49 protein-coding genes and 1 pseudogene (1 of these 50 running past the window's edge) are annotated in these 57,671 nt (G+C 41.7%); 24 read left to right on the forward strand and 26 right to left on the reverse strand.

From position 1 onward, the window contains the following. Positions 1–203: Ada metal-binding domain-containing protein (locus AS141_RS21250; protein WP_057939725.1), on the forward strand; the 203-nt coding region annotated here is incomplete at its 5' end. A 198-nt stretch (positions 204–401) separates the two neighbouring features. On the opposite strand, the gene AS141_RS21255 is transcribed toward AS141_RS21250, so the two are convergent. From AS141_RS21255 to AS141_RS21290, 8 genes are all read right to left on the reverse strand, one after another. Continuing rightward, on the reverse strand, positions 402–1,073 hold the full coding sequence (locus tag AS141_RS21255) for a DUF3823 domain-containing protein (RefSeq protein WP_232424979.1): 672 nt from the start codon (positions 1,071–1,073) through the stop codon (positions 402–404). 108 nt (positions 1,074–1,181) lie between these two features. Next, positions 1,182–3,029 (reverse strand): RagB/SusD family nutrient uptake outer membrane protein, encoded by a 1,848-nt coding sequence (locus AS141_RS21260; RefSeq protein WP_057939727.1) that lies wholly within the window; start codon positions 3,027–3,029, stop codon positions 1,182–1,184. 11 nt (positions 3,030–3,040) lie between these two features. Next, on the reverse strand, positions 3,041–6,226 hold the full coding sequence (locus AS141_RS21265) for a SusC/RagA family TonB-linked outer membrane protein (protein ID WP_057939728.1): 3,186 nt from the start codon (positions 6,224–6,226) through the stop codon (positions 3,041–3,043). A 745-nt stretch (positions 6,227–6,971) separates the two neighbouring features. Continuing rightward, positions 6,972–7,514: a hypothetical protein gene (locus tag AS141_RS21270; RefSeq protein ID WP_057939729.1), complete on the reverse strand. Its 543-nt coding sequence runs from the start codon at positions 7,512–7,514 to the stop codon at positions 6,972–6,974. A 447-nt stretch (positions 7,515–7,961) separates the two neighbouring features. After that, on the reverse strand, positions 7,962–8,489 hold the full coding sequence (locus AS141_RS21275) for a hypothetical protein (protein WP_057939730.1): 528 nt from the start codon (positions 8,487–8,489) through the stop codon (positions 7,962–7,964). Positions 8,490–8,640: 151 nt separating this feature from the next. Then, positions 8,641–9,093 carry a hypothetical protein gene (locus AS141_RS21280; protein WP_057939731.1) on the reverse strand — a complete coding sequence of 151 codons (453 nt, stop codon included), beginning with the start codon at positions 9,091–9,093 and terminating at the stop codon, positions 8,641–8,643. 126 nt (positions 9,094–9,219) lie between these two features. Then, positions 9,220–9,846 (reverse strand): response regulator transcription factor, encoded by a 627-nt coding sequence (locus AS141_RS21285; RefSeq protein ID WP_057939732.1) that lies wholly within the window; start codon positions 9,844–9,846, stop codon positions 9,220–9,222. Next, positions 9,839–11,833 carry a sensor histidine kinase gene (locus AS141_RS21290; protein ID WP_057939733.1) on the reverse strand — a complete coding sequence of 665 codons (1,995 nt, stop codon included), beginning with the start codon at positions 11,831–11,833 and terminating at the stop codon, positions 9,839–9,841. The genes AS141_RS21285 and AS141_RS21290 overlap by 8 nt, the downstream gene beginning before the upstream one ends. A gap of 320 nt (positions 11,834–12,153) precedes the next feature. Here AS141_RS21290 and purH point away from each other — a divergent pair, with 320 nt between their 5' ends. The 7 genes from purH to AS141_RS21325 all read left to right on the forward strand — a co-directional run bounded on the left by purH (position 12,154) and on the right by AS141_RS21325 (position 23,201). Continuing rightward, positions 12,154–13,680: a bifunctional phosphoribosylaminoimidazolecarboxamide formyltransferase/IMP cyclohydrolase gene (purH, locus tag AS141_RS21295; protein WP_057939734.1), complete on the forward strand. Its 1,527-nt coding sequence runs from the start codon at positions 12,154–12,156 to the stop codon at positions 13,678–13,680. 335 nt (positions 13,681–14,015) lie between these two features. Then, the gene (locus tag AS141_RS21300; RefSeq protein ID WP_057939735.1) at positions 14,016–14,798 is read left to right on the forward strand and encodes a hypothetical protein; all 783 of its coding nucleotides are present in this window, start codon (positions 14,016–14,018) and stop codon (positions 14,796–14,798) included. Between the two features lie 123 nt (positions 14,799–14,921). After that, positions 14,922–16,412: a cysteine--tRNA ligase gene (cysS, locus tag AS141_RS21305; RefSeq protein WP_057939736.1), complete on the forward strand. Its 1,491-nt coding sequence runs from the start codon at positions 14,922–14,924 to the stop codon at positions 16,410–16,412. After that, positions 16,402–17,385 carry a M28 family peptidase gene (locus tag AS141_RS21310; protein ID WP_057939737.1) on the forward strand — a complete coding sequence of 328 codons (984 nt, stop codon included), beginning with the start codon at positions 16,402–16,404 and terminating at the stop codon, positions 17,383–17,385. Before cysS ends, AS141_RS21310 begins: the two co-directional genes overlap by 11 nt. A gap of 71 nt (positions 17,386–17,456) precedes the next feature. Next, on the forward strand, positions 17,457–18,497 hold the full coding sequence (locus AS141_RS21315; protein ID WP_057939738.1) for a LacI family DNA-binding transcriptional regulator: 1,041 nt from the start codon (positions 17,457–17,459) through the stop codon (positions 18,495–18,497). Next, on the forward strand, positions 18,487–19,632 hold the full coding sequence (gene galK, locus AS141_RS21320) for a galactokinase (protein ID WP_057939739.1): 1,146 nt from the start codon (positions 18,487–18,489) through the stop codon (positions 19,630–19,632). Before AS141_RS21315 ends, galK begins: the two co-directional genes overlap by 11 nt. A 128-nt stretch (positions 19,633–19,760) precedes the next feature. Beyond that, positions 19,761–23,201: a ThuA domain-containing protein gene (locus tag AS141_RS21325; protein WP_057939740.1), complete on the forward strand. Its 3,441-nt coding sequence runs from the start codon at positions 19,761–19,763 to the stop codon at positions 23,199–23,201. A gap of 125 nt (positions 23,202–23,326) precedes the next feature. Here AS141_RS21325 and AS141_RS21330 read toward each other — a convergent pair whose 3' ends face one another. Next, positions 23,327–23,683, reverse strand: coding sequence for a hypothetical protein (locus AS141_RS21330; RefSeq protein WP_057939741.1), 357 nt, complete (start codon positions 23,681–23,683; stop codon positions 23,327–23,329). Between the two features lie 637 nt (positions 23,684–24,320). Here AS141_RS21330 and AS141_RS27460 point away from each other — a divergent pair. Both AS141_RS27460 and AS141_RS26125 read left to right on the forward strand, forming a co-directional pair. Then, on the forward strand, positions 24,321–24,479 hold the full coding sequence (locus AS141_RS27460) for a helix-turn-helix domain-containing protein (RefSeq protein WP_082632377.1): 159 nt from the start codon (positions 24,321–24,323) through the stop codon (positions 24,477–24,479). 333 nt (positions 24,480–24,812) lie between these two features. Then, positions 24,813–25,523, forward strand: a pseudogene (locus AS141_RS26125) (RNA-guided endonuclease TnpB family protein); the annotation flags it as partial. A gap of 10 nt (positions 25,524–25,533) precedes the next feature. On the opposite strand, the gene AS141_RS21345 reads toward AS141_RS26125, so the two are convergent. After that, positions 25,534–26,283: an NIPSNAP family protein gene (locus AS141_RS21345; RefSeq protein ID WP_057939744.1), complete on the reverse strand. Its 750-nt coding sequence runs from the start codon at positions 26,281–26,283 to the stop codon at positions 25,534–25,536. A gap of 66 nt (positions 26,284–26,349) precedes the next feature. Beyond that, a complete protein-coding gene (locus AS141_RS21350; protein WP_057939745.1) occupies positions 26,350–26,724 on the reverse strand; it encodes a transmembrane 220 family protein in 375 nt (124 codons plus the stop codon). 120 nt (positions 26,725–26,844) lie between these two features. On the opposite strand from AS141_RS21350, the gene AS141_RS21355 reads away from it, so the two are divergent. After that, entirely contained in the window at positions 26,845–27,405 is a 561-nt protein-coding gene (locus AS141_RS21355) for a GNAT family N-acetyltransferase (RefSeq protein WP_057939746.1), read from the forward strand. A 467-nt stretch (positions 27,406–27,872) separates the two neighbouring features. Here AS141_RS21355 and AS141_RS21360 read toward each other — a convergent pair whose 3' ends face one another. The 3 genes from AS141_RS21360 to AS141_RS21370 all read right to left on the reverse strand — a co-directional run bounded on the left by AS141_RS21360 (position 27,873) and on the right by AS141_RS21370 (position 31,867). Next, complete coding sequence (locus tag AS141_RS21360; protein WP_082632379.1) at positions 27,873–28,898, reverse strand: SMP-30/gluconolactonase/LRE family protein; 1,026 nt, start codon at positions 28,896–28,898, stop codon at positions 27,873–27,875. A gap of 181 nt (positions 28,899–29,079) precedes the next feature. After that, a complete protein-coding gene (locus AS141_RS21365) occupies positions 29,080–30,498 on the reverse strand; it encodes an arylsulfatase (RefSeq protein ID WP_317043062.1) in 1,419 nt (472 codons plus the stop codon). Between the two features lie 91 nt (positions 30,499–30,589). Then, positions 30,590–31,867 carry a hypothetical protein gene (locus tag AS141_RS21370; protein ID WP_057939749.1) on the reverse strand — a complete coding sequence of 426 codons (1,278 nt, stop codon included), beginning with the start codon at positions 31,865–31,867 and terminating at the stop codon, positions 30,590–30,592. Between the two features lie 808 nt (positions 31,868–32,675). On the opposite strand from AS141_RS21370, the gene AS141_RS21375 reads away from it, so the two are divergent. From AS141_RS21375 to AS141_RS21400, 6 genes are all read left to right on the forward strand, one after another. Beyond that, positions 32,676–34,796, forward strand: a complete 2,121-nt coding sequence (locus AS141_RS21375) for a bifunctional rhamnulose-1-phosphate aldolase/short-chain dehydrogenase (RefSeq protein WP_057939750.1) — start codon at positions 32,676–32,678, stop codon at positions 34,794–34,796. A 57-nt stretch (positions 34,797–34,853) separates the two neighbouring features. Next, complete coding sequence (locus AS141_RS21380; protein ID WP_057939751.1) at positions 34,854–35,888, forward strand: GntR family transcriptional regulator; 1,035 nt, start codon at positions 34,854–34,856, stop codon at positions 35,886–35,888. A gap of 11 nt (positions 35,889–35,899) precedes the next feature. Beyond that, on the forward strand, positions 35,900–37,225 hold the full coding sequence (locus AS141_RS21385) for an FGGY-family carbohydrate kinase (protein ID WP_057939752.1): 1,326 nt from the start codon (positions 35,900–35,902) through the stop codon (positions 37,223–37,225). 133 nt (positions 37,226–37,358) lie between these two features. After that, positions 37,359–38,117, forward strand: a complete 759-nt coding sequence (locus tag AS141_RS21390) for a (Fe-S)-binding protein (protein WP_057939847.1) — start codon at positions 37,359–37,361, stop codon at positions 38,115–38,117. Further along, positions 38,114–39,472 (forward strand): lactate utilization protein B, encoded by a 1,359-nt coding sequence (locus tag AS141_RS21395; RefSeq protein ID WP_057939753.1) that lies wholly within the window; start codon positions 38,114–38,116, stop codon positions 39,470–39,472. Before AS141_RS21390 ends, AS141_RS21395 begins: the two co-directional genes overlap by 4 nt. After that, a complete protein-coding gene (locus AS141_RS21400; protein ID WP_057939754.1) occupies positions 39,469–40,029 on the forward strand; it encodes a LutC/YkgG family protein in 561 nt (186 codons plus the stop codon). Before AS141_RS21395 ends, AS141_RS21400 begins: the two co-directional genes overlap by 4 nt. Here AS141_RS21400 and AS141_RS21405 read toward each other — a convergent pair. From AS141_RS21405 to AS141_RS21415, 3 genes are all read right to left on the reverse strand, one after another. Next, positions 40,026–41,333: a sensor histidine kinase gene (locus tag AS141_RS21405; RefSeq protein WP_057939755.1), complete on the reverse strand. Its 1,308-nt coding sequence runs from the start codon at positions 41,331–41,333 to the stop codon at positions 40,026–40,028. The genes AS141_RS21400 and AS141_RS21405 overlap by 4 nt on opposite strands. 99 nt (positions 41,334–41,432) lie before the next feature. Then, positions 41,433–41,795: a VOC family protein gene (locus AS141_RS21410; RefSeq protein ID WP_057939848.1), complete on the reverse strand. Its 363-nt coding sequence runs from the start codon at positions 41,793–41,795 to the stop codon at positions 41,433–41,435. A 69-nt stretch (positions 41,796–41,864) separates the two neighbouring features. Continuing rightward, positions 41,865–42,908, reverse strand: a complete 1,044-nt coding sequence (locus tag AS141_RS21415; RefSeq protein ID WP_057939756.1) for a 6-bladed beta-propeller — start codon at positions 42,906–42,908, stop codon at positions 41,865–41,867. Between the two features lie 87 nt (positions 42,909–42,995). On the opposite strand from AS141_RS21415, the gene AS141_RS21420 reads away from it, so the two are divergent. The 3 genes from AS141_RS21420 to AS141_RS21430 all read left to right on the forward strand — a co-directional run bounded on the left by AS141_RS21420 (position 42,996) and on the right by AS141_RS21430 (position 45,894). After that, a complete protein-coding gene (locus tag AS141_RS21420; protein ID WP_057939757.1) occupies positions 42,996–43,838 on the forward strand; it encodes a sugar phosphate isomerase/epimerase family protein in 843 nt (280 codons plus the stop codon). A 142-nt stretch (positions 43,839–43,980) separates the two neighbouring features. Next, positions 43,981–45,126: a geranylgeranyl reductase family protein gene (locus AS141_RS21425; protein WP_057939758.1), complete on the forward strand. Its 1,146-nt coding sequence runs from the start codon at positions 43,981–43,983 to the stop codon at positions 45,124–45,126. 162 nt (positions 45,127–45,288) lie between these two features. After that, positions 45,289–45,894 carry a DUF2911 domain-containing protein gene (locus AS141_RS21430; protein ID WP_057939759.1) on the forward strand — a complete coding sequence of 202 codons (606 nt, stop codon included), beginning with the start codon at positions 45,289–45,291 and terminating at the stop codon, positions 45,892–45,894. Between the two features lie 216 nt (positions 45,895–46,110). Here the strand turns inward: AS141_RS21430 and AS141_RS21435 are convergent, their stop codons facing one another. From AS141_RS21435 to AS141_RS21450, 4 genes are all read right to left on the reverse strand, one after another. Further along, positions 46,111–46,866: a DJ-1/PfpI family protein gene (locus tag AS141_RS21435; protein ID WP_057939760.1), complete on the reverse strand. Its 756-nt coding sequence runs from the start codon at positions 46,864–46,866 to the stop codon at positions 46,111–46,113. Positions 46,867–47,165: 299 nt separating this feature from the next. Next, a complete protein-coding gene (locus AS141_RS21440; protein ID WP_057939761.1) occupies positions 47,166–47,519 on the reverse strand; it encodes a cupin domain-containing protein in 354 nt (117 codons plus the stop codon). 153 nt (positions 47,520–47,672) lie between these two features. After that, positions 47,673–48,404: a helix-turn-helix domain-containing protein gene (locus AS141_RS21445; RefSeq protein ID WP_232424980.1), complete on the reverse strand. Its 732-nt coding sequence runs from the start codon at positions 48,402–48,404 to the stop codon at positions 47,673–47,675. A gap of 256 nt (positions 48,405–48,660) precedes the next feature. Continuing rightward, positions 48,661–49,401 (reverse strand): 3-oxoacyl-ACP reductase family protein, encoded by a 741-nt coding sequence (locus AS141_RS21450; RefSeq protein ID WP_057939763.1) that lies wholly within the window; start codon positions 49,399–49,401, stop codon positions 48,661–48,663. A gap of 507 nt (positions 49,402–49,908) precedes the next feature. Between AS141_RS21450 and AS141_RS21455 the strand changes: the two genes are divergently transcribed. Then, positions 49,909–50,274 carry a winged helix-turn-helix transcriptional regulator gene (locus AS141_RS21455; protein ID WP_057939764.1) on the forward strand — a complete coding sequence of 122 codons (366 nt, stop codon included), beginning with the start codon at positions 49,909–49,911 and terminating at the stop codon, positions 50,272–50,274. Positions 50,275–50,528: 254 nt separating this feature from the next. Here the strand turns inward: AS141_RS21455 and AS141_RS21460 are convergent, their stop codons facing one another. Further along, the gene (locus tag AS141_RS21460; RefSeq protein WP_057939765.1) at positions 50,529–51,650 is read right to left on the reverse strand and encodes an oxidoreductase; all 1,122 of its coding nucleotides are present in this window, start codon (positions 51,648–51,650) and stop codon (positions 50,529–50,531) included. A 194-nt stretch (positions 51,651–51,844) separates the two neighbouring features. Continuing rightward, positions 51,845–52,732 (reverse strand): NAD(P)-binding domain-containing protein, encoded by an 888-nt coding sequence (locus AS141_RS21465; RefSeq protein ID WP_057939766.1) that lies wholly within the window; start codon positions 52,730–52,732, stop codon positions 51,845–51,847. Between the two features lie 138 nt (positions 52,733–52,870). On the opposite strand from AS141_RS21465, the gene AS141_RS21470 reads away from it, so the two are divergent. Together AS141_RS21470 and AS141_RS21475 are read left to right on the forward strand one after the other, a co-directional pair. Next, positions 52,871–53,230, forward strand: a complete 360-nt coding sequence (locus AS141_RS21470) for a winged helix-turn-helix transcriptional regulator (RefSeq protein WP_057939767.1) — start codon at positions 52,871–52,873, stop codon at positions 53,228–53,230. 399 nt (positions 53,231–53,629) lie between these two features. Continuing rightward, positions 53,630–54,280: a flavin reductase family protein gene (locus AS141_RS21475; protein WP_057939768.1), complete on the forward strand. Its 651-nt coding sequence runs from the start codon at positions 53,630–53,632 to the stop codon at positions 54,278–54,280. 160 nt (positions 54,281–54,440) lie between these two features. Here the strand turns inward: AS141_RS21475 and AS141_RS21480 are convergent, their stop codons facing one another. The 3 genes from AS141_RS21480 to AS141_RS21490 all read right to left on the reverse strand — a co-directional run bounded on the left by AS141_RS21480 (position 54,441) and on the right by AS141_RS21490 (position 56,828). Continuing rightward, on the reverse strand, positions 54,441–54,983 hold the full coding sequence (locus AS141_RS21480) for a Crp/Fnr family transcriptional regulator (protein WP_232424981.1): 543 nt from the start codon (positions 54,981–54,983) through the stop codon (positions 54,441–54,443). Between the two features lie 175 nt (positions 54,984–55,158). Next, positions 55,159–56,157 (reverse strand): aldo/keto reductase, encoded by a 999-nt coding sequence (locus tag AS141_RS21485; RefSeq protein WP_057939770.1) that lies wholly within the window; start codon positions 56,155–56,157, stop codon positions 55,159–55,161. 104 nt (positions 56,158–56,261) lie between these two features. Next, positions 56,262–56,828 (reverse strand): Crp/Fnr family transcriptional regulator, encoded by a 567-nt coding sequence (locus AS141_RS21490; RefSeq protein WP_057939771.1) that lies wholly within the window; start codon positions 56,826–56,828, stop codon positions 56,262–56,264. Positions 56,829–57,252: 424 nt separating this feature from the next. Here AS141_RS21490 and AS141_RS21495 point away from each other — a divergent pair, with 424 nt between their 5' ends. Then, a protein-coding gene (locus AS141_RS21495) for a hypothetical protein (RefSeq protein ID WP_057939772.1) crosses the window boundary here: on the forward strand, positions 57,253–57,671 show its 5' portion. Its footprint extends 160 nt past the window's final position; the window shows 419 of its 579 coding nt (coding positions 1–419); its start codon is at positions 57,253–57,255; its stop codon lies beyond the right edge, outside the window.

A 57,671-nucleotide genomic window follows, 5' to 3' on the forward strand; every position in this document is an offset into this window, starting at 1 on the left:
TCAAGCGAGGGGAAATTAGTTTTGCGGGAAATAAGAACTTAAAAATATATGGAACCTTAAAGTGCAAGTCAGGTAAGCGTATGCTCAGAAAGAACAGGGCTTTCTTTGAATCAGAGAACGAAGCCCTTAAAAAGGGGTTTCGACCCTGTGGTCATTGTATGAAGACAGCCTATAGGGCTTGGATGACACGGACAAAAAACTGACCATGTGGCAAAATGTGTATCAACTACTTAGCAATACCGTCCCTTGACTACCATTCAGGCTTCATTGCTCATCATATAAAAATGCGGAAATCTGCGGAAACCTGCAACCTTCTCAGGGAGGATGTGCGGAAAACAATTAACAAAAAAAGGCCGGTCACTTTTCAGCAACCGACCTACATTGCACCCTATGCTAAAGAATCACAATGTTTTACCTTCTGCCTGCGTATAGACTAACTCAGGGACGCCTACAGTTTTTGCGCCAATACGTACGAAGATTTCACTTCGTCCGGAAAGTCCGTTTGGGATAGGCACCTCTACCGTGACAGGAGATCCCAGTTCGATTTGATCCGCAGGAATATCGAACACGCCTTCATTTCGCACTGCATCGGTAAGGCTGGTTCTCCCCATATAGACCGCTGCAAATTCCAGATTACGGTTTGTATTGATCCCATCTATAGTGAAAGTCACAGATAAATTATTTCCGTTCACACTCACACTGGAATTACTCACTACATAATAAGGCTGCACTTCCACGTCTATCATCTGAGATCCTCTCACCTGTACATCTATTGAATCAGTCCTGTCCATCCAAGGGCCATTACCCCTGATCAGAGTCATTTTATAGTCCCCGTCGAAAAGCACTGCCGAGAATGTCCCGTCCTGGGCCACATACACGGGAATCTTTTGGAAAAGGTCATAACCATGTTGCCATAGCTCCAGCTCCACTCCCTGGCTTCTCAGGCCCAGAGCTTCGCCATTATACACCACCCTACCTGAAAGTGTGGATTTTGGTTCTTCGAAATTATCAAGTGCGCAACTGGAGGCCAATAGGCCAATCAGCAGGATTAGATAAATATTTATGGGTTTCATTTTCATGTGTTTATAATTTATCTTTTATAGGACATATGGAATCTCGCATGGTTACTAATCATTTGACTGTGTGTTGCTTGTATCATGCTCGATTTCATAGCTTCCCCTTTAGTGGAATGGGTTTCTTACAATTTTCGGATTGGCATCAAGGACATCCTGATGGATCAAAGAATAATAATTCCCCATCTGGAAGAATCTCGGTGCGCGGAACCTAGGAGCTACAGAACGCACAAATACAAACTTCCCATCCCGAGGATCTCCAGGTCTTACTACCCGGTATGGGTAAAGGCTGTAAATCATGCTTTCCGGATTGTTTGGGTTACCGGACCATTTCTCATGGGCAATTCTCCATCTTTTGTAATCCCAGACTACATGATCCTCAAAAGCCAGCTCTACTCTCCGCTCGCGCATGATATCTTCCATGGTCAAGCTACTGAGACTATTTGCTCCAAAGCCCGCTCTTTCCCTAAGGGCATTGATATAATCTACAGCATCAGCTTCTCCCAATTCAAAAGCAGCTTCAGCGGCATTCAGATAGATTTCTCCCAATCTGAATCTCACCCACCATACTTCACTCCTGATACCCCTGGTGCTAGAGCCAACAGCATTGTCCACATATTTTCGAAGATAGAATCCAGTATTAGATACTTCCTGGATAGAGCGGTGTGGTCCGCCCGGTGCTACCAGTATTCCCCCGTCTGTGTATTCAGTGGCAAGACCGTCTGATTCAATCTGATCATAACTGCTCCCGTTCCAGACCATAACTCCAGCTTGCATAAATATCTCCTGTCCTCTAAACGATGCTCCTGGATAGATCACTGTACCGTACATTCGGGCATCTTTATTCTCAAAAATATCATCTACCTCATCGTAATAAATGTAGTCTGAACCATCAGGAGTGCGGGTCTTAAGTTCTCCTGAGCTTCCATCTAAGTATTGGAAATCCTCAACAAGATTAAGACCTGGGGTAATCGCTGAAGAACTCAAATTGTCCTCACGCACAGGCCTTGCTATATTGTCATAGGTAAAGCCATGGCGCTTATCAGCCGCAAGGAGGAAATCCTGCGCCCAAATCACTTCCGAATTTCCATTTTTGGTAATAATTGCTTCGTAGAAATTCTCCCCCAGATCAGGATTAGACTTATACAGGCCGTACCCTCCTTCCTGTAGTATAGTTCTAGAGGCTTGCAGGGACTTGGTATAATACTCATTTGCTCTGGACGGATCGATTCCCACCTCGCCTCCTGGCAATTGGATCGGTGCGCCCATGGCAGCATTGTATTTGGCCAAAGACCCTGCATAGAGAGCCGCTCTACTTACCACTGCCAAAGCCGTAAAGCGATTAGCACGGGTGTTGCTGCCTTCATTTCCTAAAGTAGTCACGATTTCCTCCATCTCAGAGATTACAAAATCATACACCTCGGCTTCCGTATTTCTAGGATACTGCAGGTAAGACGGATCTCCAGAAAAATCATAGATCAATTCTTCGGTAATAATCGGCACTCCTCCCATCCGCTTCACATGCTCGAAATAAACATAGGCACGAATGAATCTAAGTTCGCTTAAGAACTGTGTCTTTTGATTTTCAGGAAGTTCTGACAGGGTATTTAACTTATCTATGGAAAGATTGATATCACGTATCAACCCATAATCCCACAATTGCCATCTATCAAAATTATAAGTGACAATATTATTAAGCCCATCATTTCCTGAATATCCTGACCACATCGCTTCATCGTAGGCTGCAAAATCGGCCCATCCGCCAGTCAGACTGGTATGGGCCGGAAGCCGGTCGTAATAATTGGAAAGTACTCCGGTGATTAACTTGGTATCATTCCATACCTGATCATCAAGCAGGATATTTGGTGGTTCCAATTCAAGGTAGTCGGAGTTACAGGAGGTTGAAAGCACCGATAACAGTGTCAACCCTAAAATATATTTTTTGAATAATTTCATACTAGTATCATTTATAGGGTGATATTGAAACCAAAAGTAAACAGGCGCTGCTGTGGATATACCAACCCATTGGCAGAACCGATTTCAGGATCTATCCCGAATTCTTTGACATTATCGAATGAAAACAGGTTGGTACCTGATGCATAAACCCTCAATGAGGATATCCCGATTTTATCCAATACGGTAGGCTGCAATCTGTATCCAAGTTCCAGATTTCGCAATCTTATGTATTTTACGTTCGTCAGCCAGAAGGTATTGTGGCGATAAAGGTGATCAGCTCCAGCCCTCCTGATAGCAGGATAGGTTCCCGGAATCCAATCGCTGTCTGTATTGTAAAGATCTTCCCTGTGCCATCTGTCTTCAAACATAAAATCAGGGGATGTACCGTTGTTCTGGAATGGGTATCTCAGCTCCCAGTTTCTGGTGAAGGTCTGCATGGATGCTCCGGCAAAGCTGAAGTAAAGATCAAATCCCTTATAATTTGCAGAGCCATTAAAGCCGAAGCTCATGTATGGAGTAGCTCCTTCTGCATATCCTATTGGCCTTTCGTCCATAGCATTGATTAGGCCATCTCCATTCACATCCTTATAGATGAAATCACCTGGAAGCAGGTTTCTGTTGCCCTGCCCATCTATATTAACCGGGTAGTTATCGATTTGCTCCTGACTTTCAAATCTTCCGTCTACCTGATAACCCCAGTTGATATTGGCCCACCTGTCTTCCTGGTCATTTCTGTATTCATTCCAGGAATTACCAAATCTAGGTTTATACCTTTCGATGATTTTCAGTCTGGAAATGGTTCCATTAGCACTTAGCGTAAAGTTCACATCCCCAGCCATTCCCGCATAGGTAATTATACCTTCAATCCCTCTATGAGCATCTGATTCCAGATTTTCTGCAGGTAAATCATAGCCTACCTCCTCGGGTAGCAACACATCATATCTGCCGGCAGGAAGTCCTGTCCTTCTTCTTTCAAAAATATCAGCTTGTAAAAACAACTTATTGTTAAAGAAGTATGAATCCACACCAAAGTTGATGTTCGTGTTGACAATCCAGGAAAGATTAGTAACCGGAATCCCTCTTGGATCTACACCTGGCACAAAGTTCCCATTCAATATGGCACTACCGCCTGCTGTAGGAATGAAATTATATCCTGAGTAATAGCTGAATGGATCAACAAGAAAGTTGTTGTTTCCAATAAATCTATCACTTCCGGTTTGTCCCCAAGAACCTCTCAGCTTCAGTCCACTAAGGATTTTTCCTTTTACGCCTTCCATAAAACTCTCCTCAGAGACCTGCCACCCGGCAGAAACTCCCGGAAAAAATCCGTACCTATTCTCCTTATCAAACAGGAATGATCCGTCGTATCTACCAAATACCTCCAATAGATATTTCTCTTTATAGTTGTAATTAATCTTCGCCAAATAACCTTCCCTTGCTTCCTGATAAATTTCATCAACCAACACATCCTGATCTGCAAAAGACATAATCGGAATGTAATTATTAGGCGGTACCGTATGTACTATGGTGTAGTGAGAATTATTACTCCATCGCTCAAAGGCACCTATGGCAGAGAAAAAGTGGTCTCCCCAGTTTTTTCCATAGTTAATCTGGAACTGAGTCACCTCATCGATAGTATTACGCTTTCTTCTTTCTCTCCATGGGTTTTGGTTTCCCCATTCAGGACGGGTTTCATATTCCCCAGTATCCTCATTGTAGATATACCCATCATAAGTATATTCAAATCCATCAAAATCAAAGTTGGTGAAGTTGTAGGAATAGGTTCCTTTCATTGAAAGCCCGAAGTCAAATTCATACTGAGCAAAGAAGTTAGCCTTGATAGCTCTATGAACTTCATTCACATACCCGGTAATCTCTTTTGTATAGGTTGCAGGGTTTACATTGATATTATGTACATCCCCGTTTACATAATTCGGATTATCATTGGCATAGGGCCGCTCGGTTGGCCACATAGTGAAAATACTAAGAAAGGGATTGAAGTAATCATCCAAACCAGGCACTCCTACTTGCTCTCTGTTTTCCAATCGGCCACTGAGTTGAGTCCCTACCGTAAAGCCATCTGCCAATTTCATTTCAATATTCGACTGGAAGTTGGTCCGCTGGAAAAGATAATCATCAATCAAGGCATCCTGATTTAAGTGAGACAGAGAGAAGAAGTAATTGGTATTCTGAGAACCTCCTACTGCACTGGCATTGATGGAAGCCTGAGGTACATTTGGCTTCATGATAAAGTCATAATAGTCAAAGCTCTGAAAACCTTTTTCGGTACCCTGCTCCCATCGATCTAGGTCCTCCCGGCTAATAGTTGGTGCGCCTCCTAGGTTAACCTCCGATTCTGCATTGGCACGTACATGCTGAAAAGCGTTAGCAGGCTGAGGATAGCGGGTAAAATTCTGTAATCCATAATAGCCGGATAAGCTGATTTCAGGCTTTTGGTTGGTTTTGCCTTTTTTTGTAGTCACCAAAACAACCCCATTTGAAGCTCTCATTCCATAGATAGCAGCTGATCCATCTTTAAGGATACTGATGCTCTCTATATCAGATTGTCCCAGATTGTTGAACTGACCTGCATCAGAGGGTATCCCATCAATTACAAATAAAGGAGTACCCATATTTCTAATCTGCAGAGTTGTTGTTCCTCCTGGACGCGCATCAGTTTGTCTGGCAGTTACCCCTTGCATTTTGCCAACCAGGGCTCCTGAAGTAGTTACTGCAGGGGTTCTGATCAGATCATCCGACTTTATCTCACCTACAGCCCCGGTAATAGTTCCCCTTTTCTGCACACCATAGCCCACTACAAGCACCTCATCCAGATTGGAAAGATTTTCAGTTAGGGTAATGTTGATATTAGTCTGGTTGCCTACTTCAATTTCCTGGCTATTGAATCCTATGAAGGAAAATACCAAAACACTTTCTGGACCCGGTACTGACAGCGAGTACCTTCCATCCAAATCCGTCGCAACTCCGGTTGCCGAACCTTTGACCATCACAGTAACCCCGGGGAGGGGTAAACCTTGAGAATCCAACACAATGCCGGTCACCTCTACTTCCCTCTTTTCTATACTCCTGGACACATATTTATCAGTATATGCTAAAGAGTTAGATACAAAAGAAAAGTTCAAGGAAAACACCATGCAGACTATAAAGGCATTCTTTTGTAAAGAATTACATTTCATGTTTTATTATGGGTTTGATTGAAAATTTATATTATATACACACAATAGTATTCCACCCTACATAAATTATATAGGTACCATATAGACAATAGCATTTCAGGGCACCTATTTTAGACTAATAGATCCCAGGCTATTCAAAAGCTGTAAAATTTTACATCACATTGTATGTCAGAAGATTATTTGCACAATCCTATCTGATACATTCCTGCTTGTATGATATTTCAGCAAGGTGACTTATCTCGGACGAGATGTAAGAGGTCTTTGTAATTCATTGGCTCATCGGGTTTTGTTAATTTAATTCTATAGCACACAATACAACAAGTGTAATACAGATTTGCCATTTCAATATTTCTATACAGATGACAATCATCCCGAAAGAATCCACACATATATCCGCGGGTAATCCCACCTTATTGTGCAAACTTTTGGTAATAGAATTTATATTAAAACAGCAACACTATAAAATTCATCCTTTAGCATTGTAAAAACAAACTGTATTAAATCGAAAAAATACTGTTTCTTGACAAAAATGTCTTTTTCTAGGTATTTTTAAGGGAACTGTCTAGCTATTCCCTTACAAAAACCGAGCATTCAGAATCAAAAACTTAACCACTAATTTCACAAATGATTTCCAATGCAAAAAGTTGCGCACATTAAAAAACTAAGGTTCAATCACCCTATTTAGTGAGACTAAAGCCTGTAAAAAACATCATTACGGGCTTTAGTTCTCAACTACTTGCCTTGGTTAAAACTTGTATGTCACCCCAACATTCAACGCAGAAACACCATAACCCAGCTCGGCAAACACACCAAAATTCTCGCTGAAGAAGTAGCGCCCACCAACAAAGGCTGTCAAGCCAAGACCGCTTCCATAGTTATTTGAAACAGGCGTTCCGCCTCCTTCGTAAGAATAACTAGCAATATTATAGGCGAGCATCAAACCTCCATAAACATCCAATTCCGGAATTGATGAGAACCCATTATAATGATAAGCTCCTCTCACCCCTATTACTACATAGTTCCACTTAGAAGTATTGCCAGAACCATTATACTTGTACCCGGTATTTCCGACATAGCCACCCAAACTGATCACCCCGGGGCCACCTACATCCCAAAAACCATGATCTACTGCAATACTGACGGCAGGTCGGGCATTGCCAAGACCGCCCAGATTAGTCCCTACTCCTATACCCAGATTGGCTATGGTAGTCCCTTCTTGAAAAGGCTGCTGTGCATGGGCAAGTGTCGCTGCAAAAACAGCAAGAATTACAAAAATTGTCTTTTTCATAGTGTTAATTAATTAGTTGTGTTGATTTCATATTGTATTATTAGGTGTAGATTTCATATTGACTCAAACTTTTGCTATCCCTATTGCAGACAGGATTTCTATCTGTGCTACAATTTCAAAATTGAAAATTGGGTAGCGGTAAATTTACAGCTTGCTTCAGCTGGATTTGGCTTTAAAGCATTAGTGTTAATGCCTTTATGTTCGAAATACCGGATACCAAACCTTCCATTACTCCATTCTCGTTCGTGGTGATTGGTCAGTTTTGTTTGTATCAACCCCACGGATGCAGGCGATTCAGGGTCCCCAAAGTTCTTTGGCTTCAACAGGGTCGCGTGTTTGGGGAAGACACGCAGTTATGTGTGAATAGTGTGGCTGAGAAAAAGCCAAATCCCAGCAATAAAACACTCTTAATGCTTGCTTCAATGTGCTATTATTATCAGTAGTTATTCAGTAGTTATAAGGAGCCGAGAATTGTCCTTCAGTAACTTCTATGAATCCATCTCCCCCGGAACGTTTCAACCTACCACTGAAAGTTCCTTTGACACCCCATCTGTCGATGCTTATGATGTTTAAAGTAAAATAAGTCTCGCTTCCCCTACCTCCGATATAACATTCAGTACCCACATGGGTATTCCCATCAAAAAGTTGGATGCAATATTGTCCGTCGAGTTCGGGATGCAATCCCTCTCCCACGTGATACGTTCCTGCAGTTACATTTTCTTCGGAAACAAGCGATATTCCAAATGAAGGAGATAAAAGATCATCAGTTTCATGTCCGGCTACTGTAACGAAATGCACTATTTCCTCTTGAGGTGGCTGGTTGGCATTTGTTCCAGAATTGAATTGATGCAATTCACCGTTTAATTTACATGCTAAGAATGCCTCAGCAGAGGGGTCATTATCGTCATCTTTTGAGCATCCTATAACTAATACTACCAGTAGAATGGTTGGCAAAAAGAAGAATAGTCTTTTCATTTTCAAATCTAATTTTGATTAAATATCCTCTATCTGTCACCTCTCCGCATTTATTCTTAATTCAAAAGATTGGCTTTTCGCCTGCTTTTTTCCAAAAGAAGGAAAAGTTCAAACAGGTTAAAGGAGAGGCTATTTTCTCATCAATATTCTACTAAAAAGTATATTGCTTGGTAAAATCGTTTCCATCGGCAAGTGTTTTCTCTTCATCAATCTCTATCTGTCCATTTTTCTCTATTTTGAGTATGAAAGAAAGGTCATTGTTGAAATTTAACAGCTGAACTCCAACAAGCAATTGGTCAAGAGGCTTGATAGATTCTATCGTATAGGTAAGAGTACTCTCAACAAAATCTGCACGGGCGAGACTTACCACCGTTTCCCCTGTCATCTCCTGCCCGTTTATCTTCCAAAGTGTATTCCCCGCAGAACCGTCAAGATTGACACCCGTAAGGGTAAGTGAAATGAAATCCGTCTCTTCAACATCGGAAATAGTCATCGTCACCTTATAGGTATTACGGTTTGCAGATGGGCTATCATCATCACGGCTACATCCGGCTAGTGCCACTCCCAGCACCAGCATAAAAATAAAAACTGTTCGTTTCAACATACATCTTTGCATATTCTTAAAGGCTTTATTTAACGGGGTAAAGTTACCGGCCTCACAAAAGGAGGACAATACCGATTATTAGGGGTTTTGGATATCCTACTTTTAGGGTATTATTGAGTGTAGGTGTTAAAGCAGTTTCTCCTTTAATAGCAGTGTGACGAGCTCGGTTGTATTTTTTACCCCAAATTTTTGCAAGAGGTTCTTTCGGTAGGTATCCACCGTAAAGCGGCTCAAAAACAATTCTTCGGCAATAATTGCCGTAGTCTTACCCTCCGCCAAAAGCTTCATTAGTTGCCTTTCCCTTTTGGTCAGTGATGGAAACTGCCGATCTGTGGAAGAAAAAACAATCTTTCTCACTTCCATACCCATAACAACTTCACCTCTCAAAGCCACCTCAATACTGTTCAGGATATCTTCCGCGGGAGCGCTTTTCAGCAAAAAACCAGATGCACCATTCTGTAGCAAATGAACAACTGTACTACGTTCGGCCTTATTACTCAATCCTATGACAACCGTGCCCGGTTTTATCATCTTGACTTTCTTACAAAAATCCACCCCACTACCATCCGGTAATTCTATATCAAGTAGAACTATATCCGGATTATGTCCTGCCAAGAAAGCAAGGAGTGCTGCTCCGGTAGCAAATGAATGAACTTCTTCAATATTCGGTTCACTTGTAAACAACGACCTTAAACCCTCTATGACAATGGGGTGATCATCCACTATGGCTAGCGTAAGTTTCTTTTCAGACACACAATTTGAGGTTTACGGTAGTCCCTTGTTCGAAGGAAGTATCAATTTCCATTTGGCCCTGCATATAATCCACCCGTTTGCGAATATTGGGCAGACCGAGGCCTGCAGATTTTGTCCCTACCAGGTCGAAGCCCTTCCCGTTGTCCTCCACGGTAATCAAAAAGATATCTCCATTTTGCAGACACTGCACAAGAATTTTAGTTGCCTGACTATGCTTGACCGCATTGGAAAGAAGCTCCTGGACAATACGGTAGATGTTAACCTGCATTTCGACAGGCATGTTGTTTCCAATGCCGTTGGCCTGAAATTCGATCTCCATTCCCTGCAAGGCTAGAGAAATACACAGATCTTTGATAGCCACTTCCAGTCCCAGCCTAACTAGCGTTTCGGGCATCATATTGCTGGATATGCGCCGAAGTTCATCGATAGAATTTCCCAACTGTAAAATAGCCTCATCTACCACAGGAATACTTTGCACTTCGGGCCGACTTGAGAGCTTGATCTTGATTCCCGAAAGTGCCCCACTAAGCCCATCGTGCAAATCCCGGGCTATACGTTGCCTTTCCTTTTCCTCGCCTGATAGCATTGCCCGGGCCAACTTTAGCTTTTGCTGATGTTCAATATCCCTAAGCTGCTGCTGATGATTGAGTTCCTTTTGTTCAGCCATTTTTTTGCTGTTCTGTAAAAAATAAAATAAAAACGCCACCGCTATCAACAGCGAGATACAGCCAATAGCCCATAATAAGCTATTGAGCCTTGCTGTTTTAACTTCGTATTCTCCAGCCTGTTTTTCTGACTCAAGTAGGAGTATTTCGTTCTCTTTTTGCGAGATTTCATATTTCTTTTCCAATTCGATAAGGTCTGCCTCATATTTTGCTTCATAGAGGCTGTCCTTGAAAACGGTATATTTTTCAGACCAGTTATAAGCTTCTTTGAAATTCTCAATTTGGGCATAAGCGTCTGCCATTTTTTTCATATAAATTCTTTTATCCAGAGGCAAAAGAATGGGGCTTTGAAGCAAAGCCTGCATAAGTTCAATAGCACGGGGATATTCCTGTAATTTGAGCAAGGCTTCGAACTTGCCGTATTTCATCCTGTTTACATAATAATTTTCCGAATTGCCCCCTCCCATTGCAATCCCTTTATCAAAACTGTCCAATGCCTTCCCGTATTGGCCAAGGCGGTCGTAATATGCCCCTTCGGCGTGGTAGTAAAACAAATAAAGATTGGATCCAGGATAGGGTTCAAGCATTTTTTGTGCTTTGTCAAGATGGAGTTTTGCCAAGTCGAGCTTTCTGAGGTGAACATTATTCTCAGCAATTATAATGGTAGTTTCTACAATCGCTTCCGGTTTATTAGGGTATTCTTCCTGAGAAGACTCCTCAAAAAACATTAATGCACGATCAAGGTATTCGGCGGCTTTAATTCTTTCATTTGCATTTAAGAATATGATCCCGACAAATTTATTGGCATTGCCAATAAGGAATTGATCTCCTGATTTTTGCGCCAAAGGAAGTGCATGGTTCAGATAGGCGTCCAGTCCCATTTTCTCATCCCCTTTCATTTGTTCCAAGGTACCCAATACCAACCAGCTGTTGCCCCTGATTTTGTAAGCTTCCGGAAGGTCAAATTGTCGGAGCAACGAATCCCCTCTCCGCAATTGGGCTTCAATACTAGCCATATCAGAGCCACCAACCATGGAGAAAGCGGAGTAAAAGTGTCCGGCGGCTTCCAAAAACCCGTTATCCTTTGAGAGCGCAAGTCCTTGATCCAAGTAAAATTTCATTTTTTCCGTATCCCTTTCCCTTTTGTAGATATAGGATAGCTTCAGGGCTGTATAAGCTTTGAGACTATCTGAGGAAGCTGTAGAAAATTGCTTTTCTACACGCTTTACATAGGTACTGTCATTGCCTAACTTGATGAGGAGTTGGGCTTTCGCAGGAAAAAACACAATCAGACAAAACAATAGAATACTATATTTTCTCATAAAAAAGGTGCTAGCTGACTTCAAATATAAGCAATCCAACTATTTCCAACTATGGAGGAAAATAATCAACTAAGGACGCATGCATAGTAAAAACAAAACTTAATCGCCCAACTATCCAAGACAATACCATCAGCATGGGGATTTCTGCATGGTTTTCTGCCTACAAAATCCTTTCTTCATCTTTTGCTGTTTTGGTCCCAAGAAACCCGATTAAATTCTCCTTATCGGTTGCCACCCCCTTTTCGGCCTTTTTTCCTACCTTTGCATTCCGCTAGCGCGGACTAAGCTTTCCTTTAGAAATCAAACAAATCCATTGCCCGATGGCTACAAAAAAAATTCAATCTGCCCTTATCTCTGTCTACTATAAAGACAATCTCGAACCTATCATCGCCCTTCTGAAAAAGCACGGCGTTAAGATCTATTCTACCGGGGGAACCCAGAAGTTTATTGAGGAGCAAGGAGCTGAGGTGATTCCTGTGGAAGAGTTGACCAGCTATCCTTCTATCTTTGGAGGTAGGGTAAAAACGCTCCACCCAAAGATCTTTGGGGGAATACTATACAGAAGGGACAACGACAGTGATTTGACCCAAGCAGGAGAATACGATATCCCAGCGATTGATTTGGTTATAGTGGATTTGTACCCATTTGAAGAAACTGTGGCTTCCGGAGCTCCTGAAGCTGATATCATTGAGAAAATCGACATCGGCGGAATTTCTCTTATCAGAGCTGCTGCCAAGAACTTCAAGGACGTGACCATCATTGCTTCCAAAGATCAGTATACTGAATTGGAAGGAAGGCTTACTGCTCAAGAAGGAGCTACTACCCTTGCGGACCGTCGTTATTTTGCAGCCCAGGCTTTCCAGGTGTCTTCCAATTACGACACCCATATTTTTAACTACTTCAACAGAGAAGAAAACATTCCGGCGTTGAAAGTCTCAGAAACTAAAGCCAAAGCGCTTCGCTACGGAGAAAACCCTCATCAAAATGCCCATTTCTACGGAGACATGGAAGCTCTTTTCGATCAGTTGAACGGAAAAGAACTTTCGTACAACAACCTGGTAGATGTGGATGCCGCAGTGAATCTGATTGCTGAATTTAAAGGGGAAACCGCTTTTGCAATCTTAAAACATACCAATGCCTGTGGAGTCGCCTTGGCGCCTACAGTAAAAGAAGCGTATCAGAAAGCTTTCGATGCTGATACTACTTCTGCTTTCGGTGGTGTATTGGTAACCAACCAAACAGTGGACAAAGATGCAGCTGAGCAAATGCATTCTTTATTCTTCGAAGTATTGATCGCTCCTGACTTTACCGAAGAAGCATTGGAAGTCTTAAAGGGAAAGAAAAACAGGATTCTTCTTAAGCAAAAAATGGATCTTCCTGGCACCAAAATGATAAAGACTTTGCTCAACGGTGTGATCGAGCAGGACAAAGATTTGGCTACCGAGACAAAAGCTGATTTCACCGTAGCCACTAAAAAATCTCCTACGGAAGCCGAAAAAGACGCATTGGTATTCGCTGCAAAAATCTGTAAACACACCAAGTCCAATACCATCATCCTTTCTAACGAGAACCAGCTGTTTTCCAGCGGTGTAGGTCAGACTTCCCGTGTGGATGCCTTGATTCAGGCAATCGAGAAAGCAAAAGCATTTGGCTTTGACTTGAAGGGAGCTGTAATGGCATCAGATGCATTCTTCCCCTTCCCAGACTGTGTAGAGATCGCCCACAAGGCAGGAATCACAGCAGTAGTACAGCCGGGAGGATCTATCAAAGATCAGTTGAGTGTGGATTATTGCGACGAAAACGGCATCGCTATGGTGATGACGGGTGTGAGACACTTTAAGCATTAAAAAAGTAGCAAGTAGCTAGACATAAGTATCAAGATTCAGGACCTTCGGAATTTAAGTTTTCGAAGGTCTTTTTTATGATAATCAGCTATTCAGGCTGTGAATTTCACTTTTTGCTTACCATCAATATTTCCAAAGTTTGAACTTTGATAAAGTCTACTTAGCCATTATATCCTTTTACTTTCCTGGTTTGACCTGTTTATCTGTAGTCTCACTTAAAATGTGCTTAAATTCCTGTTTAATAAAAATCAGGGATTTTTGAATATTCGCCGACTATTACATGTTGAATATTTGTTAATTCCCTAATTTTATTAACCTGATTTCAAATCTCTTAACCTATGAAAAACACACTTAAATCCTTTTTCGCTTTAGGGAATATTTTATCAATGATGAGTTGTGAGATTGTGCCTGATGAGGAAGATTTTTCAGAATTCCAGGTTGAACCACTCTATACTTTTAATCAGCTTTTACTGAAGGCAGTGCCTTCAGAGAATAAACCAAATCGGGTCACTGTCTATCAATTGGATAGCTTTATAAATCATAAGGACATCTATTACGATTCTCAGGGAAATGAATTATTCAATGTTTACTTCAATGAATCCCTGGATACTACCGGTATAGCTCTCTATGTCTATTCAGATAATTTGCTCCTTGAAAAAAATGCCTATACCAAAGGCGTAACAGGGTACAAATTGACCACTACTTTAAAATACCTCTATAATCCAGATAGAAGCTTGCATCAGATTACAAGAGAAGGAATAAACCACATGCTATATAATTACAATGATGAAGGTCTCGTCAGCGAGATCGTTTTAGGGCCAAATGTAAATGATGCGGAGGTCTATTACTTTTTCTACGATGAAAATGGCCGAATAACGCGTCAAATCTGGGGCGTCTCAGATCAACAAGAATCCCCGATTAGAGATTGGCACTATATCTACGACGCTAGTGGTAAACTCATTTCCAAATCAATTCCTGTATTCAGTATTGATAATTTAAAGCCCATGTTTGTCTATTCTTATGATGATCAAGATAGAATGATAGAAGAATTAGCGCTTTATCCAGAATATGGTTTTTCGCCTTACTTTAAAACAACATATAGCTACAGCCAGCAGAATTGACCTGTATATCACCTAAATTTAATTCTCTTTCATTTCCCCACACGAATCCCCTATTTTGCAGCCTGAATCAAAATCGGATCTATTCCGTACTTGGTACTTTGTACTTAGTACTTCATACATTCTATGAAATCGCATAATCTCAAATTATACAATACCCTTTCCCGCCAGAAAGAGGAGTTTCAACCCATAAATCCACCTTTCGTAGGCATGTATGTCTGTGGACCTACTGTCTATGGAGATGCTCATCTTGGCCATGCACGACCAGCTATTACATTTGATACTGTCAATCGCTACCTAACCCATCTGGGCTTTAAGGTTCGCTATGTACGGAATATCACCGATGTAGGACACTTGCAGGGGGACGCAGATGAAGGAGAGGATAAAATCGCAAAAAAAGCCAAGTTAGAACAGCTGGAGCCAATGGAAGTTGCACAGCAATATACTGACAGCTATCATAGGGATATGGCACTTTTAAACACTTGGAAACCTAGCATAGAACCCCGTGCAACAGGCCATATTCCAGAGCAGATTGCCTTGGTAGAAGCCATTTTGAAGGAAGGGCTAGCGTATGAAATCAACGGTTCTGTCTATTTCGATGTAATGAAATACAACGAAACAAGCCAATATGGCAAACTCTCGGGTCGTGATTTGGAAAACCTAATGAGTGGAAGCCGTACTTTGGATGGGCAGGATGAAAAAAGAAATCCGGTTGATTTTGCGTTGTGGAAGAATGCTTCAGCGGAACATCTGATGAAGTGGGATTCCCCTTGGGGAGTAGGTTTTCCGGGATGGCACCTTGAGTGTACTGCCATGAGTTCCAAATACCTGGGCAAGCAATTTGACATACATGGAGGGGGAATGGATCTGCTTTTCCCTCATCACGAATGTGAAATTGCCCAGGGAAACGCGTGCAACCATCAGGATCCCGCCAAGTACTGGATGCACAACAACATGATCACCATCAATGGACAGAAGATGGGTAAGTCTCTGGGCAATTTTATAAACCTGCAGGAGCTTTTCACCGGAGACCATAAGCTATTGGCCAGGGCCTACAGCCCAATGACCATCCGGTATTTTATCCTCACTGCACATTACCGATCTACACTGGATTTCTCCAACGAAGCACTACTGGCAGCCCAGAAAGGCTATAAAAAACTGATCAATGGGCTGAGAATTTCCAAATTGCTGAAGTTCGAGGCAGACGACATTCCGCAGGATGAAGAACAGATCAAGCAAGTAGAACAAATCATTTCTAATACTTACCGTGCCATGGATGATGACTTCAACACTGCACAGGCTATTGGTCATTTATTCAACTTGCTGAAGAAAATCAACTCCATGTACTCCGGTCAATTAAAATCTTCCGTTTTTGGTGAGGCTATTTTCAATAGATTGATCGAGACATACAGCACCTTTGTCTCTGATATTCTGGGATTGATCGAGGAAAAGTCAGATACTCAAAATGAAATGTTAAACTTACTGTTGGAGTTGTATTCCGACGCAAAAACTGCGCGGGACTACACCAAAGTGGATGAAATCAGAGCAGGACTCAAAGCGATGGGGTTTGTGGTAAAAGACATGAAAGATAAAATTGACTGGGCATATGAAGAATAGAATGTGGCTTATTGCCCTGCTGATGTTAGTTTGGGCATGTGGGGGTTCGGAAAAATCGACCGAATCACGGCTAGAACAAAAACCTGCAAAACCTTACCCGGCCTTCAACCCGGATTCAGCTTATGCTTTTGTGCAAAAGCAAGTGGATTTTGGACCCCGGGTACCGGAAACTAAGGCGCATGAAGCCACAAAAAACTGGCTACTATCAAAATTTGAAGGCTATGGCTTCGGGGTAGAAACACAGGATTTCGAAGCGAAAACATATGATGGGCTCACTTGGAACCTAAGCAATATCATTGCTTCTTATAATCCGCAAGCGACCAAAAGAATACTGCTGGCAGCTCACTGGGATACCCGGAGAATCGCCGATAAAGACACTGAAAGGATCGATGAACCTATCGACGGGGCCAATGACGGTGGTAGCGGAGTAGGTGTTTTATTGGAAATCGCACGGGTAATTGGCTCTCAGGAACTGAAGCCGGATGTGGGCATAGATATCATACTGTTTGACGGAGAGGATGATGGAGAGCCCGAGGGTACTAAAACCAGGAACAATGAGCAGGATTTCTGGTGGTGCCTGGGCTCACAGCATTGGTCCAAAAACAAACATAAGCCTAATTATTCGGCCTATTACGGGATTTTGGTGGATATGGTCGGTGCCAAAGGGGCTAGATTCTATAGAGAAGGGTATTCCAGGCATTATGCCTCAGGGATTCTCAAAAAAGTCTGGGACAATGCTGCTCAAATTGGCCAGGGGGACTTTTTCATCTACAAAGATTCTCCCCAAATTACCGATGACCATGTATTTGTCAATGAATTTGGAAAGATCCCCATGATTGACATCATTGAGTTTTCCCCGGATTTTGGCTTTGCCCAATATCATCACAAGCACAGTGACAATATGGAAATCATAGACCGTAGAACCTTACAAGCTGTAGGAGAAACTGTCTTATTTACTGTGTACCAAGAGTAAAAAGCTTATCTTTCAGCCTTAGAATCGTCCAATTTGGAGGATTTGAAATGATAGTTAAATGATTTTACCCCATGAAAAAAGGTCATCAGGTCACGATGAAAGAAATCGCCAAGAAGTTAGGCGTATCTGTATCGACTATATCCAGGGCACTTAAAGATTCCCCAGAGCTTCATCCTGACACTAAAAAGCGAATAGTGGATATGGCAAAGGAGATGAATTATCAGCCCAATCTCTTGGCCCAAAGTCTTAGAATAAGCCGTACAAATACACTTGGAGTAATCGTTCCCGAGATTACTTCCCACTTTTTTGCTTCCTGTATTTCAGGAATTCAGGATCATGCAAACAAACGAGGCTATAATGTGATGATTTGTCAATCGAATGAAACACTAGAGCTCGAGAAAGCCAACATAAGAACCCTCGTTGCCTCCCAAGTGGACGGACTGCTTATCTCTTTGAGTCGTGAGACAAACCAGTACGACCACTTATTTGATCTCTACAACAGAGAAATTCCTTTCTTGCTTTTTGACAGAGTAAATGAAGATATACCAGTGTCGCGGGTTACCTTTAATGACGAAGGCGGAGCCTATCAGGTCACCAAACATTTATTGGAAACCGGCTGTACACGTGTCATGTATGTCTCTGGTCCCGAAGACCTCTACATTAGTAAAAAACGTAAAGAAGGTTATCTCCATGCCCTTAACGAGTATGGCATAACACCAGACCCCGACTTGGTAAAAATAAGTGATCTTACCGAAGCTGGAAACATCAAAATTGCCCGGGAAATAGCTGCAATGAAAGATCGTCCTGACGGTGTTTTCTGTATGATTGACCCGGTAGCATTGGACTTATTAGCAGTTTGGAAACCTATGGGAATCAAAATCCCAGCGGAGATGGCCCTTGCCGGCTTTACCAACAATCCCACTTCCGCAGTGGTAGAACCTCCACTTACGACGGTAGCTCAGCCTGGATACGAAATGGGCAAACTAGCGGTAACCCATTTGCTCGACCAACTGGAAGGGCAGGCTTCCGACGATCCTATCTCGATAGTTCTAGAAACCACCTTACTTCCCCGCCAATCAACAAAAGCCCTCAATAAAGTAGATGAAAGATAAAATCTCACAAACCTTCAAAAGACTTTTTAACAGTGAACCTATTATCGCGTTCGCGCCCGGTAGAATTAACCTTATTGGTGAGCACACGGACTATCAGGAAGGACTGGTTTTTCCTGCCGCGGTAGAACAGGGCATCTGCGTTGCGATTCAAAAAAACAACGGTCCTTCCTGTAGGCTCTATTCAGAGGATTTTCAAGAAGAGTTCGTTTTTGACATCAGCTCATTTTCTCCAAAAAAAGGACACTGGGCAAACTATATAATGGGAGTGGTTTCACAGTTTCAACAAGCCGGCTATAACCTCGAAGGTTTTGACCTTGTTTTTGGTGGAAATATACCTGCTTCTGGGTTATCCTCTTCTGCCGCACTTTCGGTGGCCATAGGGACAGCATTGACAGAATTGTTCAGGTTTACCATCACAAAAAAATCAATCGTTCTGTATGCACAAAAGGCGGAGCATCTGTTTGCCGGTGTGAAATGCGGGATTATGGACCCCTATGCATCTGCTTTTGGAGTAAAAGACCGTGCTTTATTGCTGGATTGCCGAACCAATACGCATTTTGAGGTTGAAGTCGATTTTGGTGATCACTCGCTGGTTCTTATTAATTCCAAAGTAAAACACAACCTTGCCGATTCGGCTTATAATAAGAGAAGAGAGGCATGCGAAGCCAGTGTGAAAATTCTTCAAGCTACTTATCCTGAAGCCACTACACTCAGGGATATCCCCATAAAAGACATCGAAAAAGTCGGGCAAATCTTACCTGAAAACCTTTTTGCCAAAGCCAAGCACGTCATCACCGAAATAGACAGGGTAAATTTGGCTTCAAATGCACTTCATGCAGGCGACCTAACTGTTTTCGGGAATTTACTGAAAGAATCTCATCGTAGCCTGAGTAAAGACTTTGAAGTGAGTTGTCCTGAGCTTGATTTTCTAGCGGAGAAATCCTGGACTTTGCCTGGAGTCATTGGCTCCCGAATGATGGGAGGTGGCTTTGGCGGCTGCACAATCAATTTAGTGTCCAAGGCCCAATTGGAGAATTTTGAAACAGCGATGTACACTGCCTATTTGCAAAAATTTCAAATAACAGCTGATTTTATTCCTGTTGCTCTTTCTGAAGGAGCCAGAATTTTAGAATGACCATCCAATTTTATAGTCTATTGTTTCAAAATGACAATTAATGTAATTTTTATCAAAAAATTCCCCAATTTGTGGCTGAAACTCTGAATTGAGTTTAATTACCTATTTTCCCAAAAATTTGAAAACCTATGAATTTCCCAAAAAACCTGAGAAGCCTACTGCTGCTTGGACTGATTGCAAGTATGGGTTTCTGGAGCTGTAAGTCCCGCTCTGGAAAACCTAAGGTGCTTGTATTCAGCAAAACGGCAGGATTTTATCACGAATCCATTCCGCAAGGAATAGAAGCAATAAAAAAACTAGGAGCAGAAAACGACTTTGAAGTGGATACTACCACGCAAAGTACAAGTTTCAATGAGAAGAACCTGTCTCAATATGCTGCAGTCATTTTCCTAAGTACTACAGGAGACGTTCTCGATCATGTACAAGAAGCCGAATTTGAGCGTTACATTCAAGCCGGAGGCGGGTTTGTAGGGATTCATGCAGCGGCAGATACTGAATATCAATGGGGCTGGTACAATAGATTGGTAGGTGGGTATTTCGTTGATCACCCAGGTATCAACGATCCCCATCCTAATGTACAGGCAGGAAAAGTAACTGTGGTAGACACTAACAATAGCGCTACATCCTTTCTTCCATCTCCATGGGAGAGAACAGACGAATGGTATTCTTATCAAAAGATGAACCCGGAGGTAAACATTTTACTGACTTTGGATGAGGATTCGTATAAAGGCGGTTTTGACATGGGCGAGCATCCAATCGCCTGGTACCATGATTATGATGGAGGCCGTGCCTTCTATACAGGCGGTGGCCATACCAACGAGTCGTTTTCGGAAGAACTTTATTTAAAGCACTTATTGGCCGGAATTGACTATGCAATTGGAGGGAATAAAGAACTGGACTATACTAAGGTAAAAAGTAAAAAAGTGCCTGAGGAAAATAGGTTTGCAAAGACAATGTTGGCTTCGGGTGATTTCACAGAACCTACTGAATTGACGGTACTTCCAAATCTCGATGTGCTGATCTCGCAAAGAAGAGGTGAGATTCTATACTACAACAGCGAGACAAAAGAGATCTCTGAGGTAGCTAAACTGGATGTATATTGGAAAACACCTGTAAAAGGAGTAAATGCAGAAGAAGGTGTTCTGGGTTTGCAAAAAGATCCAAATTATGAACAGAATAATTGGGTCTATGTGTATTACTCCCCTACTGAAAAAGAAGTAAACCGTCTCTCTAGATTCAAATTCAAGGAGGGAGTCTGGGATATGAATTCGGAGCAAATCATCCTTGAACTCTATTCCCAAAGAGACATATGCTGTCACACTGGGGGATCAATTGCATTCGGTGCAGACGGATATCTATTTTTATCTACGGGTGACAACTCCACTCCTTTTAACCAGCCTAATACTCCTTTTATAAACAGTGGCTATGCACCGCTTGACGCTAGAGACGGAAACAAACAATTTGACGCTAGAAGAAGCTCAGGAAACGCAAATGACCTACGGGGGAAAATCATAAGAATCAAAGTAAACGAAGACGGCAGGTATGAAATCCCTGAAGGAAATCTCTATGCCCCGGGAACAGAAGGCACGAAGCCGGAAATCTACGTACAAGGTCTTAGAAACCCATACAGAATCTCCGTTGATCAAAAGACAGGATTCTTGTATTGGGGTGAAGTAGGCCCAGATGCCAACGGCGATAGCACGGAAACACGCGGGCCCCGAGGTTACGATGAGATCAACCAGGCAAGAAAAGCAGGTCACTTTGGCTGGCCTTATGTGATTGCAAATAACTTACCTTATAGGGAATATGATTACGCTAACGGATCTTCGGGGGAGCTATTTGATATCAATGGCCCGAAAAACACTTCTCCAAATAATACCGGGATAGAACAATTGCCTCCTACTCAGCCCGCATTCATCTGGTACCCCTATGGAGAATCTGCCGAGTTTCCTTCTTTGGGTACTGGAGGAAGAAATGCAATGGTCGGCCCTGTTTATTATTCAGACATGTATTCAGGAGACAGCAAACTTCCTGAGTACTTCGATGGGAAATTAATCATCTACGATTGGGTGAGAGGTTGGATCAAAATCGTTACCATGACCGAATCCGGTGATTACGACAAAATGGATCCATTTATGCCGAACACTAAGTTCAACGCGCTAATAGACATGGAAATGGGCCCTGATGGACATATTTATGGATTGGAATATGGAAATGGTTGGTTCGCTAAAAATGCAGATTCCGGACTTTTCCGAATAGATTACAATGGAGGAAATAGAGCTCCTGTGATAGCAAATATTTCAGTGGATAAGACATCTGGTGCAAATCCTTTGACAGCCACTTTCACAGCAAAAGCTTCAGACCCGGAGGGAGATCCTATGACTTATACCTGGGATCTTGGAAATGGGGAAACCAAAACCACAGAAGAGCCAGCCTTAACACATACATTTAATGCAATAGGTGAATATGCTGTAAACGTCACAGCTGCTGATCCAGCAGGACTGAAAGGGGAAGGAATTCCCGTGTCGGTTTATTCCGGTAATATTGCTCCGGAGGTTAGCATTGCTATAGAAGGAAATAAAGCTTTCTATTTTCCTGGCATGCAAGTAGCTTATGAAGTCACTGTAACCGATAAAGATCATCCAGATGCTGCAAATGATGTGGAAAACCTGTATGTAAGTGCTGATTACCTGGAAGGTTTCGACCAGGCTGAAGCTAATCAAGGGCATAAAATAATGACAGATGCCATGGTAGGTAAATCGCTGGTTGCTTCTTTGACCTGTAAAACGTGCCATAAGGAGGCTGAAGCTTCTATTGGGCCAGATTACATCAGTGTAGCCAAGAAGTATAGTGAAAGTGATATCACTTATCTAAAAAACAAAATCAGAAATGGTGGTGGTGGAGTTTGGGGAGAAACAGTCATGCCTGCAAATCCTGACCTGCCGGAATCTGAATTGAATGCATTGATCAGTTACATCCTGTCTCTTGATCAAGTGACCCAAGAAACCTTGCCTGCCGCCGGTTCGGTAAATGCAACTATGGGTAAAACTGCTACACCAACAGGTGTTCTGGTGATCAGTGCTTCTTATACCGACAAGGGTGGAGAAAGCATCAAACCTCTGACAGGTTCTTCCTCCTATATACTTTCAAGCAATACCGTTGATCTTGGTACAGCTAGCGAGCTTTCCGGCGGATTCAGCAAAATGAACTACAATGGCCAAAATCTGCTTACGGTGCCTGCTGATCCAGCTTCATTTGCTATCACAAAAGTAGATTTAACTGGTATAGCTTCAGTTACCTTAAACACTGCGGCTATGGCCAAGCTGACAGATGGTTTTGTGTTTGAGCTAAGATTGGACAGTCCTGAAGGGCAAGTCGTAGGAAGTAAGGAATATATCCAGAGCCCTATGAATACGCCTGCTGGAGCACCTGCATTCGAGGCAGTGACCATTCCTGTGACTACCCAGGCAGATGGCAAGATTCATAAATTGTATATCACTACCAAAACAATCAAAGGCGGTGAGGCAGGGACGTTTATCCTTGCTGGATTGACCTTTAACGCCAAGTAAAAGCCAAAAAGCATAGTAAAACAGAAAGCCATCCCGGCAACCTGGGATGGCTTTCTTCATTCTAATCTACAGCTGGATTTTTCCACTAGTTATAAGGAAAATAAAAGCTGAATTGTAAACTATTTCTAATCAAATTGACACTGCGAGTCCTCCGGATCCCAGATTATTTGGGTATCCTCAAGATCGTCAAAGCTGATTTCATCGTTTATTCTATCTCCTTCGCAATCACGTAGTACTAAAGCCCAACTGCAATTCGGACAACAACTTCCCCAATAGAATACTCTTTTTCCCTTGTATTTAGCTTGAGCGATATATGAAAATTCTGCCATACTTTCTTTTGCTGATTCTTCAGCCCATTGCTTTAGCCAAGGTATATTTTCTATAGGATCGCTAACCCCACAGGCAGTGGCCGGATCTTCCTTTTCGTCACATGCAAAGCTGAACAACAAACAGAATAAAAGAGGGTAAAATAACTTTTTCATAAAACAAAATTGATTAGAAAATGAGAAATATGGCCAATAACGATACGTCAACTAGTATTTATCCGCTACAACAAAGCTGACCGATATCCAGATTTTCTCAAAACAGTTAGCTGATTTTATAAATAGGAGTGTAAAACCCACCCATCGCCTTAGCGCGGGTGGGATGTAAGCGACAAACACTAACCTGGTGAAAGAATGTACTGACGGATCGTTTCCGATGATGCTTCACCTATTGAACAAACGAAATTTCCATCCGACCAAAGTAGATGCTGATCCCCCTAGTGTTTACCAAGTGTAGATGGGTGCAGAAATCCTAACTGACGGGTGATCCTTGTTTTAACCTATGGGCCATTTACAGTACAGCTAGGCGGGGAATGTACCGGATAAGAAAATGGATAGGGGTTACCTCTAGCCCTCTTACTTCAGTTTCAAAATCTGCTTTAGGGGCTATGGTGAAAAATAGGGTTTAACTCCTCATTTAACTGGCCTGCCAAGCTATTTCTAGGCTACGTGGTAACAGGGATCAGATGGAATTTTCCCAATAGGGATATAGGGAATCCTGCGGGTAGCTTATATACTGACAGTTGGTGACAATAGCTTGGTTGTCAGTAAAAAACAAGGCTATTTGGCCAGTAGAATGAAGTTGATACACAAGTCATACAGGTTTAGGATCTACCCGACAAAGGAACAGGCATCTTTGCTGGGCAAACACTTCGGGCATTGTAGGTTTGTGTTCAATAGGTTTTTGAACGAACGTAAAGAGAAATATTTAAACGAAAAGACTTCTCTTAACTAGTATGACAACGCAAGGACTTTAACTGAACTGAAAAAAGAGGAAGGGTTTGCTTGGTTAAAAGAGGTGAACAGCCAATCCTTACAGGCATCAATTAAAAATTTGGATACCGCCTACAAGAACTTTTTTAACAAGCAGAACAAGTTCCCAAGATTTAAATCAAAGTACGGTAAGCAGAGTTTCAAAATACCACAAAATGTAACTGTTGGAGACAGCAGACTTATAATTCCCAAATTCAAAGAGGGGATCAGGTTAAACCTTCATAGAGCGTTGGAAGGTGAACCTTTGTTTGCCACTGTTTCAAAATCAACAACCGGCAAGTAGTATGCTTCTGTTACGTGTGAAACAGCACATAAACCATTTCAAAAAACAGGTAAATCAGTAGGCATTGATACGGGTATAAAGGAACTTGCCATTCTTTCAGATGGAAGCAGTTATGAAAATATCAGATCACTTAAGACCAACTTAAAGAAGCTCAGGTTTGAGCAAAGACAGCTTTCGAAGAAAACAAAAGGAAGCAGATCAAGGGGCAGGCAAAAACAAAAACTTGCAGCTGTCCACGAACAACTAACGAATATCAGAAAGGATTACCTGCATAAGGTATCAACTGAAATTGTCAAAAACCACGACATACTATCAGTTGAAGACCTTGCTGTTAAAAATATAATGAAGAACCATTGCCTGGCACAGGCAATGGGTGATGTTTCGTTGGGTGCATTTTACAGTATGCTTGAATATAAGGCTAATTGGAACGATAGGCCATTCGTTAAAATCGACCGATGGTACCCCTCAAGCAAAAGCTGTTCAACCTGTGGATGGATAAAACAAGACTTAATCCTTTCCCTAAGAGTATGGGTTTGTGGATCTTGCGGTGAGATCCATGATAGGGATGTCAATGCGGCAAAGGACATCTTAACACAAGGTATAAAGGTATTGTCTGGTTGTGGGACACAGTCGGACACAAAACAAAAACGGGATGAGGCGTTGCCATTGGGCGAGTCTATGACCCCCGAAGCCCAACCCATCGGCTCTGCCGCGGGTGGGTAATTCACGAAGCTTACTTAAGAGGCGAAAAAGGAAGTGTTCTCAAGAACACAGCATCTACTTTCTCCACGATTTTCCCATCTGCCTCAGATGCATCCCGGGCTTTTACCCAAGCGGGATCTTTGATGAAATTCTGGAAATTCTTTTCGAAAGATACCTGATCCTTATCTGCCAAAAGATAAACCAGCTTTGGCTGACTCCCATCTTTCTCCACAGTAACCCAATAAGGATAATTTCTCAAGCCCTGCTTTTCGAATAAATCCTGGGTATGATCCTTAAACCGGACAATCAGATTATCCAATCGACCATCAAAACACGTATAAGTTCTCAACTGAAAAATCCCACTTGCCCGTGGCTGGGGAGTATCATTCAATCCCGGGGCCAGTTTCATAAAAGTCTGATCTACACTCTTCACAAGCCCACCATTTACTTCAGATTCTTTCTTGGCTTTCTGCCATTCGGGGTCATTTCCAAATTTCTCCCACATACGGTCTCTCGATTTTTCATTTGGGTATCCCAAAATATATGTCAAAGAATTATCCGTGTTGTCGGCAGGCACGAAGTAGGCAATATTTTCCATGCCGCTTTTCTCAAAAAGAGCCATCGTATGATCCTCAAAACGCTTGATCAAATCGGGAAGCTTCCCTTCATTGGCATAATACTTTCTTATTTCAAAATAGGTGGAATTACTTCCACTTAATTGCTGTGAAAAACCAACTAAGGAGAAAAACAGTGCCAGCATACTTAGTGTTAACTTTTTCATGGTTATTGGGTTTGACGAGTTTAGAATATATAAAAGGTAGAAAAATACAAATCCTACTGATTTTAGCTATAGCGAACCTTTCTTTCTCCAGGCTTTCCAAAGCGCAGGACTAAGTACCAATGCTACGATCAAAAGCCCAAAAGTTTCTCTTGCTTCTTCCATCTGAGGGGTTTTCATAGTTAGATCATGCTGCTCCACTTCCTGCTCAATCCAATCACCTATTCCTCCCGGATAGAAGTAAATAGCCCCTAATAAACAGGCCACTACCACTACTGTAAGCGGGATTTTCGGAAAAATCCCGCGAGTACCCAGAATGCAAAATATAATGGCTGCTCCATAAATGCTTACCCAGACTTCAGGATCTGGATCATTGAATTGCCAATACGCAAAAAGAGCAAAGATGAAAATCCACAGGCCGAAAAAGATTTTGTTGAACTTCATACTGTTTCAGGGTTTGATCAAAACTACGGCAAAACAACCGGTTTTTTTAATTTGAAAGGATAACAGACACTAAAATACTTCTGTTAAATTTAGATTCCACATCGCCCTCCCCCTTTCTATATGATCACACTTTCTCAAAGCAAATCAACGGACGATTTACAGGGGATCATTGATCTTCAAAAAGCCAATATAAGCACAGGGATTTCTATTCATGAGAAAGAATCCCAAGGTTTTGTGTACGTCCAGCATTCATTAGAGGATCTCAATAAACTGAATGATATAGAATCCCATGTCATTGCGCTGGATGGCTCCTATGTCGCAGCCTATATTCTGGCGATGACTAAGGCATCAAGAGCTGACATTCAGCAATTGGTACCCATGTTCCGCCAGTTTGATCAGATTCACTATGAAGGAAAAAAAGTAAGTGATTACAATTACATAGCAGTAGGCCAGGTCTGTATTGGAAAAACCTATCGGGGTGAGGGGCTATTTGATAGGTGCTATGCAAAATACAAACAGACATTTGAAGACAGATATGATCTTGCCATAACTGAGATTTCCACTTCCAATCATCGATCTATGCGCGCACACCAGCGGATCGGCTTTGAAGTAATTGATACCTTTCACGACGGCGTGGAACAGTGGAATATCGTAATCTGGGACTGGAGAAAGAAGGGATAAAAAACAAAAGGGAAACCCTCTTTCGAACGCTTCCCTTTCTCTTACTGATAACCTTGGTCATCAACAAGAGCCAAGCTACTGTTAAAGACTTTTCATCCAGTTGCCCGGAATCATAATAATAGTTTACTTGCTCCGCCTTCTTTACCTTTCGGTTATGAAGAATTCAATCAACACTTCTGTGGTTTCCCATTTCAGACAAATTTCCGAAGAACTTTGACCATTCGTATTTTCAGTTTCGAGTTTTCAACCTTTATCCGAGATCGTATTCCCGGTCTTTTATCTCTCACTTGGTTTACTAAATATCTTCCTAATTCCAGCGGATCGCAACATTTTGGACACCTATTTTCCCACCATCTATCCACCAAATTTTATTCTAAACAAACACACTTATCCACCTTAAATAAATGGTTATCAACTTTTTGGATATTTATTGAAGTATATCTTCAATCCCGCCACATCATCCCTTGCTAGTCCATTCTAATCCGCATCAGATAGGCATCTGCAGTCATATATAAATATGACTCGTCGGAATCAAACGCACAATTTGAAGTCCCCTGCCCAGTGCGGATAATCCCCAAATGCTTTCCCTCAGAACTGATCACCCAAATTCCGCCTGGACCGGAAGCAAAGAGGGTTCCTGAGCTGTGAACCGTCAGACCATCTGGCAAGCCAGGCAACTCTTCTCCCACACTTGCAGTAGCGTCCAATAATACTTTCCCGCTTAAAACATCTCCATCCTCATCCAGCTCAAAGGCATAGTACCTCGCCTTCAGAGCATCAGATTGAGCTATATACAGGGTTTTCTGATCCTGACTGAGCCCTATGCCATTTGGTCGGCTAAGACTATCCAGCAGCAGACTCAAACTTCCATCTACATCCAACCTGTAAACACCCTGAAAATCCAACTCCTTCGGGTTCCAATCATCTAGGCCGTAAGGCGGATCTGTGAAAAATACCTGCCCCTCCTTATTGAAGACCAGGTCATTCGGACTGTTGAACCTCTTTCCATCAAACTCAGACACCAGCGCGGTGAAATCAGCTTTTGGAATAGAAAGTGGAGAGTTCATCTTTGCAATTCTCCTTTCGCCATGCTGGCAAAGGACAAGATTCCCTTGCCCATCCAATGCCAACCCATTAGATCCAGGTTCCTTTTTATTCTCCTCTGTTCCCAAGTAGCCTGAAGGTTCCAAGAATAAGCTCAGGCTATCATTTTCTGTCCATTTCCAGATCCTGTTAGAAGGTACATCCGAAAACAGTAAAGCATTCTGGTCTTCAATCCAAAGCGGCCCCTCGGACCATTCAAATCCAGAAGCCAAAACTTCTATTTCAGCTCCTTGGGAAATGAGTGAGCCTATTTCTGAACTCAGCCTTTCTACAGAGCCTACTGTCTTGTAAGTAGATTCTGGCATCCCCGACTCAGTAGACACTTTTGGCTTTGAACAGGCAAAAGAAGAGGCGAGGAGAATTAAAACATATATACTTAGCTTTCTCATGGTTATAAATTTTATCACCCTGTCCCAAATTGAATTCAAGCTGTATTACCATGAATTTCTAAGACTAAATCAGGACAGACAAGGACACTCAACTCCTTTGTTATCTATATATTGAATCATTCAAAGGTTTTACAGTAAATAGATTGGGTACGAAAAGGCGGGGATTTTTCTCCGCCTTTTCTCATTTCCTTTCTGAAGGCAGTAGCCCGAAAATTGGATTGGTTGTATGCGATGAGTTCATCAGCCCTTCAAGTTCCTTTGCTTTTTCCGGATTTTCTGCGGCGATATTGTTCTCTTCTGCTATATCTGTGCTCAGATCATAAAGCTCAACCGTTGGCTTCTCGCTACCAAAAACCTGAAGCTTCACCGCTTTCCATTTCCCCTGTCTCACTGCTTGCTTGCCTCCCTGCTCATGAAATTCCCAATATAAAAATCCATGCTCCTTCTGATCTTTTTGCTGCAGCATCGTCGGCAAAAACGAAATGCCATCGATATTTTCAGGAATATCTGCCCCGGCAACATCAGCGAAAGTCGGCAATAAATCCCAGAAAGCTGAAATATGATCACTTTGTGAACCAGCCTGAATCTTGCCCGGCCACCAGGCAATCATAGGAGTGCGCACCCCTCCTTCATATAAATCCCGCTTATGTCCTCTATAGGGTCCATTGCTATTGAAAAAATCAGGATCAGCCCCACCTTCTTTATGCGCACCATTATCAGAAGCAAAGATAATCAGTGTATTTTCAGACAGCCCCAATTCATCCACCTTCTGCAAAACTTCTCCCACGTAAAGGTCAATTCTCTCCACCATAGCTGCGAAAGTAGCATGGGGGTGCGGTTGTGATTGGTAGGCAGAAGTATTGATGTCTGTCCCATACTCCGTACCTTTTCCAGGCAGACGGGGCTTCTCATCTTTGAACTTGGCCCTATATTTCTGAAAAATTTCATCGTCGGGCGCAGCCAGTTCTGCATGTGGCATAACAATAGGCATAAATAAGAAGAAGGGATTCTCCTTATTATTTTCCAGGAATGCTATTGTTTCTTTCTGGATGAGGTCTGGGGCATAGGTAGTTTTTTCTGTCCATCCATTTCCTTCCAATACCACTTTGTTCTCATTTTGCCACAAGTAAGCTGGATAATACCTATGCGCAAGACTCTGGCAGTTATAGCCATAAAATTGCTCAAAACCCTGTTGATTTGGATCGCCGGTAGTACCGATAAACCCAAGTCCCCATTTCCCAAAGGCGCCTGTTTTATAACCCGCTCCTGACAGCACTTTGGCTACTGAAGCAATTGAATCAGGCATAGGATACTGACCTTCCGGGTTCACTCCGAGATTGCCTCTTATCGGCGTATGCCCGGTATGTAATCCCGTCAGAAAAGATGATCTGGATGGCGCACAGACAGTCGCTCCCGAATAGTGACTGGTAAAAAACATCCCTTCTTTTGCCAGTCGATCGATGTTTGGTGTTTCTATATATTCTTGTCCTAAAAATCCCAGATCCCCATACCCAAGATCGTCTGCAAGGATAAAAATGATATTAGTCTTTTTTTCTGCTTCTACCTTCTTTTCTTCCTTGCTTCGACAATTTGTAAACACAAACCCAGAGGAAAGAAAAAGTAAAACGAGAGGTATTGTATAACGTCTTAACATGCCCTAAGATAACAAGATTTACTTCTGGCTAAAAAGTCTAGCTATAAATAGAATTATACGCTCTCACCCCCCGTTCATGTACCAATTTATTTCGGATCATCAAAATCCTATAGGCCTCCAATGGCTCAGCAGCACCTCCGGAACGAACCCTCGCTTCACTCACCAACGGTCTCACATCTGTCAAATAGGCCATTTGAAGAATTTCCTGTGCCTGGGAACCTTCACCATTCTGCTGACATTCGTGAAGCTTCTTTCTATCCACCAGCAGTGCTTTTGCATAAGCAATTGTAATTGCTTCCAGAGCCTGGATTAAATCGACCAATGGGTCCTGGGTATTATAACTGGCATCAATCATCCAAGAAATACTGTCCCAACTTTGAGCGCCATCCTGATCCCCGCTTATCAGCTCGCAAAAAATCAAAAACAACTGATATGGCTTAATGCTACCCGGATTCATATCATCAGCACCGTATTTACTGTCATTAAAGTGAAAGCCCGCGAGAAGATTTTGATGCATCAGCGTAGCCACTATCTGTTCAATATTTGTTTTGGGTAAATGATAACCCAAATCCACCAGTACTTTGGCCCGTGATCCCAGCCTTTTGGCAAGCATTGAAGAAGTCCCCCAATCCGGCACAACAGTATGATAACAGTTCGGCTCATAAGGCTTGTACTCCAACAACATGTCCCAGTCCGAGGGCATAAATTCGTAGATTTCACGAAGTGACTCCTCAGTCCATCCAAGTGTGCTCCTAAATTTGGATTGACCGGGAAAGTTACTTCCATCAGCCATCCAAACCGTCAAGCCTGTGCTTCCAAGTTTTTTGCCAATGGTGATCACTTCCATGTTATGGGCAATGGCTTCTTCCCGTATAGCTTTGTTAGGATTACCCAGCGAGCCCAATTTGGCATATTTCTTCTGATTTTGATCCTGAGAACTCGTACTGTTCATTGTATCGAACTTTAGATTCAGTTCATTTGCCAAATCTTTTACCTCTTGATAATTTTCAGGCATATCCCAAGGAATATAAACAGAAACTGAATTTGTCTTGCAAGTCAGCTGCTGCAAAAGTCCAATATCTTCCAATTTTTCATTTAGATTCCTGGGTTCTCCTCCTGTTCTGGATCTTTTGTTACTTGCCCTTCCATTACCCAAAGCTGCGCTTGGAATTGCAATCTGAAACTCCTGTATCTTACGTATGATCAGATCAAAATCTACATTCTGAATTGAGAACCGCTCACGCAAAAGATCTAAAGACCGGACATGAAAGTCGTTGGAAGAAAATGATGCTATTTGGTCTTCTGTAATTCTCATTGTTATTGTATTACTGTTGCTTTATTACGCTTTTTGTTCAAAAAGGGGACATCCTAAAAGGCTTTCAAGACAGCAGTGGCCACCCGGAGAGCATACATCAAAACAAATGATTCTCTATCCCGAGCTCTCATCGAATCTGTAAAGTGGGTTTATAAAACTTACCCAGTTGCATCTCACTGACCACCTAGCTACCTACAAATAAGTGGAAGATATTACAAATCAGCGTCTTCCGAGCTGAATCTGTAGTCTATCGACAAGGCCAATTTAAGCCAAATAACGCTACTACAAAACTCTAGGAAATATATCAGCTGAAAATGAATGCCTAATAGAGGTAAGTTCCCCGAAATTGGTCAATCAAACAAGTAACCAAAAAATGACATCCATTTCAATTTTCTGACCCCGACAGAATCATTGCGGATAATCATATATCTTAACTTGGAGATGATGTATCAGGATGCAAGAAGCTACTTTGCATGGATACTTCCCCAGGTGATTTTTATGGATTCTGATTATTACTATTTAGATTACGGTCTTAAAATAAGTATGTAATACCTCTCAAAAAAAAATAATCACTAAGCTTCTAGAAGTAATCTTTCCTAAAGCCTTATTTTTTACATCACATCCAAATTAAATTTCGAACAACAGCCATAAACAAAGAATATAAACCCATAAAACCCATGTAAACAAAACATTACATCCTTTAACAATCCGATAAATCACTAAAAATCTATAGGTACTCAAGACAGCACAGGATACCTGAGGCAATCTTTTCACCCATATTCACTATCAGAACAATCTGCTAAACGCAATGAGCATAACAACACAAAACTTTAAGCATGTAAGTTACCTCTGGGATGATGCTGTGGCATCCAAACTTGAGGGCAAAGAAGTTGATCTTCTTATTTACCGTTCTAATATACTTGGAGCCGATCTTAGAATAACCAATTATGGTGGAGGAAATACCAGCTGCAAAACATATGAATCCGATCCTCTCACCAATGAGCAGGTAGAAGTAATGTGGGTAAAGGGTTCTGGCGGAGATATCGGAACGCTGACTAAGGCTGGGCTTGCCGGTCTATATGTAGACAAACTTCGTGCTTTGAAAGGGATCTATAGAGGTCTGGATTTTGAAGATGAAATGGTAGAGTTATTCAATCACTGCATCTACGATTTAAAATCTAAAGCACCTTCAATCGATACACCTCTGCACGCATTTTTACCTTTTAAGCACATAGACCACCTACATCCTGATGCAGCGATTGCTATTGCAGCGGCAAAAGATGGTGAGCAAATTACCCAGGATCTTTGGAAAGGTCAGATTGCTTGGGTGCCATGGCAGAAACCTGGATTCGATCTTGGACTTCAGCTCAAACAGGCACTTGACAATAATCCGGGAATCCGAGGTATCATGCTCGGTGGTCACGGTCTGTTCACCTGGGGAGATACTGCATACGAATGCTACATAAATAGCCTTGAAGTAATAGAAACTGCTTCAGAATATCTAGCTCAGAATTACGGAAAAAAACGTCCCGTTTTTGGAGGTGAAAAAATACAATCCCTCGCACCGGATCAAAGAAAAAGTCAGGCTGCCAAGCTTGCCCCTCTCTTAAGAGGCCTTGCCTCTTCTGAGAATCTGATGGTAGGCACCTTCACTGATGCCCCGGAAGTGCTTCAGTTCATCAACAGTCATGATTTGGGTAAACTTGCTCCTATGGGTACCAGTTGTCCTGATCACTTTTTGAGGACAAAAATCTCTCCGTTGGTTTTGGATATTGCCGCAGATGCAGACTTAGCTGATCTTTCTGCTTTAAAGGAAAAACTGGAAGTGGCTTTTCAAAGCTATCGGGAAATGTATGCGGATTATTACCAGAAGCATAAGCATGCCAATAGCCCTGCAATGCGTGATCCAAACCCGGTGGTCATCATCTGGCCAGGAGTGGGAATGTTCAGCTATGCAAAAAACAAGCAGACCAGCCGAGTGGCAAGTGAATTCTACATCAATGCAATCAATGTAATGCGGGGTGCCGAAGCAGTCTCTGAATACGTTTCCTTGCCGCTTCAGGAAGCATTCAATATAGAATATTGGTTGCTGGAAGAAGCTAAGCTTCAAAGAATGCCAAAAGAGCAACCACTTTCCAGAAAAGTAGCGTTGGTGACAGGAAGCGCAGGAGGAATAGGATTGGCTATCGTAGAGAAATACATCCAAGAAGGGGCCTGTGTGGTTGTCACTGATATCGATGGAGACAGATTGCAGCAAACTAGCGAGGTACTTTTGAAAAAATATGGAAAAGACGCTTTCCTTGCAGTGAAACTGGATGTGACTGATGGTAAAAGCTTAACGGCTGCAATTGAAGCTACTTGTCTGCAATTTGGCGGTGTGGATATTATGGTAAATAATGCTGGGATTTCTATCAGTAAATCATTTGAAGATCACTCCGATCAAGACTGGGATAGATTGAATGATATCTTGGTCATGGGTCAATACCATATCTCCAAAGCCGGGGTTAAGATCATGAAACTTCAAGGTCATGGTGGAGATATAGTAAATATTGCAAGTAAGAATGGTTTGGTAGCCGGCCCCAAAAATGTGGCTTATGGGACTGCCAAAGCAGCACAACTCCACATGTCCAGATTAATGGCTGCTGAACTGGCCGAGGACAAAATTAAAGTCAATGTCGTAAATCCAGATGCAGTGATCGAAAACTCAAACATCTGGGAAGGCGGATGGGCCGAAAACCGGGCTAAAGCCTATGGTATTGAAGTGAAGGATTTGCCTCAGTTTTATGCTAACCGTACCTTATTAAAGGAAAGTGTAAAAACCAGTGATATCGCAAACGCAGCTTTCGTATTCGTAAGTGGCCAGCTCGGCAAAACTACCGGAAATATGCTCAATGTTGATGGCGGATTAGCCGCTGCATTCCCAAGATAGACCATGAATCAGTAAACCTCTAGTACCCTTAGTTACCCAACAATAACCCTAAATGCTATGTTAGTTGACAAATCTGAACGAATCCATACAGATTCTAGAACTCCAAAATACATGCAAGTAGTCAATCTAATCCTTGATGACTTGGAAAGTGGAAAGCTCAAAATCGGTGATAGAATCCCTTCTATCAATGAGACGAGCTTCGATTTTCTCCTTTCTCGTGACACTGTAGAAAAAGCCTACAACGAGCTTCGTGACCGAGGTATTATCTCTTCAGTGAGAGGCAAAGGTTTTTATGTAAGTTCTACAAATATGGCTAACAAAGTGAAGGTTTTACTGATATTCAATAAGCTGAGTTCTTATAAGAAAATCATCTACTATTCTATCGTAGAAACTCTGGGAAATCAAGCGACAGTGGATCTTCAGATCCACCATTATAACCGTACGATTTTCCAAAACCTGTTGGAGCGAAACTTGGGGCACTATAATTATTATGTGTTAGCTCCACATTTCTTTGATGAGAACAATCATCCGGAAACGTGCTATGATCTGATCCAACAAATCCCTAAAGATAAACTCCTGATAATGGATCGTGACGTGAAAAATCATGAAAACGAATTCCCGGGAGTTTATCAGGATTTTGCCCGGGATATCCTTGAAGCATTGGAATCAGGCATTACCCACCTTAGAAAATACTCAAGGTTGATTTTGGTATTCCCTAAAGGAGATATGTATCCTGTTGAGATCATTGATGGATTTAAGCGTTTTTGCTTTTTTCATAATTTCAACAATCTCATTCTTGATGGGATCGATGATGAACCGCTCTATGAAGGAGATTCTTTCATAGTCATGGCAGAAACAGACCTTGCCAATATCGTAAAAAAATCCCGAGAACAGGGTTTTCAATTAGGTACCGATATAGGAATCATTTCCTACAATGAGACCCCTCTTAAGGAGATTTTGGCAGAAGGGATTACCACTATTTCTACTGATTTCATAGAAATGGGCACTACCATCGCAAATCAGATCTTGGGAGAAGAGGATAAAATTCCACTCAAGAATCCTTTCAAAATGATCATCCGAAAATCGCTTTGAAAGCGTAATGTATGAGTAAAATACCAGTAACGGCTGTTTTCGATATTGGGAAGACCAACAAAAAATTCTTCCTTTTTGACGAAAATTTAACCGAAGTGCACAGTTCTTACATTCGCCTGGATGCAATTCCGGACGAGGATGATTTTCCAAGTGAGCCTTTAGCTCCACTCGAAGAATGGATGCTGGAAACCTTCAAGGAAGCGATGAAATCCGCGGATTTTCAGATCAAGCGATTGAATTTCTCCTGCCATGGAGCTTCCTTCGTGCACACTGATGGGAATGGCATTCCTGTCACCCCACTTTATGATTACCTGAAGCCTTTTCCTGAAGGTTTATTAAGCAGGTTTTATGAGGAAAATGGGGGAAAGATGACCTTTTGCAGAGCTACTTCCTCCCCCCCATTGGCAATGCTCAATTCCGGTCTGCAGCTATACTTCATCAAATACTCCAAGCCGGATTTCTTCAAGAAAATCACCCACTCATTCCATTTCCCCCAGTACCTGAGTTATCTGTTCACAGGTGAAATGGTCTCTGATTACACCAGTATTGGATGTCATACGGGTCTCTGGGATTACGACGCTAATGATTATCATGATTGGGTAGATAGAGAAGGTATACGCAGGTTACTTCCACCAATCGTACCGGGTAATACGCTATTGAAGACCAAGCCAGAGCTTGGAAATATCCCCTGTGGAATCGGGGTACATGATTCATCTGCAGCTTTGCTTCCATACATCAAGCAAGAAACGAAACCCTTTGCCTTACTTTCTACCGGTACTTGGGCGATTTGTATCAACCCTTTTAACAAAACTAAGCTTACAAAAAGAGAGTTAAAAAGAGACTGTCTACAGTTTCTCAGCATCAGAGGCGAACCTATCAAAATCTCCAGACTATTCATTGGAGAAGAGCACAAATACCAGGTAGAAAAGCTCTATGACTATTTTCAAATGCCACTTGGCACGTACAAAAAACTGAAATTCAATGCGACTCTTTTTGAAAAAGTAAGGGATCATAAAAATAAACGTATTCATTTTCATTACCTCAAGCCTGAAGATTATGGGTTAGAGCAAGCCAGTGAAAACGATTGGTCACGTTTTTCAGAGTTTAATGAAGCATATTACACATTTATCCATGAACTTACTGATCTGCAAACTGCAGCCATCAAACTGGTCATTGACAATGCTAATGTCAGCAGGTTATTCATAGATGGAGGTTTTAATGCCAATGATATCTTTGTAGAGATGCTGCGCAAAAAACTTCCGGAATTAACGATCATCCCAAGTGATTTTCCAAATGGCTCAGCATTAGGTGCAGCCATGCTGGTATCAATGGAATAGATGGTTTAATTTACATCATCAAAGAAACCGTAAATGATTCAAGATCCACATAATGAGATGATTATAACGAATTCTAGATTCCATAACCTTCCCCGACCAATAGGGATGGCCAATGAAAATCCATTATAACCGGATGAAAACCCACACCCCGCATATTGGCCTGTTTATCCCCTGCTATATTGATCAGTTTTATCCAAATGTAGCAATCGCAACTTTAGAGTTGCTGGAAAAACTTGGCTGTAAAGTCACCTATCCGCTCGGACAAACATGCTGTGGGCAGCCAATGGCTAACTCAGGTTTCGAGTCTGACACGGTAGGAACTACTTCTAAATTCATCCGTGATTTTGCAGAATTCGACTATATCGTGGCTCCTTCAGGCAGCTGTGTACTGCATGTGAAAGATCATTCTCCGAAATTAGAAAAGCTTCAAAAGAACCAAGAATACGTGCAATCACACATTTACGAACTCAGTGAATTTATCACTGACGTGCTGAAAATTGACTCGATTCAGGGCAGCTTTCCGCATAAGATCGGCTTTCACGCATCCTGTCATGGGCTGCGGGGTCTACGGCTTGCCAGTGATTCTGAGAGAAATGAGCCCGTATTCAATAAAACGCTGCAACTGATGAAAGATCTGGAGGGGTTGGAAGTGGTAGAACTGACAAGAAAAGATGAATGCTGTGGTTTCGGAGGTACTTTCGCAGTAAGCGAAGAAGCGATCTCAGTCCAAATGGGAAAAGACCGAATTGCAGATCATGTAGATAAAGGTGTAGAAATCATTGTAGGGGGTGATATGTCATGTATTATGCACATGCAGGGCATCGCCAGCCGCGACAACGAAAAAATCCGACTGATGCATTTTGCAGAGATCCTAAACCAGATAATCTCATGAGTCATTCTGAGAATGCAACCCTATTTCTGCAAAATAAAGAACGTGCAAAATGGCATGATGATACGCTATGGATCGTCCGCCAAAAGCGTGATGCAACTATCCATCAAATCCCTGAGTGGGAAAAACTGCGGGAACTTGCCTCCCAAATCAAGGATCATACACTTTCTAAGCTTGGCTATTACCTAGAAGAATTAGAAAAAAATGCTACCGCAAATGGCATCAAAGTCCATTGGGCGGATAATGCGGAAGAGCACAATCAGATTATTGGGAGAATCCTTGATGAAAAGAAGTGCAAGGCAATCGTCAAAAGTAAATCAATACTGACCGAAGAATGTCATCTGAATCCCTTTCTGGAGGAAAAAGGTATCGAAGTCGTAGATACTGATTTGGGAGAGCGAATTATTCAGTTCCTGAAGCAGCCACCTAGTCATATCGTGATGCCGGCTATCCACTTGAAAAAATCCGATATCTCTGAGATTTTCCACCAAAAACTCCAAACCGAAAAAGGAAATACAGACCCTGTCTACCTTACACATGCAGCCCGCTTACACCTTCGTGAAAAATTCCTTCAGGCGAAAGTGGCTATTACAGGAGTTAATTTTGCAGTCGCAGAAACGGGAGAATTCGTAGTCTGCACCAATGAAGGCAATGCCGATATGGGCGTGCATCTGGCAGATACACACATCGCCTGCATGGGAATCGAGAAATTGATCCCACGCAGAAAAGACCTCGGAGTCTTCCTCAGGCTTTTAGCCAGATCAGCTACCGGGCAATCCATCACGAATTACAATTCACATTTTCGCAGTCCATCACCTGGAAAAGAACTTCATCTGATCTTGGTAAACAATGGGCGGACCAGGCAGCTTGCCCGTGAAAAATTCAGGAATTCACTAAAATGTATTCGATGCGGAGCATGCATGAACACCTGCCCGATCTATCGCCGAAGTGGGGGATTCAGTTATGAAAGTACTGTTCCCGGACCGATTGGCTCTATACTTTCCCCTGGAATAGACCTAAAAAAATATAGCACGTTGCCATTTGCCTCCACACTTTGCGGTAGCTGCTCAGACGTCTGCCCAGTGAAAATCAACATTCACGAGCAACTCTACGAGTGGAGACAGGAAATCACTAAAGCTCAAGGTTCCTCTATAAAAGGAATGTCCATGAAAATGGCAAATGGAATCTTTAAAAGCCCTCTGGCCTACAAAATCTCCGGGCAACTGATGCGGGCTTCATTGAAGACACTTCCAGACAGCATCATTTACAACCCACTTAATGCTTGGGGAAAAGGCAGGAATCTTCCCGACTTACCTGCAGAATCATTCAAAACCTGGTACAAAAAGAACCGAAAATGAGCAGTAAAGCATCCATATTGTCAGCGATCAAAGGCTTGAACCTGGAAGAGAAGCCACTTCCTGAAATCCCTGACTTTGACGTTGCTCCTGATCTTGTAGAAGCTTTCACTATTTCTCTGGAAGCCAATAAAGGAGCGGTAGTAAGTAAGGAAAAACTGGAGCAGATGATTTCAGAAACAGCCTTTTCAAAAACATACAGCTCCTCTCCCACATTTGAAAGACACACCAATTGTCAAGTCCCCCAGCATCCGACTGATTTTGCTGACCTGGATTTAGCAATCCTTGAAGGGCAGTTTGCTTCGGCAGAGAATGCCGCAATTTGGCTGGATGAAAGCAATTTGGATTTGAGAGCCCTACCTTTTATTACCGCGCATTTGGTGATCGTGATCAAAAAGGAAAATATTGTGGGTAATATGCACGAAGCCTACCGGAGAATCGGATTGGCGAAATCAGGCTTTGGGGTGTTTATCGCCGGTCCTTCCAAAACTGCCGATATTGAGCAGTCTTTGGTGGTGGGGGCCCACGGTGCCATAAGCCTGAGAGTAGTAATTCTTTAGTTCAATTTCTTTGTTAGGGTAAAACAGTTCTTTCCCTCATTTCGACTGTTATATTTAAGATCAAACTTTATTTTGTCTGCTATTTTTTTGCAAAGGGGCAAGCCAACCCCTGTTCCTTTCTCTTTCTTTGTACCATAGGAAGTCCTGGCCCTGAAAACAAACAAATCCTTCTGATCCGCCTGCGAAATGGTCACTCCCTTATTGGAAACGGACCACCTCAGCTGATCTTTATCGATTCTTAAGCCTAGTTCAATGATAGAATCCTGATCTGAAAACTTAATTGCATTATCCAGCAGATTTTTCAGGATTATCTTAATCTCATTGATCTCTAAAGAAATATTCTGGTCCTCTCCCTCTATACTAACCTCAATCTCCTGATTTTTCTCAGTAGCCTGGACCAACATCATCTCCTTCATCTCCAGTGTCAGTTCTGTCAAGCTAATCTGATGGAGTTGAACAGGCCTATCCTCCAGCTCAGTCATTACCCAGCTCAAGGTATTGTTCAGCACTTTATTTAAATGAAAACTTTGTCCTTTCAAATTCCTGAGTATCTGTTCCATTTCTCCAGGTTCGAAAAAATCCTTATCAATCATATCAAGTGTCATATTTAGCATTCCGATAGGATTTTTTAGATCGTGGGAAAGAATAGCAATCAATCGGTTTTTTTGGTCATTCAGCATTTTCACTTCCTCCAGTGTTTGCTCCTGTCGCAGCTTGATTGCATTCAGTACCTGGTTTTGATTTTGATAGCTTTTTAGGAAAAAATGAAGCACTGTAAATACAAAAATGCTTATCCAAAGTATGGTGACTGTATGGTCATAAAATTGATTTTGTGCCCCATTATAATAATTAACAACCTCTATATATCCCTGAACCTCTGCATAAAACAGGAAAAAGAACATTGCTAACGAGCCAATAAACCAAGCAACCTTCTGCCAACCGCGAATCAACAAAGAAGAAACGACCAACATCAGAAAAAAAGCATAAATTGTAGGCCCGTCATTTCCGTCATTATAAAGGAAATTGAAGCAGATTACTATATGAGCAAGCAGCAGCAGAATATTTAACGTAACCTGGATCTTCCCATATCTAGAAACTAAAAAATAAGCCCCCAAAAAAGGGAAGGAAAGTCCTATTTTCACCCAAACAATCACAGGGGACATTCCCAAAAACACATCTGAAATTCCCAACAGCAATAATAAAGCGAAAGCTAAAAGCGCAAATATCATTGCTATTCGCCTCTGGATATATTCCAGATTAGTAACATTATCTTCAGAAACCCTTAAGCCTTTGGTCAGCAACATAAAAAACAACTAAATGAAAATCAAACTATCAATGCAGCCCCCCAATTCTCCCGAGTACGCATAGTAAGGGCAAAAATCCAACTTCTACATCCTGGAATACTATTCCTTGGAATGAAGGGCAATGCGGTTCCCTTCAGAATCCAAGAACACCCCCATATAACCGAATTCTGATGAGATCTTCCTTTTAGGAAGTTGAACTATACCGCCGGCCGCTTCTACTTTTGCCAGCTCGATGGAAACATCATCGGAAGAAAAATAGAGTAAGGGACCCGCAGTATTACTTGGCTGATAGAAGTCCTTATGCAATACCAAGCTTCCACCAACTCCAGGAAACCGGGTCAACTGAAAATCCCCCAAATCAATTTTCTGAAGTTCACAGTCGAAAACTTGCTGATAAAAGTCTATAGCCCGGTCCATGTTTGTAACAGGAATTTCAAACCAGCTTATCGACATATCGCTCATGACAAATTGCATTTTTAATAATTACAATCTCAAATTTAACGATACATTCAGAAAATCAGTAGTAAAAGATCAAACTCTTGTGAGTTTTATGGGATAAGTTTTTCCTGCATTCCATTGGCAGACATAAATGTTCTCATCCTGATCGATGCACACATCATGACAATGCTTAAAGATTGCTTCGGACTGCACCATCAATTGTAATTCACCATTTCTATATTCAGGGGCTGTACCCCCAGGATTCGAAACTACCTTGTTGTCTTTATCCAAAATAGTCACAAATCCGGAATCAGGTGTCTGCTCCAAATATCTCAGTCTAGACCAACATACTCCAGCATATAAATTTTCTCCATGAATCACCGGACGGCAAACAAATGCTCCAGGTAAAAATATAGTCTCTAGATATTCTCCATCAAGGGTAAACCGCTTAAAAGAATTATGGCCACGAGAGGTACAAAGCAATGTTGGAGCCTTCCCTCCACGCTGATCTACAGTGATGCCATGTGCCGTACTGAACTCTGCATCGCCAGATCCACTTCCACCGAATTTCCGGACAAAATTCCCGTTTTTATCATAATGAAGAAAAAACTGAGAACCATAACCATCCGCCACATATAGATCTCCATTAGGGGCTACAGTAGTTTCAGTGGGTACAAAGGGCATTTTTTCACTGTAAATCCCTTCTTTTACCGGCGCTGCTATTTCCGCCACTTGAGCTCCGTCAAGCGTGGTCTTTACCACCCTACCCGCATTATCGGATATCCAGAGATATTCAGCATCACCTTCATCTACCAGAGTCAACCCATGCGCACGATCCATTCCCAGCGTCCAGGAATTAAGAAATTTACCCGATTGATCGTAGACTATAACATTGTTCTTAGGCTCGTCAGTCACCATAATCATCCTTCCTTTCCGGTCCATTACCATCTCATGGCAATTATTCACCGGCACTTTGGCAGGATCCAGCATACCCCATTTCAAGTCTATTTTATATTGGAAATTCCCGTGCCCAATTAGCTTGTCACGGTTTTGGGCAAAAGAAATAGCGGGTGAAATAGACATAGCAAGTCCTAATAAGGAGGTATTTTGGATAAACTTTCTTCGGTTCGAATTCATAGATACAGTCAAGACTTCAATTTAAGGATTACAATCGAAAACTGAAGAATTATCCATATTTTAGATCAAACCTAAAATCAACCAAGCATGAAAACTCTCGTCAAGCTACACTTACTCTTACTGTTTTTGGCATTCCCACTTCTGAAACTCCAAGCACAAGAAATAGCACTGCAGCTTTATTCTCTCCGCAATGAAATGAAAGTAGACCCTATAAAGTATCACCAGCTCATTTCGGAATGGGGAATCTCAGCACTGGAAGGTGGCGGGGAATACGGAATGACCAATGATGAGTACGCCAAACTTCTCGCAGACAATAAGCTACGTGTCATTGGCGTAGGAGCTGATTATAATCAACTTACCAAAGATTTGACACCCATAATTGATCAGGCAAAGAACTATGGGGCAAAATATGCCACTTGCTATTGGATCCCCCATACTGATGGGCCTATTTCCATCGAGGAGATCAAAATTGCTACTGCGCTTTTCAATGCTGTTGGTGAAGAAATGAAAAAGGAAGGGATCACTTTTCTTTATCACCCGCATGGCTATGAATTTGAAAAGGAAGGAAAAGGAGTTGTACTAGATTACATGCTTGAAAATGCCAAAAATTTTGGTTTCAATCTCGATGTTTTCTGGATAAAAATGGGCGGTGGGGATCCTTTGGCTATTATGAAAAAATACCCTGGAAAATTCCCCATTCTACATCTGAAGGACCGTAGAAAAGGAACTCCAGGATCAAAGGATGGTCACGGTGACGTAGAAACAAATGTAGTGTTGGGTACAGGAGACATAGCTATTGCCGGTATAATCAAGGAGGCGCAAAAACAAGGAACTGACTACTTGACCATTGAAGATGAAAGTTCGAGATCTGTGACACAGATCCCCTTGAGTGTAGCTTTTATCAACAGGGAATTGGAGAAAAACAAGTAAGCACAATTCTAACCATTCTACATCAACCTCATCTTCAACCAGTTGAATAACTAAAAGTGTAGCAATTACTAAAATCGGGAGCATTCCCCCTATTTTGTATTTTCTTTACAATCACGTTTAACAAAGAATCTCTTTTCAGTGTATGGGTTATTATGATGTAGCGGTAATAGGTAGTGGTCCAGCAGGTGCCATGGCTGCATATTATTTGGCAAAAAAAGGTGTGTCCACGGTTATTATTGAAAAGGAAACTTTACCTAGGTACAAAACCTGCGGGGGAGGTTTGGTTTTCCGTGCTCGACGAAAGTTACCGTTTGATATCTCTGCAATTGTAGAGCGCGAGTTCTTTTTAATCAAAATCCACCTGGAAGGTGAGCAAAAAGTTCTTAGTACCGAGCGTGATGTTCCTGTGATAAGTATGGTAATGAGGGACGGATTCGACAGTTTTATTATCCAAAAAGCGAAAGAACTTGGAGCTCAGCTAAAAGAAGGGCATAAACTCACAGACATCACCTTTGGAAAAATCCCTGTCCTCCATACAAGCCAGGGGGATATACATGCCAAAATGATCATCGCAGCAGACGGCGCTCTAAGCCCAACAGCTAAAATAACCGGATGGAATGAGACCCGGAATCTTATACCCGCTTTGGAATATGAAGTGGAAGTTAATCCAGAGGATTTCGAACGCCTATCCAAAGAAGTCCGGTTTGATATGGATAGTGTTCCACATGGTTACGCGTGGAGTTTTCCAAAAAAAAACCACCTATCTCTGGGTATAGCTTCTACCCGTAGGGAGAGGATTGATCTCAAAGAATATTACAAAAAGTATGTAGAAAAGCTTGGTATCAAAGAAATCCTAAGTGAAAAAGCCCACGGGTTCCAGATTCCCATCTCTCCCCGTACCGATGGCTTTTATAGAAAGAATGTTTTCCTGATCGGAGATGCGGCAGGCTTTGCAGATCCAGTGACAGCAGAGGGGATTTCCAATGCCTTATTAAGTGGCGAAATGGCTGCTGAAGCGATTATTGAGTCTGGTTTGGATCCGGATAAAGCCGGGGCACTTTATGAGCAAAACCTTGAAAAAGATTTGCTGCCGGAGCTTAAAACTGCACAAATAGCTTCAAAGTGGTTTTATAGCCATAGAATCATCCGTAATCTGATTTTGAAAAAGTACGGTGAACAAATTGTCTCCCGGATGACCGATTTATTTATTGGCAACAGAAGCTATCCGAAAGACTTTATGAAAAGCTTTAAAAATAAAATCAATGAGGCTAAAAGATCACTGATATAAACATAGTTTCGTGAATATTGACTTTAATACAATTTCATCAACCAGGCATATCATCAAAAAGGAGTGCAGAGAAGTATACATTTAGAATTCTTCCTATCAATCCTTTACAAAATTTGATTTAGCTTAGCTTTATTATAAATTCCAAAAACAATTTACATACATATGCAAAACAACAAACTCTTTTTATCGGCATTTGCCCTTATTTTCTTTTTCTCGGTTTCCACAATTTCTTTTGCTCAGCTGCAGGCTCCGGCACCAAGTCCCTCAGCATATGTTTCTCAAAATGTAGGTTTCACTAAAATCAGCATTGATTACTCCTCTCCTGCGGTAAAAGGGAGAAAAGTATTTGGAGAATTGGAAAAATATGGAACTACCTGGAGGGCCGGCGCAAATAATCCAACAATTATTGCGTTCAGTACACCTGTCAGTATAGCTGGTAAAAACCTGGCAGCAGGCAAATATTCCCTATTCATCACCCCACAGGAATCAGGTGATTGGACTATTCATCTGAACAGCAAAGCAAACGCAATTTATGACTACATGAAAGACGGCAAGGTGGATGAAGAAGCTTTGGCCAAAGATGATGCGATAGCGATCAAGACAGCCCCTATTGCTTCTCCTGAGACATTTGAGAGACTGGCGTACTTCATTTCTGCCGAGGACAACAAAGTAGCTTCAATTACTTTTATGTGGGCAGATGTGATGCTTACCTTCATGGTAGATACCCAGGTAGATCAAAAATTGGAGCAATTCAAAGGCATATTCTAAAATTATTATAGTCAAAAAAGTACCAAAGCCCGGGGTTGATCCGGGCTTTTTTAGTTTTAGTTATTCGCTTTCCTTTTAAATTGTAGTGAGCATATTGCAATTAGCTCCGTAAGATTTTTGAGGATACATACCTTTCTAAGCATGCATAACGCGTAAAAAAAGAAAATATCTTAATTGCTCGGGTATAGCATTTCAATCTAGGACCTAATTGATTATCTATTTGTTCCAATTTTGCAGCCTGTCCAGATACAAATAACTTTCGACAAACTTTCTATGTTCCGGACTGGTCATTCTCTCCAAAAGCTCCAAAGCTGAAATGTAACTTGCCAAATTTCCATTGGAAGAAAAAAACTTACCATCTTCCACAAAAGTCACCAAGCTGTCATCCTGCACGTTAAGGTTTGGATAATCGAGCTGAAGCTGTTTGCCTCCACCTATCCAAGTCACTATTTTCTTACCATCTGCAATTCCGGATTCTCCTATCAATTGAGCTCCGGCGCAATTACTCACCGTATACATGGTTTCTTTGTTTTTTTTCCTTATAAAATCAATAATTGCCGGATTGTGCACCTGAGCGTACATATCATATGCACTCGGAACAAACAGAGCTTCTAATTTCGGACAGTTCTTGAATGTATAATCCGGGACAAACTTCATCCCCTCTTCCGTAGTAATCGGATCCTCCCCTTCAGCTATTGTAATCACATTAAAAAGCTGCTTCCCTTCTTCAGTCAGTTTGGAAAAAACATCCGAGGTAGCTATCACTTCACTTTGGAGCACCCCGTTATACATTAACAGACCTATAGTCGGTAATTTTGCATCGAAAGGTTTTAGGTGTTTTGTCAGTGTATCACCTGCAGTCAGCGTTTTGTCTGCACTTAGTGCATCGATATTTTCCTTTGGCTTGTCGGTAGAGCAACCGCATAAAATTGATACCAGGACCAGCATTGAAATAATTATCTGTTTTTTCATTTTCTCTTATTTTTTAGTAGTTCCAAGGTGCATTGCGAGTTTGTCTATGTCTGAATCATCTATATCCAAGTTTAAGTAAAATTCACAAATAGAGCTTATTAATCTTCGATAACTTGTTCAGCTAGAAACCAGCATATTGATGCATTTTGGTGACCTATTTTCCTATAAAAGGGACAAGTCAAAGCCAACATTAAGCTAAGACACATACCTCTGTTAAAATAATAGTGTCGGTTTTGGAAATCAATTTCCGGCAATCTCTTTGAGGCATGTGCACTATTCAATTACAGTTCCATTCTCTTTCAAAGGATCTGGACTTCTTGCGGAACCATTAAAAAAAGTGTACAGCCCTGCTTAGATCTAACCGCATGTTTAAAATTTGCCGGGGTGTATAAATAGTCACCCTGCCGGAATGTCGTTCCTTCAATTTCGCATCCTCCTTCAAGTACCAGTATTTCTTCACCTCCGGGATGATTGTGATAAGGATACTTCGAACCGGGTTCGAACTTCAAAAGAAAAGTTAACGGTCTTTTGCCTTCTTCATCAAATCTTAGGGGCATCCAACTAATATCTGTACAATCTACTCCTTCCTCTACCAGAGGTGACCATTTGGTGGAAGATGTCTGAACGATGTAATCATGAATATCCGTGCTCATGTCATTAAATTTTAAGTTTATAAATCAGTTTTAATTGAATCCCCACACTGCCTTGCTATATAAGCTCCCAGCCATGTGATGAAACATCCTATGCAAAACTCCACAGTATTTCATCCTTTCGAAATAGAGGATTCCGGAAAAAGCATGTAAGATTTAGCCTACTTGTTCTCTATAGACTTTTGGGGATACTCCGATGTGTTTCTTGAAGAAGTTTGAAAAGTAGAAAGGATCTTTAAATCCGAGCTGAAAAGCAATCTCTTTCACACTTAAGTTTTCATAAATCAGAAGTCTTTTAGCTTCCGAGGCGATCAAGCCATAAACGACCATCTGAGCAGTTTTTCCTGTATGCATTTTGGCCTGGTCATTTAATTTTTGTTCGGTGGTTTTCAGCTTTTCCGCATACTGCGCTAACGTATAGGTAGAATTAAAACTGCTTCTTACCAGCTCTAGAAATTTAAGTAGTAACGCATCCGGTTTCCATATTTCGTCTCCGCGGCAGATCTTTGACCGGTTGATCTCCACCAAAATCAACTCAATTCTTGAATGCACAGATGTGAGATATTGATAAGGCTCCTCTTTCAGTTCCTGATTGATGAGTTTGAATTGCTCTGCCACCGCTTTAAAATTGCTTAAGGCTATTACTTGATTCTCATCGAAGTGACAGAAAAGGCCATTTTCAAAAATCAGCTCTACATCCTTATCATTCTTACAAAAGAAATCATAGATGAATTCAAGGACATATCCTCCCATATCCCTATTTTCTTTGATAAAATGAATTTGCCCTGAAGTGATCGTTACCACCTCATGTTTTGTAAGCTTGAAATCATTCCCATCAATCTGAACAATAAGATCACCCTCTGCGCACCAGATCAAGACATATTTCATGATCCGTCTAGGTTCAACTAAATCAGTTTCGGATAAACGAAAGACCTTTACCAAGAGAAAGTATTGATTAATGTTTCAATTAAAATGGACGCCGTTTCGGTTGCACCTTTAATACGCCAACATACTAATTTTGTTACTGAGGAATTGGCAGGTCATGCAACTCTGCCTACAAAGTTGGCAACAATATGGAAATGTTAGTAAAATCCTACATCAAATACCTGTGGGATCCCGGCAAGCATTTGATATAGGTTTAAAGTTAACAATTGGTACCTCCATCAATTGTAAGGGATGCACCTGTTACAAAGTGGGCCTCAGATCCGGCAACAAACGCCACCATAGAGGCAATATCTTCTGGTCTTCCGAAGCTATTTTGCGCCATTAGCTCCAGCTGCCCTCCCGCATGCTCGCTATCGGCTGGATTCATATCTGTGTCCACAGGGCCTGGCTGAATGAGATTTGCAGTTATGCCAAATGGCCCAAGATCTCTGGCAAGTCCTTTTGTCAACCCTATAAGCGCTGACTTACTCATAGCATACAAGCTTCCCCCTGTGTCTGGCATACGATCTGCCTGGCAGCTTCCAATGGTTATTATTCTTCCACCATACTTTAGATGGGTGACTGCAGCCTGCACCGTCGCAAAAACGCCCTTGACATTAACTGCCATCACACGGTCATATTGCTCTAAACTAAGTTTGGAAATGTGATTGTATACAGCTATTCCGGCATTGTTCACTAAAATGTCCAAGCCCCCAAAATGCTCGACAGTAAATCGAACTGCAGCAATGGCTTGTTCAGCTAAACCTGAATCTGCCTGGAAAGCTACCGCGTAGCCGCCCGCTGAATTGATCTCATCAACTAATTGCCTTGCCATCTCAGCATTGTTCTGATAGGTGATCGATACTTTCGCTCCTTCGGCTGCGAGTTTTCTTGCGATGGCCGCACCAATTCCCCGGCTTCCCCCTGTAATCAATGCTACTTTATTTTCTAATGTTTTCATAGTATAATTTGATTTTTAACTGTCAGACCTGCCTGCCCCCGCCAGGCTTGGTTTCATATGATTATAATTTGTCTTTTAGGGTCATATGGAATCTCGCATGGATTATAATCATCCCAGTGTGTGTCGTTTTCGACATGCTCGATTTCATCTGTTTATAATTGTTTTAAATGGTCAGATGGAATCTTTGACGATCAAAATAATCATTGCCCTGTATGTTTTAATGATGATTTTAATCGTATCGATTTCATATGATTATAATTTGTCTTTTAAGGGCCATATGGAATCTCGCATGCATTATAATCATCCCAGTGTGTGACGTTTTCGTCATGCTCGATTTCATATGATTATAATTTGTCTTTTAAAGGCCATATGGAATCTCGCATGGATTATAATCATCCCAATGTGTGACGCTGGAGTCATGCTCGATTTCGTGTTTGCAAACCTAATTCATGCAGCGTAGTTTTGCAGACAACACGCAAATTGTTAACTACTAACAAAAAAGTAAGTATGCGGAAAAAGGAAAATTCAACCAACTCCATAAATGAAGCCAACCAAATCAAAAATTGTGGAGTAGTATATGCGTTGTCCCTTATCGGAGGCCGGTGGAAACCGACAATTTTGTTCAGTCTGCTGGATGCAAAACAACGATACAATGAACTGCTAAAATCGATAGAGGGTATTTCTGAACGTATGCTGGTCGCCCAATTGCGTGAGCTTGAAACTGATGGTCTGGTGAACCGCACAGTATTTGCCGAAGTCCCTCCGAAGGTGGAATATGAACTGACCGATAAAGGCCGGTCTACTGAAAAAATTCTTAGAGAACTTTCCCAGTGGGGTATTCTTCAACGCAGCGATGGACATCATCACCGCTAGCACATGACCCCCTGCTAAGCAAGGGGATTTCTAAAACTATTAAAGTCGTACTGCGAAGATATAAGGAATTAAATAAAAAGAATCTCTTTTGTTGAGTGAGATGTTCGTATTGCATCCAATAACGCTTGGGAATTAATTCCTGCTCTACTGTATTGACTCGAGTAGAGCAGGATTAGGAAGTCTTAGTAGGCTAAATTAAGAATTTCACATCCTTAATCGGCCTTGACTTGAATAGGCATCACAGAAACACATCGCTATTGAGAAAATTCCCTTTTTTGTTCTTCAAGTACTCTTTGAGTATGCTGTAAAGTGAGGCTTGGTTTAATCAGTTCCTTAAAGAATGGGATCAGTGGTTTCCCTGCTGCTATCCGATGAGGCCAATCCGGGTTGGCCAATGCTGCCCTACCTATGGAAATCAGGTCTGCCTGTTGGCTTTCAATCAGTGATTCTGCAATTTGTATGTCATGCAGCCCCCCATTGGCGATAACGGGTACACCCGCTATTTTTTTTGCAAGGCCACTGGAAGAGCTTCCGTCCCCATACAGGCATTCCCTCGCCCAATTCCCTCCCTCAGCTGCGATATGGAGGTAATCCGCATGCAGTTCTTTTAGAACGGTAAATATTTCTACTGCAGTAGTAGACCCACCCGGCCATCGATACGTGAGATCGTTTACTTTGCTTTCCGATAGTCTGATGCCTACTATAAACTTTTGGGGCACCGCTTCTTTCACAGCAGTGTAAACTTCCATCAGAAATCTCAGGCGGTTATAGGTATTACCTCCATACATGTCAGTCCGTAAATTGGTGTGCGGGGTGAGAAACTGATCAAATAAATACCCATTGGCGGAATGCAGCTCCACTCCATCAAATCCAGCTTTGGTAGCTAACAGAGCTGCTTGGACATAGCCCTTCTTGACTTCTGCCAAATCTTCCTCAGACATTTCTTTGGGGATCGGGAATGGCCCTGTCAACCCACCTTTTTCGGTAGCTCTCAGCCCTTTGGGCTGAATTGCAGAAGGAGCAATGGTTTTTGCGCGGCATTGCGATAGCGACCCTCCGTGCATCAATTGGCCGATGATCAGTGCATTTGATTTATGGACTCCGGCGACCACTTTTTTCCACCCCTCTAGTTGTTCCTGATTTACCAGGCCCGGTTGATTGAGGTCAGTTTGGCTAAAGAGATTGTCGGTATAAATGCCTTCAGTGATTATTAAGCTGAAGCCCCCACTGGCAAAGGCTTGGTAGTAGTCTATCATCGCTCGGGTAGGAACCCCCTCAGAGGTGGCACTTCTTCTGGTCATAGGAGCAACCGCCAAGCGGTTGCAGAGCTTATGCTCTTGTAATTGGATTTGATTAAATAAGCTGTTTGTTGACATGGCATTGAATTTATTTGAAGTTCAAATTTCCAAATAACTCTCCCAAGCCACGTATAACTAATTTAACTTAACTGCTTAAACTAGTTTAATATCTGACTGATTTTCATTCCCAATTCCGCTTAGGAAAACATACGCAATGCCAAGATAGGATGTGTTTTTTTGGACATTCGCTGTAGAAATTCGCCTTTTTACAATTATGCCATTTGTCTGCCTATTACTTTAATAATTGCAGCCAATTCTTGCTTGTGAAGCCCTTTTTGCTCGGCTTCTTCCAAAATTCCCGCTAATGCTTTAGGGAATTCATGTATGACATCTAACCCCTCGAAGCTTTCAGCTATTCTTCTGGTAGCAGCTACACTAATTGGCAATGGGCTTTGAGAAATAGTAAAATCGCCCCGATTGATAACATCAATTTCATGTTTGAAAAACTCAGTAAATCCCGGTGTTATCTCTCCCACGATAGTACTGAAGTCTTCCAACTGCAAACCATACTGCTGTGATAACTTCACCCCATAAATCAACCCTATATAGGAACCGTAAAGCCATGTCAATGTAGCCAGATCCATTGCAGATGCCGCAGCGGCTTTTTCACCCAGGTATTTTAGATTACCCCCAAGAACATCCAAGAAAAATTTATTCTGCCCATAGGCTGTCCGGTTTCCGGATAATAAAACAGTTGTATCTTCCCGTCCCATCTGGTCTGGGGCTACTTGTAATGCACCATTGATATAACTGCCTCCATTTCTTGAAATAATTGCCTCTAGCTCACTCGCTTCAGTGGGATTTCCAGTAGTTAGATTTAGAATGGTTTTACCGGCAATTATATTTTTATCATCCAGTCCCTCGATTATCTCGAGGACAGCATTATTATCAATGACACAAATAACACTAAGCTCCCCGGCACTAATTGCCTCATAAGCAGTTGTTGCATTGTTAACATGTTCTAAATCTGTCATCCTGCTTTTAGAACGATTCCAAACGGTTACCTCATAACCTGCTTCATGGTAAAGCTGTGCTAATTTTTTTCCCATTTGGCCTAATCCAATAACGGATATTCTGTTTGTCTTTTCTGTAGTAGTCATACGTATTAATTGTTGATTTCTGCTACAAATATCCCTTAAGCTCCAGGGGTGATCAATAACCGAAAAAAGATTCGGTATTGAAATCCACATCAAACCCTTGCATTTTTTGATTATTTTTAAGCTTATGAAAAGGAAATTATGTACGTAAGGAAAATTGAAGAGGATTTGGATTGCGGTATCCGGGTTGCTTTAAAAATTTTTGGAGGCAAGTGGAAACTCTGCATCATCGAAGCAATAAACAGGGGTATCACCCGTCCGGTAGAAATTCACAAAAGTATCTCAAATTCCTCTTTAAGAGTTATAGAAATTCAGCTTGCGGAATTACTTTTCTTTGGGGTAATAGATAAATGTTCCGAAGATGTGTATCCCAAAAAATCCGAATATGAACTTACCCCTTTCGGTAAAAGCTTACTTCCGATTGTAAGTCAGATAGACAAGTGGGGAATGGAGCATTCTGACAGAGTTAAGGAAAAGTTATTAAGTATCCACCAGGAATAGAAAAAACAAATTCACAGGTCGCCTGCCTGATAGCGTTTGTCTTTATCTCCGGAGCTAAGTAATTTCTTCAATCACAACTACCTTCATTCCCAGATTAGCCCACCCCCGATCTATGAGTCAGACAATCTCAGCAAATAGTGAAGCTCACATTACTAACACTATACACTTTCGGCGTTACCAACACTTGAATTACCCTCTTTAAAAGAAGGAGTCAAACCTAGTGAGTGTTTATCATAGAATTTTCCCCACCCTGTATTCCCATACATCAACCCACATTATGGAATCCATGACATTAATTTGGGGATTTTCTTCAGGCACTGGCTATAAATACAGCAAGAAACGGGTTTTTACAGCTAGGCAGTAGCTTGATCTTTGCTTGACCAAAAACCTTATAAACAGATGCATAAATCGAGCGAACCTTCTATCCTATATTTTGGAACTCCTGTTGTGCTGCTCAGTAGTGAAAATGAAAACGGCACGTATAATCTTGCACCAATTTCTTCAGCCTTTTGGTTAGGCTGGCGGTGTATAATCGGAATTGGCGCCAATACCAAAACGGCTCAAAATCTGAACAGAAAAAAAGAATGCGTCATCAATTTGCCATCCGTAAATGAAGCAGGTATTGTAAACCGGTTGGCAATGCTTACAGGTTGCGACCCTGTGCCAGAAAGAAAACAAGAAAAAGGGTATCGCTACGAACCAAAAAAGTTTGAAATAGCTGGAGCCACCCCAATGAAATCTGACATTGTTTCAATTCCCAGTGTAAAGGAATGCCCTGTCCAACTTGAAGCCATTGTCAGTGCAATTAATCCTATTGGTGAAGATGAGGTGTCTTTAAAAAACCGGCTAGTTTCTATTGAACTTAAAATTTTGAAAATACGGTTGGAGGAAAACATCCTTATGGGTGATGATCCCAACCATGTCGACCCTGATAAATGGAGGCCATTAATAATGAGTTTTCAGCAATTTTATGGTCTAGGAAATCAGGTTCATCCGTCAGCGCTTGCACAAATACCTGAGCACTTGTACCGACAATCTGCTCATCCCTGATCACACTGAAAATCCAATATGGGAGGTTAAGTTAATCAGGGGTTGAGTAAGCTATCTTTTGAAATGGCATAGAATTTCTTTGAATTTAAATTTCCGGATAACTCCTCCAAGCCATTTATATCAAATTTAACTTAATTACTTAAACTAGTTTAAAATCTGGCTATTTACCTTTCCTTATCTTGCTTAGGAAAACAGGAGTAATGCCAAGATAGGACGCGATGTGTTTTTGGGGCATGTGCTGTTCCAGTGTGGGATATTTTTGGATCAAGGCGTTGTACCGATCTGCCCCGTTCATAGAAATAGCATTCAGTATGCGTTGATCCTGCGCCATACAGGCATTTTGATGCATAATCCGCCAGAACCTTTCAAAAGCCGGAATATCCAGGTATAACTGATCGAGACTTGTTTTATCAAGTTGAAGCAAAATTGAGGGCTCAAGGGCTACTATATTCCTGGAGGCAGGTTCCCGCAAAAGAAAACTTATAGAATCGGTGATCCACCAGTCTTCAAAGGCAAAATGGAGCGTATGATCATTTCCTTTGTCATCCATATAGAAGGAGCGCAAAAAGCCCTTGCATACAAAACTTTCGTATTGGCAAACCTCTCCTTGCTGGACCAAGTATTGTCGAGGCAATAGAGAGCGGATGGTGAGCAAAGAACTGAAATAATCCTGCTCTTCCTTGGTCAGATGGATCCTTTTCAAGACATGGTTTATAATAGATTGATACAATGCAGACTTTTTCCCAGAATCCATAAAATTCAATGTTAACATAAACTATAGGCCACATGGAACTCAACGTTGCTGTGGCCCATAGCATAAATAACGGCCCATTTAGAGCATAAAACCAAAATTAGGTTTACTCAATTTTAACCCAAGGCTACCTTTCTCCAACCCAGTGCGGGTAGATCATTGGTTGCTTTGATACCCTATCGAGTTCTTCCAAATCTTTTTCAGACAACGTCAAGTCTGCGGCTTCTAAATTGTCTATCAATTGCTTTTCGTTGCGCGCGCCTACTATCACGTTGGAAACGGTGGGATTGTGGAGTAACCAGGCAATAGCTACCTGGGGAATACTTCTGTCGTTTTTTACCGCAATCCGTTCAAGTACATCAACTACATCAAAAATAAGCCCATCATTAACCGGAGGGGATCCCAAGTCGCCGCCGGATTTTATCCTGCCTTCTTCCATGGGTTTATTACGTCTGATTTTCCCGGTTAAGCGCCCCCAACCTAGTGGACTCCATACCATTAGGCCCATGTTTTGATCTTGCAACAGGGGCATCAATTCCTGTTCATAATCCCGCCCGATCAATGAGTAATATCCCTGATACACGATGTATTTTTCAAGATTTGATTTCTCAGAAATGGAAAGGGATTTCATCAGTTGCCAGGCCGCCAAATTAGAACAGCCTATGTATCGTACTTTACCGCTCGAAACCATCCGGTCAAGGGTTCTCAAGGTTTCCTCAACAGGGGTGGTATTATCAAACCCATGCATCAGAAACAAATCGACGTAATCGGTCTGTAACCTTGTCAAACTGTCTTCCAAAGCCTTGGTTAAGTGGAAACGGGATGACCCTTTGTCGTTCACACCATCCCCCACTTGAAATGTGGCTTTGGTGGAAATGATGGCATCTTGTCTTCTGCCCTTCAGTGCTTCTCCCAAGACAGACTCTGAATCGCCCTGTGAATAAACGTTGGCCGTATCAAAGAAATTGACCCCACGCTCTAAAGAAATATCTATAAGCCGTGAAGCTCCTTTAACATCCGTTTTTCCCCATTTCCCAAAGAATTCATTGGTACCCCCAAAAGTAGCGGTGCCAAAGCTGAGTACAGGAACTTTTAACCCTGAGTTTCCCAAATTTTTAAATTTCATGATTCCTTTTTTTCATTTTGGATATACTTAATGATACAAAGATCTATCAGTCCACCCGAGGAAGACAGGATGTTCCTCACAGTTTTGGTGTGCGGTTTGTCACACTAATTCAGGCCCAATCGGCTCAGGGTTTCCCTGCTCACGCCTAAAAATGAGGCAATCATCGTTTTGGGAAGGCGCTGGATAAGTCCCGGATATTGATCCAATAGATTATGGTATCGGTCTTGGGCTTTACTGCTGATCAGGCAAAGAACTCTCTTTTGCAGGGCAATGTACCCTGCGGTGGTTTTAACGTGGAAAAAGTGTTCCATTTTAGGGAGTTCTCTGCATAGTTTGATTTTGCTTTCCAAGGTTAGCGCATAGGTAGTGGTTTCCTCTAGGCAATCGATAGTAAACTTGGAATTGGTACCGTGATGAAATGCTTCCAAATCGGTAATCCACCAATTTTCCATAGCGAATTGCACGATGTGCTCTTTTCCCTCAGAAGTGATCCGTGCTGATTTCATCAGTCCTTTTAGGATAAAAAAATTATACTTTACCGAATCATCCTGATGCACCACTATTTGATGTTTTTTAAAGGTTTTTAGCCTGAAATGTGACAGTATATAGGTAAACTCATCATCAGTGAGCTGGATGATTTCTTCTATATGGTCTCTTAAGATTTCTTTCATCAAATGGTGGAAGTGGATTTTCAAAGTTAAACACAGCAGGATTACTAGGGTAGAACACCCTATAAATATAGGATTATCCTCAATGATGCCAGAAATCATTCTCTTTGATTTACTTGGCTTACTTCATTTCTGTCGAGGACAACAAAGTAGCCTCAGTTACATTTATGTGGGCTAATGTGATGCGTGCCTTCTAAGTGAATACCCAAGTGGATCAGAAACTAGAACAATTCAAAGGCATATTCTAAAATTGTTTTTCCCAAAGAAAATACCAAAGTCCGGAGTTGATTCAGACATTTTTTAATGTATAAGGAATTATAATATGAAATACGCTTCTTTGCCAGTAGGTTAATTGGTTTCGGCTTGCTGCCCTTCGGAGGTGGGCGCTCGGCCACTGGATTTGAGAGTTTCAATTTAATTTTGCCCCATGTACAGATTTTGCTTCCTTTCCTGTTTCTTTATTTATTCTTGCAGTCACGGCAAGTATCTTTCAAATGAAGAAGATTCAAAATTGATTTCAGAACTAATAGGAAAATTTATAGTACGTGATTCGCTTAACCAATCCGGAACAATTAATAACAATTTATTGGCCTACGAATATTATGAGCAAGAAAATATCGAAGATGGATACGCTGTTCCTCCACCCTACTATACTAGCTCGAAAAATGAATTTGATTTTATCAATTCAGTTGAATTGAATACATTTTTTCATGATTCTGCTTCTATAGCTCATATTAAGCATCAACTATTGAATTCTAAGAAGATCGCTAAAAAATATAAACTAAGCACTTTGGACATAGTCAAACTAGGGGTTAAAAATAGGGATCCGAATTCATGGTACTCTTT

Source organism: Algoriphagus resistens (genome assembly GCF_001442615.1).
Taxonomy (GTDB): Bacteria; Bacteroidota; Bacteroidia; order Cytophagales; family Cyclobacteriaceae; genus Algoriphagus; species Algoriphagus resistens.

What these genes read in the sequence shown, in the direction of transcription:
- AS141_RS21465 (WP_057939766.1), bottom strand. Translation starts at nt 52,732, where the DNA reads ATGACTACTACAGAAAAGACAAACAGAATATCCGTTATTGGATTAGGC.
- AS141_RS21325 (WP_057939740.1), top strand. Translation starts at nt 19,761, where the DNA reads ATGAATTTCCCAAAAAACCTGAGAAGCCTACTGCTGCTTGGACTGATT.
- AS141_RS21435 (WP_057939760.1), bottom strand. Translation starts at nt 46,866, where the DNA reads ATGAAAAAACAGATAATTATTTCAATGCTGGTCCTGGTATCAATTTTA.
- AS141_RS21255 (WP_232424979.1), bottom strand. Translation starts at nt 1,073, where the DNA reads ATGAAACCCATAAATATTTATCTAATCCTGCTGATTGGCCTATTGGCC.
- AS141_RS21445 (WP_232424980.1), bottom strand. Translation starts at nt 48,404, where the DNA reads ATGAAATATGTCTTGATCTGGTGCGCAGAGGGTGATCTTATTGTTCAG.
- AS141_RS21490 (WP_057939771.1), bottom strand. Translation starts at nt 56,828, where the DNA reads ATGAAAGAAATCTTAAGAGACCATATAGAAGAAATCATCCAGCTCACT.
- AS141_RS21310 (WP_057939737.1), top strand. Translation starts at nt 16,402, where the DNA reads ATGAAGAATAGAATGTGGCTTATTGCCCTGCTGATGTTAGTTTGGGCA.
- cysS (WP_057939736.1), top strand. Translation starts at nt 14,922, where the DNA reads ATGAAATCGCATAATCTCAAATTATACAATACCCTTTCCCGCCAGAAA.
- AS141_RS21370 (WP_057939749.1), bottom strand. Translation starts at nt 31,867, where the DNA reads ATGAGAATTACAGAAGACCAAATAGCATCATTTTCTTCCAACGACTTT.
- AS141_RS21485 (WP_057939770.1), bottom strand. Translation starts at nt 56,157, where the DNA reads ATGAAATTTAAAAATTTGGGAAACTCAGGGTTAAAAGTTCCTGTACTC.
- AS141_RS21450 (WP_057939763.1), bottom strand. Translation starts at nt 49,401, where the DNA reads ATGAAAACATTAGAAAATAAAGTAGCATTGATTACAGGGGGAAGCCGG.
- AS141_RS21280 (WP_057939731.1), bottom strand. Translation starts at nt 9,093, where the DNA reads ATGTTGAAACGAACAGTTTTTATTTTTATGCTGGTGCTGGGAGTGGCA.
- AS141_RS21375 (WP_057939750.1), top strand. Translation starts at nt 32,676, where the DNA reads ATGAGCATAACAACACAAAACTTTAAGCATGTAAGTTACCTCTGGGAT.
- AS141_RS21330 (WP_057939741.1), bottom strand. Translation starts at nt 23,683, where the DNA reads ATGAAAAAGTTATTTTACCCTCTTTTATTCTGTTTGTTGTTCAGCTTT.
- AS141_RS21360 (WP_082632379.1), bottom strand. Translation starts at nt 28,898, where the DNA reads ATGAGAAAGCTAAGTATATATGTTTTAATTCTCCTCGCCTCTTCTTTT.
- AS141_RS21260 (WP_057939727.1), bottom strand. Translation starts at nt 3,029, where the DNA reads ATGAAATTATTCAAAAAATATATTTTAGGGTTGACACTGTTATCGGTG.
- AS141_RS21390 (WP_057939847.1), top strand. Translation starts at nt 37,359, where the DNA reads ATGAAAACCCACACCCCGCATATTGGCCTGTTTATCCCCTGCTATATT.
- AS141_RS21440 (WP_057939761.1), bottom strand. Translation starts at nt 47,519, where the DNA reads ATGAGCACGGATATTCATGATTACATCGTTCAGACATCTTCCACCAAA.
- AS141_RS21350 (WP_057939745.1), bottom strand. Translation starts at nt 26,724, where the DNA reads ATGAAGTTCAACAAAATCTTTTTCGGCCTGTGGATTTTCATCTTTGCT.
- AS141_RS21300 (WP_057939735.1), top strand. Translation starts at nt 14,016, where the DNA reads ATGAAAAACACACTTAAATCCTTTTTCGCTTTAGGGAATATTTTATCA.
- AS141_RS21275 (WP_057939730.1), bottom strand. Translation starts at nt 8,489, where the DNA reads ATGAAAAGACTATTCTTCTTTTTGCCAACCATTCTACTGGTAGTATTA.
- AS141_RS21315 (WP_057939738.1), top strand. Translation starts at nt 17,457, where the DNA reads ATGAAAAAAGGTCATCAGGTCACGATGAAAGAAATCGCCAAGAAGTTA.
- AS141_RS27460 (WP_082632377.1), top strand. Translation starts at nt 24,321, where the DNA reads ATGAAGTTGATACACAAGTCATACAGGTTTAGGATCTACCCGACAAAG.
- AS141_RS21400 (WP_057939754.1), top strand. Translation starts at nt 39,469, where the DNA reads ATGAGCAGTAAAGCATCCATATTGTCAGCGATCAAAGGCTTGAACCTG.
- AS141_RS21345 (WP_057939744.1), bottom strand. Translation starts at nt 26,283, where the DNA reads ATGAAAAAGTTAACACTAAGTATGCTGGCACTGTTTTTCTCCTTAGTT.
- AS141_RS21460 (WP_057939765.1), bottom strand. Translation starts at nt 51,650, where the DNA reads ATGTCAACAAACAGCTTATTTAATCAAATCCAATTACAAGAGCATAAG.
- AS141_RS21270 (WP_057939729.1), bottom strand. Translation starts at nt 7,514, where the DNA reads ATGAAAAAGACAATTTTTGTAATTCTTGCTGTTTTTGCAGCGACACTT.
- galK (WP_057939739.1), top strand. Translation starts at nt 18,487, where the DNA reads ATGAAAGATAAAATCTCACAAACCTTCAAAAGACTTTTTAACAGTGAA.
- AS141_RS21425 (WP_057939758.1), top strand. Translation starts at nt 43,981, where the DNA reads ATGGGTTATTATGATGTAGCGGTAATAGGTAGTGGTCCAGCAGGTGCC.
- AS141_RS21415 (WP_057939756.1), bottom strand. Translation starts at nt 42,908, where the DNA reads ATGAATTCGAACCGAAGAAAGTTTATCCAAAATACCTCCTTATTAGGA.
- AS141_RS21410 (WP_057939848.1), bottom strand. Translation starts at nt 41,795, where the DNA reads ATGAGCGATATGTCGATAAGCTGGTTTGAAATTCCTGTTACAAACATG.
- AS141_RS21405 (WP_057939755.1), bottom strand. Translation starts at nt 41,333, where the DNA reads ATGTTGCTGACCAAAGGCTTAAGGGTTTCTGAAGATAATGTTACTAAT.
- AS141_RS21420 (WP_057939757.1), top strand. Translation starts at nt 42,996, where the DNA reads ATGAAAACTCTCGTCAAGCTACACTTACTCTTACTGTTTTTGGCATTC.
- AS141_RS21395 (WP_057939753.1), top strand. Translation starts at nt 38,114, where the DNA reads ATGAGTCATTCTGAGAATGCAACCCTATTTCTGCAAAATAAAGAACGT.
- AS141_RS21455 (WP_057939764.1), top strand. Translation starts at nt 49,909, where the DNA reads ATGCGGAAAAAGGAAAATTCAACCAACTCCATAAATGAAGCCAACCAA.
- AS141_RS21265 (WP_057939728.1), bottom strand. Translation starts at nt 6,226, where the DNA reads ATGAAATGTAATTCTTTACAAAAGAATGCCTTTATAGTCTGCATGGTG.
- AS141_RS21385 (WP_057939752.1), top strand. Translation starts at nt 35,900, where the DNA reads ATGAGTAAAATACCAGTAACGGCTGTTTTCGATATTGGGAAGACCAAC.
- AS141_RS21355 (WP_057939746.1), top strand. Translation starts at nt 26,845, where the DNA reads ATGATCACACTTTCTCAAAGCAAATCAACGGACGATTTACAGGGGATC.
- AS141_RS21475 (WP_057939768.1), top strand. Translation starts at nt 53,630, where the DNA reads ATGCATAAATCGAGCGAACCTTCTATCCTATATTTTGGAACTCCTGTT.
- purH (WP_057939734.1), top strand. Translation starts at nt 12,154, where the DNA reads ATGGCTACAAAAAAAATTCAATCTGCCCTTATCTCTGTCTACTATAAA.
- AS141_RS21290 (WP_057939733.1), bottom strand. Translation starts at nt 11,833, where the DNA reads ATGAGAAAATATAGTATTCTATTGTTTTGTCTGATTGTGTTTTTTCCT.
- AS141_RS21430 (WP_057939759.1), top strand. Translation starts at nt 45,289, where the DNA reads ATGCAAAACAACAAACTCTTTTTATCGGCATTTGCCCTTATTTTCTTT.
- AS141_RS21470 (WP_057939767.1), top strand. Translation starts at nt 52,871, where the DNA reads ATGTACGTAAGGAAAATTGAAGAGGATTTGGATTGCGGTATCCGGGTT.
- AS141_RS21380 (WP_057939751.1), top strand. Translation starts at nt 34,854, where the DNA reads ATGTTAGTTGACAAATCTGAACGAATCCATACAGATTCTAGAACTCCA.